Source organism: Arthrobacter sp. ISL-30, from assembly GCF_018613855.1.
Classification (GTDB): domain Bacteria; phylum Actinomycetota; class Actinomycetes; order Actinomycetales; family Micrococcaceae; genus Arthrobacter.
Genome location: NZ_JAGGPK010000038.1, coordinates 1 through 45,112 on the forward strand (window position 1 = coordinate 1; position 45,112 = coordinate 45,112).

Consider the following 45,112-nt stretch of genomic DNA (forward strand, 5'->3'; position numbering starts at 1 on the left):
CCGCGACTGTAGTACTAGGACCCTCATCGTCAGGCTGACACAGCCGGCCGGGGTCTCGGGGGGAAGTTGCCCGGCCGGCCGTGGAGCCATAGAGAAATAGTTACAGGGCAAAATCAAGAGTCAACTCTGAAAAGGCTCAAGACTACGCGAGGAATTCCGGGACCCCTGCCAGGCGGACTGAGCGGGTCGCTAGTCGCGCTGATCGAGGATTCGCTGCGCATCCCGCTCGGCATCCAGTGTTCTAGGGTCCACAGTCTGTCCACTGAGGAATCCCGCCGTGTCTACGATTCGACGCAGTTCCGCCACCGTCCGCGGCGTGCTCACACCCAGATGGGCCATCGCATGGCAGTTCGCGCAGAGGGGCACCAGGTCTGTGGTCGGGTCCAGCTGATATTCCTTGCCGAGCTGGGAAACAGGGACGAGGTGATGCACGTGGATGAAATCCCTGCCGATCTCGCCATACGCCACCTCAAAGGAGAAGCCACATGCAGCGCAACGCGTTCCATGGAATGCGATGCACGCCCTGCGAGCCTCCGGGCTGCGTTCGTAACGGATGACGTCAACGCGGCTGACGGCATCCGGCGGGTACGTGCCCGGAACCTGCTGGGTTGGCTCACCGACACTCTCCGGACCAAACTCGCGCCAAACACTGCGGATTCGTGGCTCGTCCACGGGATCGACCATGGTCCCGGAGCTCGAGATGTGTTCCCAGGGCACGCCGGGGACTACGGCCTCGAGAATGGCCGGTGGAACCTGATTGCCCAGTGGATGCAAGGCATCGAAGGAGATCCTGATTTGGGCCTTTGGCTGGGCCTCCGCTGAAGAATGCGGGGGAGCGATTGGCTCCGAAATGACAATGCCGTGGCCGAGCAGTCCTTGACCAGGGGTTGCCTGCAGGAAGATCCAGGACTCCATGCCTGGCACAATGCTCAGGTGGCGGTCAACTGCCCAATTGTCCAGCACCTGGCCGGCATCCTGGCATTGGGCAACTGCGGCGGTGTAATCACCGTCATTCCACCGATCAGGGTTCCACCCGAGAATGATCGCAGCCATAGCTATATTCTGCCGGGTGTGGGCCGCGGATGCGTGTCAGAAATCCGCGTGGTGCACTGGAACAGGAGCGGGCGGCGCTTAGTCCAGCGGCAGGGTGACGATTAAGGCCGTGCCTTCGCCGGGGGCGGTTTCAATCGAGAGGGTGCCACCTGCTTCATGCACGGCGATGGACATGAGGCGGAGGCCAAAGCCGTGGTCCCCACGAGTGCGGGGAGCCTGGCTGTCAAAGCCGGAGCCGTTGTCTGTGATCGCCAGCCTGATTCCGTGATAGACCGCCGCGAGCCGGATGGTGGCATCCTGCGCGTGCGCATGCTTGTACGTGTTGCTGAGGGCCTCCTGGGCCGCCTGGTAGAGCAGCGAGGCCGAGCGCGCCGAGATCTCAATGCTATGGTGCGGCGTCTCCCAGTGCACCCCGGTTCCGTCAAGTCGCAGGGGAGCAGTCAGCCTGTCGATGCAGCCGGCGAGCCCCAAGGCGTGGAAGTCAACGGGACGGTGGTCAGTGATGACGCCGTTGATGGCGGTGATCTCGTCCAGAGCTGTTGCTGTCTTCATGGCTCCTGCTTCCTTGCAGCCTTGGTGCTCTCTTCGCCGGCAGATCTTCCTGCCTTTTGAGCTTGAATAAAGAGTGGCCCACCATGCTCAAGGATAGTCGGAGGTTATGTCGGTTTCGTCCTAGGTTTTGTCGAGAATTCAGCGAGCGCCGAGGCATGGACAAGCCAGGCTCGGCTCACTCCGGCCGTTTGTTTAGGTTTCCGTTATCCAGGACAGCTGCGAGATCAAACTTCACGGGCTCTTCCAACTGCTCGTAGGTGCACGATTCCGGATCCCGGTCCGGGCGCCAGCGTACAAACTGGGCAGTGTGCCTGAACCGTTCTCCTTCCATATGGTCATAAGCCACCTCAACGACGCGCTCGGGCCGCAGTGGCGTGAAGGAAAGATCTTTGCCGGCGCTCCAGCGGCTGCCCTCGGCGTTCCGCGGTGTCCTGCTGCCTTCCTCCTGTTTGGCCCAGGCCCATGGATGCCCGTCGAAGCTGGTCACGAGTGGCTGGAGTTCCTCGAACAGTTCCTTCCGACGCTGCATCGGAAAGGCGCCTACCACACCCACACTCGCCAGCCGACCGTCGTCGGTATAAAGGCCTAGCAGCAGGGAACCGATCCGATCATCGCCGCTCTTGTGCAAGCGGTACCCGGCGACGACGCAGTCAGCTGTGCGCTGGTGTTTGATTTTGAACATCACCCGTTTGTCCGGCTGGTAGGTGCCATCCAGTGGCTTGGCCAGGATGCCATCAAGGCCGGCGCCTTCGAACTGGTTGAACCACTGTTCAGCGGTTCCCTTGTCCCGGGTCGTGGCCGTGAGGTGGATGGGGGCGTCCGCGTTGGCCAGCGCCTTCTCCAGGGCGCTGCGACGCTCCGCGAACGGCCTCCCCGTCAAGTCCTCATCATTGAGCGCCAGCAGATCAAATGCCACGAATTTCGCCGGCGTCTGTTCGGCCAGCAGTCTGACCCGACTGGCCGCGGGATGGATCCGTTGCTGCAGCGCCTCGAAGTCGAGGCGGTCCCCGGATGCGCCCACCAGCACGATCTCGCCGTCGAGAACGCAACGTTCCGGCACAGTGGCTTTGAGCGCCTCGATCAGTTCGGGGAAGTAGCGGTTCATGGGTTTTTCATTCCGGCTCCCGATTTCGATGTCGTCCCCGTCGCGGAAGATGATGGACCGGAACCCGTCCCATTTGGGCTCATAGCTCATCGCACCATCCGGGATAGTGTTCACCGGCTTGGCCAGCATGGGTGCAATAGGGGGCATGATCGGGAGCTGCATGAGGCTTATTCTTGCCGGGAGATCGACGCGGCGCCACCCGTTCCCTCCATCACGGCCGACCCATTTCGTAGCAGTTATCTCATTTTCTCATTTTCTCATTTTCCTGCGTGTGGCGATTCCAGCCTGCCACCCGATCTCCGGATAGCCTGTACGGTGCCGCCGTAGACATGAAGGACATGACGATCACACGCACCGCAGCCACCAGGACCCTGACCTCCCTCGCCGCTTTGCTTCTTGCTGGTGGACTTGCCGGATGCGACGCCGCCGCCCAGGCCATGACGCTGCCCACGACGGCTGTCACCTCCGGACAGACAAGCCAAGCCTCCGGCGTCGACGTGCAGGCATCGTTGGCGCAGCTGGCCACTATCCCTGTCAAGGGCCGTGCACCGAAAACCGGCTATAGCCGAGAACAGTTCAGCGCCGCTTGGACGGACATCGACCACAACGGCTGTGATACCCGCAACGACATCCTCGCCCGTGACCTGACGGACGAGACATTCAAGCCGGGCACGCACAACTGCGTCGTCGCAACCGGCACGCTGGCCGACAAGTACACAGGCAAGACCATTCAGTTCGTCCGCGGAACCGAAACGAGCTCCGCCGTGCAGATCGACCACATCATCCCTCTCAGCCTGGCCTGGCAGACCGGTGCTCAGCAGATCGGCGAAGAGCAGCGGAAGCAGTTTGCCAACGATCCGCTGAACCTCATGGCCGCCGACGGTCCCGCGAACATGGCCAAGTCCGATAAAGATGCCGCCACATGGCTGCCCTCCAACAAGGCGTTCCGTTGCGAATATGTCGCCCGCCAGGTCACAGTCAAGGCCAAGTACAAACTCTGGGTCACGCAGCCCGAGCACGATGCGATCGCAGGAATCTTGAAGGACTGCGACTAATAGGTCCGCGGCTCAAACGGGGCCGGGTCATGTCCTAGTTCACGAATAGCGGCTACTACTTTTCCACGGTGCCAGTGGTTCGCTGCGAGGATTTCGTCGTGGAGTTCCCGCTGCCACAGCGGATCGGAGGGACGATGACCCTCGTCAAGGATCGAACTATCTAGGGCGCGCCGAGCGGAGTGATCCAGCAAGTAGGCTTCCACCGAAGCTTCCTCTTCTTCAGTGAACTCCCGCTCAGAGCGGTATCCGTTGAGGAACTCACCGTAGAGCGTAGGTTGGAGGTCAGCCCCCTCCTCGCCATGTAGGGCACGAGTCGCACGTGCGACGTCGGAAGCAGCCGTGCCGTAGCCTGTTTCGTCGAAGTCGAATATCGCCACGCCTTCATTGGAGAAGCGGAGATTGTCGAGTTCGAAATCACCGTGCATTGTCACGTGTGTGTGCGCGGGTCTTGCAAAAGCAGGGAGCAGCTTATGAAGGAGTGCGAGCGGTTCAGCCGGCTTTCCGCTATCGGAGGGAAGGTCAGATTCAAAGCCATCAGTGCGGGGAGCAGCTGCGTAAAAAGGGCAAGCGCCTGGCCCCACTCTCGGGCATGTTGCGGCGTGAGCGACGGTGCGTCGAGGGTGATGCCCGGGGCCTCTTCAACGAGCATCGCCGACATGGGGCCGAACGACGTGGTTACCGTTGGCACGCAGTCGCCAGACTTGGAGGGCAGAGGACGAGCGACCCAGAGGCCGCGGACATGGGGAAAGTCGCTGGCAAGTTGTGCTCCGCGCCGGAACCGCAGCGCTGTTTCTGTATCAGCAGGCACGAAGCGAAGAAAGCGACGTGGGGCCCCGGGGATCACGAAGACGTGGCTGGCGCTCGACCTCCACCATCGGGGGCTGCCGGGATCAAGATTCCATGCACGTCCGACGTCGTCGGCGATTTTCGAACGCCAGTCCGCATCCACGGATTCCTTGATTCGTCGGATCTCGCTGAGGGGCATCATCGACATATCGTCGCATCCGAAGTGAGCGTCTCGGCGCTAATGTTGCTGGAAAGGACAAACTGAGGAGCGCCATGACCACTTTGAAGGAGCGACTGCATGCGGATGTGATCGTCCACATGAAAGCCGGAAACCGGACAGCGCTGACCACTGTGCGCAACGTGCTGGGTGAGATCGAGACACGCGAGAAGTCCGGCAAGACGCCCGTCGAGTTGGACGATACCCAGGTCACGGCCCTGCTGCAGAAGGAAGCTGCCAAGCGCAGGGATACCGCAGGCATCTACGCCGAAGCTGGCGAGGACGCGCGCGCTGCGGCGGAGATCGCTGAGGCTGAAGTCATCGAGGCGTACTTGCCCAAGGCCTTGACGGCCGCCGAAGTCGAAGCGATCGTTGACGAGACCATCGCTGGCTTGAAGGCTGACGGCATGGAACTCACGATGCGCCAGATGGGTGCCGTGATGAAACCCGTTACCGCTGAAGTTGCCGGACGCTTCGATGGGAAGGCAGTCAGCGAGATCGTCCGCAGCCGCCTGGCCTAGCAAACGGGCCGGGCGGCCGGTCAGCCCTGGAGCGCCTCGACTGCCCTGGCTGCAGACGCAATGCTGTCCCAGCCGCGGCGCCCGGCAGCCGCCGTCGCCGGCTCGATAGCCGCTCCCTTGTTCTGCAGGATCGCGACCAGCGTCGCGTTGACGACGTCCTCACGCAGCTCCCTCAACCAAGGACCATAGATGTTCGGCGTTACCGGGATTCTGGAGCGGATGGTGATGAAGTGGCCGCCCAGGTAAGCGGCCGCCATACACACCGCCCCTGTGAGGACGAGCTTCAGAATGTCATCCCTACTGGTCGCCACAACGTAAACGGGCGGAGCGATCAGGGCGATGATGAGGCCAAGGCGCAGGAACATGATCTCCAGGGCGCTGCCTGAGGCGCGGCGCCGTCGCATGGTCTCTGCCAGGTGCTTGTCTCGGACGGCCTGTGCCTTGATTCGCCACTGGCGTTGTGACCCCAGGTGCAATTTGACCAGGGCTCGGGCCGCTGCGAGCTCCTCCGGATACGCCTTCCTCAGTTGCACCACAAGAGGGTTCTCCCGGTCCGCCCAGAAACTGGTGAGGCGGCGGTCGATGGCTGCCGCCAAGTGATCCAATCCCAGCCGGGCAGCGGCTTCAGGCGTTTCCTCGACGCGCAATGCATCACCCGGCGTCGGGGGAGAGGAGTGGTCGTCGGAACGTGCTCCGTAACGCGGCGATCCGTCTGTCAGGTTGTATTCGTTGTTCATATTGTTCCCGTAACCGGTCCGGCTGCCGGCCATTCTGCTGCTGCATACCGGAAGGGACCGGCGGCTCTGCCGGCCCGCTGACAATTGTGCAACGTTGCTGGTTGCATCGGACTACGCGGACGCGATTGTTACGACCGGCAGGCACAAAAAACCCCGGAAAATCAATGATTTTCCGGGGTTTTCCCATGTGCGCGGAGGGGGACTTGAACCCCCACCCCCTTTCGAGGACTAGCACCTCAAGCTAGCGCGTCTGCCATTCCGCCACCCGCGCCGGTGGTGTTCGGAGCCTTCGTTTTGCGCCTCTCAGCGCTTCTCTTTCCTCCGAAGCAGCGAGAAAAACTCTAACACGAAGATCGGGAAAGGAAAAAATCGGGGCTGGTCAGGGCCCTTTTCCTATGCCTTTCCAGCAAACTCCAATTAAGGAATGGGACACGTCGGCACGGATCGATGGAGTGGTGGGTAGGCTGATGAAATGCCGACCGGCAGCCGATCCCATCTACGGCGTCGAGCAGTTCCCAAGGGAGCTGCAGTCCAGCCAACCGAGGAGCCAAGCGATGTCTGATGTCCGCCCTGAAGACGAAGTTGTCCGGATCTGCCAGGAACTGATCCAGATCGACACGTCCAACTTTGGCGACGGCTCAGGCCCCGGCGAGCGCAAGGCAGCCGAATACACTGCCGGTCTGATCAGCGAGGTTGGCCTCGATGTGGAAGTGTTCGAATCGGCTCCTGGACGCGCCAGCGTTGTCACACGCCTCGAGGGCGAAGACCCGAGCGCAAGCGCGCTGATAGTGCACGGCCATCTGGACGTCGTGCCCGCCTTGAAGGAGCAGTGGTCCGTTGACCCCTTCGGTGGAGAGCTGAAGGACGGGCTCATCTGGGGCAGGGGAGCGGTGGACATGAAGGACATGGACGCCATGATCCTCTCCGTCCTGCGGAACTTTGCCCGGACGGGACGGAAGCCGAGGCGAGACATCATCTTCGCGTTCTTCGCCGACGAGGAGGCGGGCGGAACCTTTGGTGCCCGCTACGCCGTCGATCATCGACCTGAGCTTTTCGACGGCGCTACCGAGGCCATTTCCGAGGTTGGCGGTTTCTCCGCGACCATCGGCGGACAGCGCACCTATTTGCTGCAGACGGCGGAAAAGGGACTGAACTGGCTGCGTCTCGTTGCGCATGGCCGTGCCGGGCACGGTTCGCAGATCAGCACCGACAATGCGGTGACGCGGCTCGCCGCGGCTGTAGCCAGGATCGGCGCCTACGATTGGCCGATCGAACTGACGCCGACCACCCGGCAGTTCCTTGACGGGGTCAGCGAACTGACCGGCGTCGAATTCGATCCCGAGGACCCGGACAAGCTCCTGAAGGAACTTGGAACCGTGGCACGATTCGTTGGCGCAACCCTGCAGAACACCACCAACCCCACCCTCCTGCGCGGCGGCTACAAGCACAACGTCATTCCGGAGTCGGCCGAGGCCCTCATCGACTGCCGCACCCTTCCCGGCCAGGAACAGCACGTCCTGGAGATCGTGAAGGAACTGGCCGGTGCCGGCGTCGAAATCAGCTCGGTACATAACGACGTATCCCTGGAGGTGCCGTTCGCCGGAAACCTTGTGGATTCAATGATCGATGCCCTGCATGCTGAAGACCCCGGGGCAAAGGTCCTTCCATACACGCTCTCCGGCGGCACGGACAACAAGTCGCTTAGCAGGCTTGGCATCACGGGGTACGGCTTCGCCCCGCTGATGCTCCCGGCGGAGCTGGACTTCACAGGCATGTTCCACGGCGTTGACGAGCGGGTCCCGGCCGACTCCCTGAAATTCGGGGCACGGGTACTCAACAGGCTGATCAGCAACTACTAGGAACACCGTCATGAACGAGGCTTCAGTCCTCCCGGACGGCCTGCTGGCCCGGTTTCGAAGCCGTGCTGCCGGCTATGACCGGGACAATGCGTTCTTCTACGAAGACCTCGAGGAGTTGCGGGAGGCCGGGTACCTCGGGCTGTTCGTTCCAGAGTCCGACGGCGGAATGGGGCTTGGGCTGGAAGCGGTGGCTGGCCTCCAACGGCGGCTGGCAACGGCGGCCCCCGCCACGGCACTTGCCGTCAATATGCACTTGGTTTGGACAGGCGTTGCGCACGTCCTGGCCGAGCGCGGGGACGACTCCCTGGACCTTGTCCTCAAGGAGGCGGGGCGCGGAGAGCTCTTTGCGTTCGGCAACTCGGAGGCCGGCAATGACTCCGTGCTGTTCGACTCCCTCACCACGGCCGAACCGCTAGGGGACGGAAGCTACCGCTTCACGGGTCGAAAGATCTTCACGAGTCTTTCACCCGCCTGGACCCGCCTGGGCATCTTCGGCAAGGACCCGCAGGCCAACGACGGGGCCGGAGAGCTCGTCCACGGCTTCATCACGCGGGAGACCCCCGGCTACACCATCCTGGAGGACTGGGACGCCCTCGGCATGCGCGCCAGCCAGTCCAACACCACGGTTTTGGAGGGGGCAGTGGTGCCTGCGGATCGTATTTTCCGCACCCTGCCTGTAGGTCCCAATGCCGACCCCCTCATCTTTGCCATCTTCGCCTGCTTCGAGACGCTCCTGGCAGCCGTTTACACGGGCATAGGCGAACGCGCCCTCGAGCTGGCAGCCGAAGCTGCCGGCAAGAGGACGTCCTTGAAGAATGGCGGGCGGAGCTATGCGAAGGATCCCGATATTCGCTGGAAGGTGGCCGAGGCGGCCATCGCAATGGAGGGGCTGTATCCGCATGTGGCCCAAGTGGCGGGTGACGTTGATGCCCTGGTGGAGCACGGAGGCCAGTGGTTTGCCAAACTTGTGGCGCTTAAGGTGCATGCCACGGAGACGGCCCGCACAGTGGTGGACCTCGCTATCCGCGTGGCAGGGGGGTCCAGTTATTTCAGGGGTTCGGAGCTGGAGCGGCTCTACCGGGACGTATTGGCCGGAATGTTCCACCCCTCGGACGATGAATCGGCGCACAATACTGTGGCAAATGCGTGGCTGGGTCCTCTTGAGGGGTGAACCCTCGCCGGTTGACTGCTAGGCCGTTCGCTGCACGGAGATGATGCGACGACGCAGCCAGAAACGCCGTCCGCCCCCCATATAGAGCCTGCTGCGTTCCAGTTCCCACTTGCCGTACTCGGAATGTTCAACAAGTCGGCGGCGTGCCTCGGGCAAGGAATCATCAGGACCGACCGTCAGTACGAGGTACTCGTACTGCCTCTCATAGTCCCGTTCGCGCTCTACCGAACTGCTCAGAAATTGTTCCTTCATTGCTCTCCATTTTCGCCCTTTTCCGGCTAACGTGAAGTCATGAGCATCGATCCGCGTGTCGCGCTTCAGTCTTTGACCGCCGCCTTGGAAGAGCATCTGATTGCTGCTTCTGCCCGTCGAGGCGAGGGTGATCCAGCTGTGGAAGCCGCCTTCTTCGCCGTCGCCGATGCTTTCGAGGTCTACGAGGACGCGCTCTACGAGTCCTATCAGGAAGTGACTCCGCTACAGGTGTTCGACGACGAGGATGAAGACGAGGAGGAAGTCCTCGACGACGAGGAAGACCTCGAAATCCTCGACCAAAATCAGTAGCCGGACAAAATCGGTAGCCAGCCCGGCATCAGTCGATGGCAGCCAGCCTGGAGGTTTCGCCTAAGGGGCGGAGACATCCTCCAGGGCCCGGGCAATTTCCGCCGGAACAGGGGCCAGTTGTGCGTCCAGCAGTTCCTTGAGTTGGACGGCGTTCCTGGGACCGACTACCGCCGTCGAGACGCCCGGCCGGGACAGCAGCCAACTGAGTGCGACATCCGGAGCGGAGCGGCCGAGGCCCCTCGCTGCCATGGCCACAGCCTCGACGATGCGCGTGGAGCGGGCCTCTAGGTACGGCTCCACGTAGCCGCTGAATGGGCCTTGTGCAGCCCTGGAATCGGCCGGAATCTGGCCCCGGTATTTGCCGCTGAGCACCCCGCGCCCCAAGGGCGCCCAGGCCATGAGGCCCAGGCCCGCGTCTTCGATTGCGGGGATTAGCTCCTCCTCCGGCTTGCGCTTGAGGAGCGAATACTCGGACTGGTTCGCCACCAAAGTGAAGCCTGCCATCGCGGCGGCCTTGGCCGTTTGCCAGCCGTTGTAGTTCGATATCCCCACGTAGCGCGCACGGCCGCTGCGAACAGCCAGCTCCAAGGCGGAGAGCGTTTCCTCTAGCGGAACGTTGCCGTCCCAGGCATGGGCAAACCAAATGTCCACATGGTCAGTGCCAAGGCGTGCCAGACTCGCATCGAGGCCGGAGAGCATGGCGCCGCGGGATGCATTGATGCTTCGCCGCCCGTCAAGCGTGGACAAACCGGCTTTCGTGGAGATAACCAGCTCCGAACGGGAAACCACATCGCCCAACATGGAGCCAAGCAGGGCCTCCGCCTGGCCGTCCGCATAGGAACCGGCCGAGTCTACGAGGGTGCCTCCTGCATCAAGGAACATGCGCAGCAGCTCGGCGGCGTCGTGCTCATCGCTTTGTTGGCCCCATGTCATGGTGCCGAGGGACAAGGCGGACACTCGGAACCCACTGTTCCCCACGTAACGCTGCTGCATAGCTGCTAGCTTACGGGCAGTTCTCAGGGTTCATGACGTATGGTCTATTCACGTGAACTGGATTGAAGCTGCCTTCCTTGGACTGGTACAGGGCCTGACCGAATTCCTGCCAATCTCCTCGAGCGCACACTTGCGCATTATCGGCTCTTTCCTGCCCAACGCAGCAGATCCAGGCGCTGCATTCACGGCCATCACCCAGTTGGGCACCGAAACCGCGGTCATCGTTTTCTTCTGGCGGGACCTCGTACGCATCTTCAGGGCGTGGTTCGGTGCACTCCGGGGAAGGGTGCCACGGAATGACCCCGACGCACGGATGGGGTGGCTGGTGATCCTTGGCAGCCTTCCGATCATCATCCTCGGCCTGCTTTTCCAGGACCAGATCGAATCCGTATTACGCAGCCTGTGGCTTGTGGCGACCATGCTGATTGTCTTCGGACTGATCCTCGCTGTTGCCGACGCCGTAGGCCGGCAACAGCGCGACCTCACGCAACTCGGCTATAAGCACGGCATGCTTTTCGGCTTGGCCCAGGCAATGGCCCTGATTCCCGGGGTGTCCCGTTCCGGCGGAACCATCACCGCCGGACTGCTCATGGGCTACACACGGGAAGCCGCAGCACGCTATTCCTTCCTGCTGGCAATCCCGGCCGTTTTCGGCAGCGGTCTTTACCAGCTGTACAAGGTGGTAGCGAAGGACGGCGTCAGCGGCCCCTACGGTCTTCCGGAGACGGCCCTTGCGACGGCGATCGCTTTCGGCGTCGGTTACGTCATCATCGGATGGTTCCTGAAGTTCGTCTCAACGCGCAGCTATCGCCTCTTCGTCTGGTACCGGATCCTGTTGGGGATGGCCCTGTACCTGCTTCTCGGTTTCAATGTCATCAGCGCCTAGCGCTAGTGTTGGGGCTGTGAAATCGTGGACCTCCCGCCCCGTTCCTGAGCTTCGGGGCTCAATGCCTGGCATCAAATTGTTCGATACGGCCCGTGGCATGGTCACGGATGTTGAACGCTGTACGGAGCAGTCCATGTATGTCTGCGGTATCACTCCCTATGACGCCACGCACATGGGTCATGCGGCAAGTTACGTCGCCTTCGACCTGCTGAACAGGGCATGGCGTGACAGCGGACAGAAGGTTTTGTACGTTCAAAACGTCACCGACGTGGACGATCCGCTGCTGGAACGTGCCACGGCTACGGGGGTCGACTGGCGCGACCTCGCAGCCAGCCAGATCGAACTTTTCCGTTCGGATATGGAAGCCCTCAATGTCCTTGCCCCGGATCGGTACGTGGGCGCCGTCGAATCGATCGGGGACATCGTCCCCGCCGTCGAAAAGCTGATCACCGATGGCCTGGCGTACCGCGTGGACGGCACCGGAGGCGAGCCGGACGGAGACGTCTATTACGACGTCGAAGCAGCCGGCAAGCGCTCCGACGCGGCGGACGCCTGGTCCCTGGGCGAAATCTCCGGGTTAGGCGAAGCCGAGATGCTGGAACTGTTCGCTGAGCGCGGCGGCGACCCAGGCAGGGCCGGCAAGCGCCAGGCACTGGACCCCCTCCTGTGGCGGGTAGCCCGCGACGGCGAACCGAGCTGGCCGGGCGGCACGCTCGGGCCCGGACGACCCGGCTGGCACATTGAATGCACAGTCATCGCGCAGAAGTACCTTCCAGCTCCGTTTTGTGTACAGGGCGGGGGCTCTGACCTGATTTTCCCCCATCATGAAATGGGAGCAGGTCATGCCTATTCCCTGACCGGGGTGCCGCTGGCGCACCACTACGCCCACGCCGGCATGGTGGGGCTCGACGGCGAAAAGATGAGCAAGTCCAAGGGCAACCTCGTCCTGGTGTCGGAACTACGTTTCGCGGGCGAAGATCCGGCTGCCATCAGGCTCGCAATCCTGGCCAACCATTACCGCGCGGACTGGTCCTGGACCGATCAAGGCTTCACGGATGCGAAGGAACGGCTCACCAGGTGGCGGGCGGCCGTGGATCGCGCCCCTGAAGGATCGGCGGCAGGCCTTGTTGCCGCCATGCGCACCGAACTCTCCAATGACCTCAACGCCCCCGGGGCGATCGACGCCATCGACGCATGGGCAGCCGCAGCCCTCGAGGGCGTGCAGGCAACCAGCGCGACGGACGTCGCCCTTGCAGGCGACGCCATCAATGCCCTCCTTGGCGTGGAGCTCTAGGGCTTGTCCTTGCCCCGCCGCTTGAGGTAACGCTCAAACTCGCGGGCTATGGATTCGCCCGTGGCCTCCGGAAGGTCAGCCGTATCCTTGGCCTCCTCAAGCTGCCGGACGTACGCCGCGATTTCCGGATCCTCCGTGGCCAGCTCGTCGACTCCCCGCTCCCATGCCTCGGCTTCTTCGGCCAGGGCGTGCGTGTCGAACGGGAGCTGCAGCAGGTCCTCGATCTTGTGCAGGATCGCCAGCTGCGCCTTTGGGGACGGCGCCTGGGCGACGTAGTGCGGAACGGCAGCCCAGAGCGAAATCGTAGGAAGTCCCGCGAGCAGCGCTACCTCGGCCAGCACCCCAACGATTCCCACAGGACCCTCGTACTGCGAGGACTCCAGGTTGAGGCGCTCACGCAGTCCGGCGTCGTCGGTGGTGGTGCTCACGGGGATGGGCCGGCTGTGCGGCACGTCAGCCAGGAGCGCACCCACCAGCACCACGTAGTCCACTTTGAGGGCCTCGGCGTGGACCAGCAGCTCCGCCGTGTAAGCCCGCCATTTGTAGGACGGTTCAGTGCCAAGCACAAATACGACGTCGACGTTGGAGTCCGGGACGCTGGCGCGGTAGACACGGGTGGATGGCCACTTCACTTTCCTGCCTCCGGAGGCAGTGCGCCGCACGGTGGGCCTGGTGAACTGGAAGTCGTAGTATTCATCGGCGTCCACCGAAGCGACCTTCTTGCCGTCCCACAGTTTGTTCAGGTACTGCAGGGCATCGCTCGCGGCTTCGCCGGCATCGTTCCAACCTTCAAAAGCGGCAAGCATTACGGTGATCCGCTGCCCCTCGGGCACCGGCTGCAGGAGGCGCTCCGGTTCCTGCGTGCTGTCCTGTCCGTCGAGGGCTCCGTCCATGCTGTTCATCCAATCACCCTACGTCTAAGATCGCTCTGGATGCAGCGCATTAAGGGGCAGGTTCTGCACATTTGCCGCCGCCGATACTGTTCCTTGCCGCCTATCAGCCGCTATCAGGGGCTTTCTTCGCCGTGCGCGTAGTGCGTCCGGGCGCACTCATGCTTCCACGTAGACTGGAACCCATGCGTGCCACAGAATCACCGTCCCAGTTGAAAGCCGTGCTATGGGACATGGACGGGACCCTGGTGGACACCGAGCCCTATTGGATTGCCGCCGAACATCGGCTGGTTGAAGCCCACGGAGGGCACTGGTCCCACGAGCAGGCGATGCGCCTGGTTGGCCAGTCGCTCACGTACTCGGCGGGGATCCTGCAGAACGCCGGAGTCCGCCTTGAGGCAAGGGAAATCATTGACACGCTCAGCGCACAGGTGATCAGCAGGATTCGCGAGGAAGTGCCATGGAGGCCGGGAGCCCGCGAGCTTCTCGACCAGTTGCGGGACGCTGGAATTCGCTGCGCCCTGGTCACAATGTCGGAGGGCCCACTGGCACGCGAAGTCGTAGCCAGCCTGCCCCGGCCCTACTTCGAGTTCCTTGTAACCGGCGACACCGTGACCCACGGGAAGCCCCACCCCGAGGCATACCTGACTGCTGTGGAACGGCTCCAGGCTGCGGATCCGAAACTGGGAATCGATCACTGCGTTGCACTGGAGGACTCGCTCCCCGGTGTGATGGCGGCCGTCTCGTCAGGGGTCGTGACGGTCGGCATTCCGCACCAGCTCCCGCTGCCTCAAGACAACCGCCGAAGCACCTGGAGCTCCCTGTCCGGAAGGACAGTCGCGGACCTCGAACGCCTGGTGGCCGCCCGGGCCATTGCCCGGCGCGAGAACCGTCTTCTCGAAGGAGCGAACTAAGTGGCAGTGCCGGGCCCGGAAGGCAGGGCGGCCATGCGCCCTGGGAGGAAAGAAGGAATCCCGCTTGGGCGCATCGCCGGCATCCCCGTCTTCCTCGCGTACTCCTGGTTCGCGATTGCCGCCTTCATCGTCATCGTCTACGGCCCGGCACTGCTCGTGCGGAATCCCCAGCTGGGTGTCGGCGCTTATTTCGTAGCCTTCGCCTACGCGGTGCTGTTGGCTCTATCGGTCCTGGTGCATGAGCTGGCGCACGCCCTCAGCGCCAAGGCCTTCAAGTGGCCCACGCAGAAGATCGTCCTTAATCTCTGGGGTGGACACACCCAGTTCGAATCGTTTACGGCGTCTCCCGGACGTTCAGTGGTGGTGGCCATGGCCGGGCCTGCCGCCAATTTCGTGCTGGCTGGCATCACTTGGCTACTGGTTTCGGCAAACGCATTCTCAGGAGTCGCGGACATCCTGGCCAATATCCTCATGTGGGCCAACCTGGTGATCGGAATCTTCAACGTCCTGCCCGGCCTGCCACTGGACGGCGGCCGACTCGTGGAATCGGCCGTCTGGAAGGCAACCGGCAGCCAGGAAAAGGGAACCATTGCCGCCGGGTGGTCCGGACGCGTCATCGTCGCTGCACTTGTCCTGTGGTTTGTCGTCCTGCCGCTCTTCCAAGGAGCAAGCCCGGACGTGAGCCTGATGCTCATTACTGTGCTCGTGTGCGGCTTCCTGTGGATGGGTGCTTCCGCGGCCATCCAACACGGCCATCTCCGCAGCCGCCTGCATCTGGTCAGCGCCGCGGCCCTGGCCGAACCCGCCGTCGGGCTGGCCGGGACGGCGACTGTTGCGGACGTCCTTCGAGTCTCACCTGCCGGGACGCCCGCCGTCATCCTGTGCGGCCCCGATGGGCGGCCGCAGGGCGTCGTGGATCCCTACGCAGCCTCCCAGGTCCCCGCCACGGCCGCCGAAACCACGTCCGTCCTGGCAGTCTCGCATGCCCTCGACCCTGGCGCTTACGTGCCGGAGTCTTCGCAGGGCCAGGAACTGATCCAGTACCTCGCCCAGCTTGAGGGCGGCGAATACGCGGTTGTGGACGAGGCAGGCGTTGTCACGGGGCTGCTCAGGCAGTCCGCCGTAGTGACTGCCATTACAGGTAAGGATCCCCGTCGAAACGGGCGCCGTTAGGGCCCCAGCCGGTAGAGTTACCTGCCGGTCGTGAAATATTCCGGGCAGAGTCCTGCCCGCCAAGAGGCGGCACGGATTTCGGCCCAACACGTACAGGATTGAGGAAAGTCCCATGAGCAGCGAGACCGCCGCCAACGAAGCCGAAATCGGCACCCAGGCAGCGCAACCGGTGGGGGCCGCCAGGCGTCGCGGCCCCTTCAGAGTTGGCGAGCGGGTGCAGCTCACTGATGAGCGCGGCCGGATGAACACCATCACTTTGGAGGAAGGCGGGGCATTCCACACACACCGCGGCTTCCTGAACCACGATGACATCATCGGTCAGCAGGACGGTTCCGTCGTCACCAACAACATCGGCCAGCAGTACCAGACGCTGCGCCCCTTGCTGTCCGACTTTGTCCTGTCGATGCCCCGCGGAGCGGCCGTGGTCTACCCCAAGGATGCCGGCCAGATCGTGACCATGGCCGATATCTTTCCCGGGGCACGCGTGGTTGAGGCGGGCGTCGGCTCAGGTGCCTTGTCCATCTCGCTGCTCCGAGCGGTGGGCGACGCCGGTTACCTGCACTCGTTCGAACGGCGCCAGGAGTTTGCGGACATTGCGCGCGGCAACGTAGAAACCATTTTTGGCGGCCCCCATCCGGCCTGGAAGATCTCCCTCGGCGATTTCCAGGAGGAAGTTGTGCGGAGCGAGGAGCCGGGGTCCGTCGACAGGGTTGTCCTGGACATGCTGGCACCTTGGGAGTGCCTGGATGCCGTAGCCACAGTGCTCGCCCCTGGCGGCGTCTGGATCAACTACGTGGCCACTGTAACGCAGCTTTCCCGCACTGCCGAGGCCATTCGGGCGGACGGCCGTTTCACCGAGCCGGATGCGTGGGAATCATTGGTTCGGGGCTGGCACCTGGAAGGCCTGGCGGTCCGCCCTGACCACAGGATGGTCGCGCACACAGGTTTCCTGCTGGTTACCCGGCGCCTGGCCGAGGGCGTCACGGCGATCTCCGTCAAGCGCCGGCCCTCCAAGACGGAGTTCAGCGAAGAGGACCTGAATGCCTGGACCCCCGGGGCTGTGGGGGAGCGGGCCGTGTCCGACAAGAAGCTTCGCCGCGCCGCCCGCGACGCCATTGCGGGCACGAACGTCGTTGACGAGCCCACGGTCACAAACGATCCTAAGGTCACAAACTAGTCTGGATTCCGGATGTCACCATCAGCACACAGCGTTTCGGGGCTATCGTCTTAATAGGAGCGCAGAAAGGGGCTGATGCATCGTGGATACGTCGAGCAACGACTTCGGGCGGACAAACCCGGAGGAACAGGCATCCGCAGGTGGACACAACGTGGAGGGCAGCGCTGCTGCCCTCCAGCCAATACAGGCCGATGCCGAGCTGAGTGTGGCCGAACGGCAAATCAATATCCTGCGCGACAAACTGCGCCATATCGACCGCCAGCTTGCCGCGGCAACCCAGAACAACAACAAGCTCGTTGCCATGCTTGAAACCGCGAAGGCGGAGATTCTGCGGCTCAAAGGCGCGCTGGAACAGGACGGCCAGCCGCCCTACAGCTTCGGCACGATCCTGCAGATCAACCCTCGTCGCCAGCCGACGGCGGGAAACTCCGGCCAGGCCGCCACCGAGGAGTCGGTGGACATCTTCAACGCCGGCCGGAAGATGCGCGTTGGCGTGAGCCCCCTGGTCAACGTCAGCCAGCTGTCGGTCGGCCAGGAAGTCCTTCTAAACGAAGCGCTGCTAGTGGTGGCCGGCCTTGGATACGAGAGGGCCGGGGAACTCGTTACCTTGAAGGAAATGCTGGGCAACGATCGCGCCCTCGTGGTGGGACGCGCGGACGAAGAGCGGGTTATCCGGCTCTCCGGTGCCCTGCAGAAGCAGTCGCTTCGTGTAGGTGACGCCCTTGCCATCGATTCGCGAACCGGTTACGCACTGGAAAAGGTTCCGCGTGCCGAGGTTGAGAACCTCGTGCTCGAGGAGGTCCCCGACATCACCTACCAGGACATTGGCGGCCTCGGACCGCAGATCGAGCAGATTCGCGACGCCGTGGAACTTCCGTTCCTGCACCCCGATCTGTACAGGGAACATGGGCTAAAGGCCCCCAAGGGCATCCTCCTGTACGGACCTCCCGGCTGCGGCAAGACCCTCATTGCCAAAGCAGTTGCAAATTCATTGGCGGCTCGGGCGGCGGAACGCGCCGGAAACGTTGACCTGAAGAGCTACTTCCTGAATATCAAGGGGCCCGAGCTCCTGGACAAGTACGTTGGCGAAACAGAACGGCATATTCGGCTGATCTTCTCGAGGGCCCGGGAAAAGGCCTCAGATGGAAGCCCCGTGGTGGTCTTTTTCGACGAGATGGACTCGCTCTTCCGCACCCGCGGCACGGGCGTCTCGTCCGACGTCGAAACCACCATCGTTCCGCAGTTGCTGAGCGAGATCGACGGCGTCGAACGGCTGGACAACGTGATCGTGATCGGCGCCTCCAACCGCGAGGACATGATTGATCCTGCCATCCTGCGGCCGGGCCGGCTTGACGTAAAGGTCAAGATCCAGCGTCCGGACGCCGAGGCCGCGGCGGATATTTTTGGCAAGTACATCACCACGGACCTGCCGTTCCATCCCTCCGACCTCGCCGAATACGGAGGCGATGTTCAGGCGACTGTGGATGCCATGATCCAGCGCACGGTGGAGGCCATGTACTCGACTGAGAAGTCCAATGAATATCTCGAAGTCACCTACGCGAACGGCGACACCGAGATGCTTTACTTCAAGGACTTTAACTCGGGTGCAGTGGTCCAGAACGTGGTGGACCGGGCCAAGAAGTACGCCATCAAGGATCTCCTGTTGACCAACCAAAAGGGCATTCGCATCGACCACCTGCTGCGTGCGGTGGTTGATGAATTCCGTGAGCATGAGGACATGCCAAACACCACCAACCCGGACGATTGGGCACGCATCTCCGGCAAGAAGGGCGAACGAATCACTTACATCCGAACCATTGTCCAGGGCAAGGCCGGCCAGGAGCCCGGGAAGTCGATTGAAACGACTCCCAACACCGGCCAGTACCTGTGACGGCCCGTCCGGACGGCGCCGCTACGGAGGCCCTGCCTGCCGGCGGCGCCATGAGGGTCATGGGATCCGAGACGGAATACGGCATCCACGCCCCATCCGCCCCGACGGCCAACGCCACCATGATGTCCGCCCGTATCATCCAGGCCTACGCCCAGGTGACTCGGCAGAGGGCTGCCGGGGGAGCCGAGACGCGGTGGGACTACACGGATGAGGAGCCGCTGCACGATGCCCGCGGGTGGACCTTGGAACGCAGTGCCGCCGATCCCAGCCAACTGACGGACCAGCCCCCGGTCCTGGATGCGGAAGCCGTCGCGCTTGCCTACGGTCGCCAGGAACTTGAGGCCGACGGTGCCGATGAGACCGGCACGCTCCTGATGAACATGGTCCTCGGCAACGGTGCGAGGCTCTACGTCGACCACGCCCACCCCGAGTACTCCAGCCCGGAAGTGACCAACCCGCGGGACGCGGTGATTTGGGACGCGGCCGGAGACCTCGTAGCCCTGGCAACGGTGAGGAAGGTAGCGGCGGACCGTGACCTGCCGCCCATCAACCTCTACAAAAACAACACAGACAACAAATCCGTCTCCTACGGTTCCCACGAGAACTACCTCATGCCCCGCTCAGTGCCGTTCGGCGACATTATTCGGGGCCTGACACCGTTTTTCGTCACCCGCCAGGTGATTTGTGGCGCCGGGCGGGTTGGCCTTGGCCAGGACAGCTCCCAGCATGGCTACCAGATCAGCCAGCGGGCAGACTTTTTTGAAGCGGAAGTGGGACTCGAGACCACCATCCGACGCCCAATCATTAACACCCGCGACGAGCCGCACGCGACGGCGGACAAATACCGCCGGCTTCACGTCATCATCGGCGATGCCAACCTCAGCCAGGCATCGAACTTCCTGAAGTTCGGCACGACGGCGACGGTGCTCAGCCTGATAGAGGCCGGGCAGGCACCCCACATTGAGATCCATGAACCGGTGGCGGCACTCCAATCCGTCAGCCATGACATCTCGCTGACATCAACCATTCGGCTGCTCGACGGGCGGCGGGTGTCGGCCCTGGACATCCAGTGGATGTACTACGAGGCGGCCGCCAAGCTGGCGCAGGAGTCCGGCGTCGCAGATTCCATCAGCGGCGACGGCCACACCCACACTGTCCTGGAGCGCTGGGAAGCGACTCTGTCCATGTTGGGCAGCGACCTGAACTCGGCCGCCTCCTCTGTGGAGTGGCTGGCAAAACTGTCCCTCCTTGACGGCTACCGGCAGCGGGACGGCCTCGGCTGGGGAGACGCCCGCCTCGGACTTGTGGATCTCCAGTGGGCAGACATCAGGCCGGAAAAGGGACTGTATTATCGTCTTCTCGCCCGCGGCCGTATGGACCGTATCGTCGACGACGCCCAGATCGCGCGGGCTGTCACCGAACCGCCAAGGGACACTCGGGCGTTCTTCCGCGGACGCTGCGTCACCAACTTCGGCAAGGACGTCGTCGGTGCCAGCTGGGATTCCGTAATTTTCGACGTTCCCGGCATTGGCAAGCTCCAGCGAGTCCCTACCCGCGAACCCTTGCGCGGCACCGAGGAACTGACCGGCCCACTGTTTGCGCGGCACCGCGATGCGGGATCCTTCCTCGCCGAATTGCTGGGCCTTAAGAGCCCTCCGCCTCCGGCGTAAACCATCCCGCAGCGGCCCGCCGCGTGGCAATATGGGCATACAGGAAGTCCCCACTTTGGGGACGGACAGAAGGAGAAGGAAATGGCAGGCCAGGAGCAACAGCAACCCCAGGCACGCGAGGTCGACGAAGACGTCCCCGAGGCCCCTCCCGCCGCACCCGAGGCGCAGGCCTCAGCGGCAACGCAGGGCGTCGATGACCTCCTCGATGAAATCGACGGAGTCCTGGAGTCCAACGCCGAGGAATTCGTTCGCGCTTTCGTCCAGAAAGGCGGCCAATAGCCTCAGTCGCAATACCGGTTGTACCGCCCGGTCCACCACCGATCCCGGGCTTCGGAATCAGCGTCGAAGGAGTGCAGCAGTGCAGCAACCCACAGCAAGCCACGTAGCGGCCCAGGCAACGTCTTCGTTCACGGAGCACCTGCAGCGCGAAAGGCCCGAACTCCTTCCGTACAACCGCACTCTGCCTGCCGGAAATATCCCGCCGCACCCGCACGCCACTACCATCGTCGCCCTGAGCTACGCAGGTGGCATCCTGATGGCGGGTGACCGGCGGGCAACCATGGGAAATGTCATTGCCAGCCGCCACATCGAAAAGGTGTTTCCGGCCGACCAGTATTCCGTCCTGGGAATCGCAGGGACGGCCGGCATCGCCATCGACATCACCCGGCTCTTCCAGGTTGAGCTTGAGCACTACGAAAAGATTGAAGGAACCCTGCTCAGCCTCGACGGCAAGGCCAACAGGCTCGGTGCCATGATCCGCAGCAACCTGCCCATGGCCCTCCAAGGGCTGGCCGTCATCCCGCTGTTTGCAGGGTTCGATACCGTGGCCGGGGTTGGCCGCCTCTTTTCCTATGACGTCACGGGCGGCCGCTATGAGGAGCGGGAGCACCATTCCGTCGGCTCCGGTTCCGTGTTCGCCCGTGGGGCCCTCAAGAAGCTGTGGCGCCCAAACCTGCCCGAACAGGAGGCCGTCGCCATCGCCGTCGAGTCCCTCTACGACGCCGCCGACGACGACTCCGCCACAGGCGGGCCGGATCCGGTCCGACAATTGTGGCCGGTGGTGTATACCGTGAACAGGTCCGGTGCACGCCGCGTCCCGGAGCGGGAGCTTGCAGCCATAGCGGGAAACATCGTCGAATCGAGGGCAATCGCCGGACGGGAGGCCTGATATGGCGCAACAGTTCTATGTCTCGCCCGAGCAACTGATGAAAGACCGTGCGGATTTCGCACGGAAGGGTATTGCGCGGGGTCGCTCAGTGGTAGTGATCAGTTGCGCTGACGGTATTGCCCTCGTCGCCGAAAACCCCTCGCCTTCGCTGCACAAGATCGGCGAGATCTACGACAAGATCGCCTTCGCAGCCGTGGGCAAATATAACGAATTCGAAAGCCTCAGGCAGGCGGGGGTGCGGTATGCCGATATTCGGGGCTACAGCTACGATCGCGAGGACGTTACGGCCCGCGGACTTGCCAGCGTCTACGCGCAAAGCCTCGGCGCCGTCTTCACCGCTGAGCAGAAACCGTTTGAAGTAGAACTTGCGGTTTCCGAAGTTGGACGGACGCAGGAAGAGGACCACCTCTATCGACTGACCTTTGACGGTTCCATCGCCGACGAGAACGGCTTTGTGGCAATGGGCGGCCAGGCCGAGCAGGTGGCTGAGGCCGTAGCGGGAGGCTGGGCCGCGGAGCTGGGCTTCCGTGACGCCCTCCGCCTGGCCCTGCGCGCACTCGCTACCGACAAGGAAGTCGACACTTTGCCGCCCACCGCCGTCGAAGCTGCCGTCCTGGACCGGGATTCCGAAAGCAACCGGGGTTCACGCCGCGCGTTCCGGCGGCTCACCGCCGACGAGTTTTCGCAATTGCTGGCAGGGGAGGCCTGAAATGGACAAAAGAATTTTCGGCATCGAGACGGAGTTCGGGATTTCGTACTCCAGCCCCGACTCGCGGCCCCTTGCACCGGAGGAAGTGGCGCGATACCTGTTCCGCAAGGTTGTCAGTTGGGGGCGGTCCTCCAATGTGTTCCTCACTAACGGCTCCCGGCTCTACCTTGACGTCGGGTCGCACCCGGAATACGCCACCGCGGAATGCGACGACCTCGCCCAGCTCATTGCCCATGACCGTGCCGGGGAGCTCATTCTGGACGACCTCGTGGACGAGGCGCAGGCACGGTTGGCGGCCGAAGGCTTCAATGGCACCGTCTACCTGTTCAAGAACAATACGGACTCCGCGGGCAACTCGTACGGCAGTCATGAGAATTACCTCATTCCACGTCGAGGAGAATTCTCCAGGCTCGCTGAAATCCTGATTCCGTTCCTGGTCACCCGGCAATTGATCGCGGGCGCGGGAAAGATCCTGAAGACTCCCCATGGGGCAACTTTCGCTTTCTCGCAGCGCGCAGACCACATTTGGGAAGGCGTGTCCTCGGCCACCACGCGCTCCCGGCCCATCATCAACACACGTGATGAGCCGCATGCCGATGCCGAATTCTTCCGTCGACTCCACGTCATCGTCGGCGACTCCAACATGTCTGAAACCACCGCACTGCTCAAAGTCGGCACGGTGGACCTTATCCTTCGGATGATCGAGGCGGGTGTCATCATGCGGGACATGCGTATGGAGAACCCCATCCGCAGCATCCGTGAGATCTCCCACGACCTCACCGGCCGGGCGCTGGTGCGCCTTGCCAATGGGCGGCAGCTCACGGCGCTGGAGATCCAGCGGGAGTACTACGGCAAGGTCATCGAGTTCATTGCCGCAAACGGTGCCCACAATCCACATGTACCGCTCATCCTTGATCTCTGGGGCAGGACCCTGGACGCGATCGAAAGCGGCGATACGAGCCGCATCGAAACCGAGATCGACTGGGCCATCAAGAAAAAACTGATGGATGGCTACCGGAAACGGCACAATATTGGCCTGGATTCGGCGCGGATCGCCCAACTGGACTTGACCTACCATGACATTTCCCGCCAACGCGGACTGTTCTTCCTTCTCCAGTCCCGCGGAGTTGTTCGCCGCGTCGTGACCGAGACGGAGGTCAAGGATGCCGTAGACGCCCCGCCCCAGACCACTCGGGCTAAGCTCCGGGGCGACTTCGTCCGCAGGGCCCAGGAACTTGGGCGGGATTACACGGTGGACTGGGTACATCTGAAGCTGAACGATCGCGCACACCAGACAATCCTGTGCAAGGATCCCTTCCGCAGTGTTGATGAGCGCGTGGATGCCCTCCTGGAATCAATGAGCTGACTCCCAGCTTCGCGGGTTATTCTGGATAAGGCCCTTCAAGGCTGCCCAGGCATTTAAAGGCTGCCCAGTATTGCCGAACGCCGGCAAGCGCACAAACAGTGCACTGCCGGCTGATGCCATGACCCCCCTGCCCCGACGAAAGTTCATTTTGTGCGCCGACTTCTAGCCATCCTCATTCCGGGTCTGCTCCTGCTTACTGCATGTGGCGGCAGCCCGGCGGCCCCGGAGCCCACCAGCCAGTCAGCCGGAGACGTCTCCAAGCTCGATTCCCTGAAGCTGTCCGACAACGGGGAGAAAAAGGCGCCCGGCGTCGAGTTCTCGAAGCCCCTGGAAGTGTCTGAGCCTACCGTCAAGGTTGTCACCGAAGGCACTGGAGATCGGGTAAAGGCCAACCAGATCGCCGAATTCTCCTACGTCGCGGTCGACGGCAAGGAGGGCAAGACCCTCGAGGACACCTTTGCCGGTGACGCGGAACCAGTTGAGCTTAACGATGAGCTCAAGCAAGGCAGCCCCCTGATCTACAACGCCTTCGTTGGTGCCAAGCTGGGCTCCAGCCTTGCCCTTGCTGTCCCCGGAAGCGCACCCCAGGCGGGCGCCGAAGCGGGACCCACGCAGCTGATCATTATCAAGCTCCTCTCCGCCAAGGACGCCCCGAAGGTGCTCGAGAAGCCGGAAGGTGAGGATGTTACTCCTCCTGCTGGCCTTCCTGGCGTGAAGGTCAACGACAAGGGCATTCCGGAGATTTCGGTGGACGGCGTTGCAGCTCCCACAGAGCTGATCGCGCAGGACCTGATCAAGGGCAGCGGCCCCGAGGTGAAGGAATCCGATACCCTTACGGTCAACTATGTGGGTGTAAACCTGGTGGGGGGAGAAAAGTTCGACTCCAGCTACGACCGTGGCAAAACTGCAACCTTCGCACTTACCGGTGTGATCAAGGGCTGGACGCAGGGACTGACAGGCAAAACCGTTGGTTCACGCGTGCTCCTGGTCATCCCGAAGGACCTTGCCTACGGCGACGCCGGTCAAGGCACGGCCAAGGGCGACCTCGTATTCGTTGTGGATATCCTGGGCGCGCGGCAGGCCTGACAGCCTTTAGGCACCTGACACCAAGCCCGTTCCTTCGGCCTCCAATCGTCATTCCTTCCAACCAACAAAGGAGAACTTATGTCATTTGGTCAGCGTGATTACGACCGTCAGAAGCCCGAGATCGACTTCCCGGAAGGCGATGTTCCCACCGAGCTCGTCATCAAGGACATCATCGTAGGCGACGGCGCCGAAGCTAAAGCCGGTGACACGGTGTCCACCCACTACGTGGGCGTCGCCTGGTCCACCGGGGAAGAATTCGATGCTTCATGGGGTCGGGGCGCGCCCCTGGACTTCCGCGTGGGCGTCGGCCAGGTCATCCAGGGCTGGGACCAGGGCCTGCTGGGCATGAAGGTGGGCGGTCGTCGCCGCCTGGAGATCCCTTCCGAACTGGCCTACGGCTCCCGCGGTGCCGGCGGCGCCATCGGCCCGAACGAGGCACTCATCTTCGTCGTGGACCTTGTGGCTGTCCGCTAGCCTTCTGAAGAAAAGGCGGGTCAGTCGTCCGGCATCGTCCGGCAGCTGACCCGCCTTCCTTCTTTTGCGGCAGACTTTAGTAACGTTGCAATCGTGTCCGCATCACGTACCGAACGCCTGCTGAACCTTCTCATCGCCCTGCTCAATACAAGGTACGGGTTGCCGCGCGCAACGCTCCGGGAGAAGGTCTACCACGACTCGGGAGAAACCGACGCAGCGTTCCTCCGGATGTTCGAACGTGACAAGGCCGATCTTCGACAGTTCGGTTTCGAAATTGAAACGGTCACGGACATGGGGTTCGCTTCGGACGACCCCGCATCAACCCGATACCGCATCGGCAAGGAGTCAAACCGGCTCCCGGACGTTTCACTGACGCCGGCCGAGTGCACCGTCTTGATGCTTGCGGCGCAGTTGTGGGAACACGCGGCCCTTGGCTCAGCGGCGACCACCGCGGTCCGGAAGCTCCAGGCGGCGGGTGGCCTGGCCGACGTCGAACTTCCCGCCGGAGTCCAGCCGCGCATCCGGCCCGCGGGGCAGGCCTTCGATGACCTGCTCTCCGCGATGCATGCCCAACACCCCGTAAGCTTCAGCTACCTCGCCGCCAGCACCGGGCGGGAAGAACTGCGTACTGTTGAACCCTGGGGCCTCGGCAGCCGGTTTGGACAGTGGTACCTCGTCGGGTTCGACCGGGCCAGGGAAGCCAAGCGGTTCTACCGTCTTTCCAGGATCACGTCCGCGGTTAACGTTGACACGAAGTCGAGCTACCAGCGGCCATCTTCCTTCGACATACGCGCCGAGCTCGACAGCCTCGAAGAGCTGCCCCTCCAGGCTGCCCTCCTGGACGTCGTGCCCGGCCGGCTTCTGGGGCTCCGCAAGCGGGCCGTTCCCGGGACGGGCACCGAAAGTCCCTCCCAAGGCCGTGACCAGCTCACTGTCACATACCGGGACGCCGAAGTCCTCGCTGAAGAGCTGGCCTCTTACGGCCCCAATGTGCGGGTCCAGGCACCCGAGGAGCTCCGGGATGCAGTCATCCGTCGGCTGGAAGGCGCCGCGGAGGCGTGCGCCCGTCCAATGCCGCCCATCCGATTCGCTGACGCTGCCGCCGCTCCCCGCAGCCGCAAACGCACCTCGGAAGACCAGCTGGCCCGTATGCTCCAGCTGGTGCCGTTCCTCGTGCATCATCAAGGCCTGCACATCCAGGAAGTCGCGGACCATTTCGGTGTCAGCACCAGGGAACTCATCAGCGACCTGAAGATCCTCATCTGCTCCGGGCTGCCGGAGGGCTACCCGGATGATCTCCTCGATATCCAGTGGGAGGACAACCACGTCTTCATCACCCAGCACCTGGAGCTCAATCGCCCGGTCCGGTTCAGCGTCGAGGAGGCATCCGCGCTCCTTACGGGCCTGGCAACCCTCAACGGCCTGCCGGGCCTGGACGGGTTGGCTGATCAAGCAGGAGTGAGCCCGCTGGAGTCGGTGACCTTGAAACTTGCCGGGGCGGCGGGGGAGCAGGGCAGGCTGGCGGGCGCGGTGGCCGGGCCGCCGGTTTCACCCCAGGACTCTGCAGTGTTCGAAACTATCACCGCAGCAATCCAGAACGGGCACCAGCTTCGACTCAGGTACTTCTCCCCCCAGCGGGACACCGTGTCTGAGCGGGACGTGGATCCCTTCCGGCTGTATTCCCTTGACAACACCTGGTATTTCGAAGCCTGGTGCCATAGCAAGGCCGGCCTGCGGAATTTCCGGCTGGACCGCGTCGAATCGCTCGCCGAGAATGGCCTGCCCATTACGCACGCTGCCCCGGACGCCAGCGCTGTTCCTGTCAAGCTTTTCACGCCCAACGACGACGACGTCACGGTGGTCTTCGAGCTCACGCGCCAGAGCGCGGGGCTGGCAGATGACTACTACGCCGAGCGCACCTCGCCACTTCCCGACGTCGGCCTGCTGGCTGAAATTCGCTTCGGAAGCGCCGATTGGCTGCCAATGTTCGTCGCCCAGCACGGTGGCGGCGCCAGGATCGTGGAGCCGGAGGAACTGGCAGCCAAGGCGCTGGAATGGATTTCCGAAGCGCTGGAACAGTACAAGCACTGACCGGAAGGGTGGCTAGACTACACAAATGCCTTGGTGGTCCTGGATTCTTTTGTGGATTGCGTTGATCGCAGTTTCCCTGCTGTTCTATGTCCTCTTGGGCATCCGCCTTTTCCGCCAGTTCACGGCTACGGTCAGGGAACTGGGCGAAGCCGGTGACCGTTTCGGACATCTGGCTCATCCTCAGCCACAGGAGGACAGTGAACCCGATGGGGCAGGAAGTATCGCGGGGTGGGCTGTCTTTGCCTCCCCGCTGCGTGTGAGACATGATTACCTCGCGGCCAAGGCCTCCCGCAAGGAGCTACGCCGCCAACGGCGCGTGAAGCGCAAGGCAGAGCGGGGCCAGCCGCAGTCCCTGCACGACATTGATTTCAGTTAGACGTAGGATGTATCCAAACGAAAGGACTTCCCCGTGGGACGACTCTTCGATGGCCCCTGGCCCATCGTCATCATCATCATCGTTGCGCTGCTGCTGTTTGCGGCGCCCAAACTGCCTGCCATGGCCCGCAGCCTGGGACAGTCGATGCGCATCATCAAGTCTGAAGTCAAGCAGATGAAGGACGACGGCAAGCCGGAGGCCAAGGACACCGATGGTCCGGTTGAGGGCAAGGTCGTGAACCACCCTGAGTCCAAGACCCGGAACGGCGACGACACCGACGTCCCGCCGTCGAACCGCGCCTAAGCGGAGGTGGCACAGACGAAGGGCCGCAAAGCCAACCCTGAGGGGCGCATGGCCCTGATGGACCACCTTAAGGAGCTGAAGAATCGGCTCATTAAGTCGGCCATCGGACTTGTGATTGGCGGCATTGGGGGCTGGATTCTCTACGACCCCGTGCTCAGCGCCCTCAAGGAGCCAGTGGACAGGATCGCGGAGCACACCGGAGGCACCTCCTCCGTCAATTTCTCCAGCATCGCCTCGCCCTTCGACTTTAAGCTCCAGCTCTCTCTCCTGATCGGGGCAGTCATCTCCAGCCCCGTCTGGATCTACCAGCTTTGGGCCTTCATCACTCCTGGGCTGACGCAGAAAGAGCGCCGCTACACGCTCGGGTATATGGCGGCGGCCGTGCCGCTTTTCCTCGCCGGCGTATGGGTCGGCTGGATGGTCACCCCCCAAGTGGTTCGGGCGCTGACGCAATTTACCCCCGCGGGCTTTTCCAACCTGATCGACGCGCGGGACTACGTCGACTTTGTCACACGCATGGTCTTGTTCCTGGGACTTGCCTTCCTGGTGCCTGTGGTGCTTGTGGGCATCAATATGGCCGGCATCGTCTCCGGCCAGACCATCCTGAAGGCCTGGCGGATCACTGTGTTCCTTGTGTTCGTGCTTGCCGCCATCGCGGCACCAGGAGCGGATGCACTGTCCATGTTCCTGCTGGCCGGACCGCTGCTGCTGCTCTTCTTCGCGGCCATTGGACTGTGCATTTTCAACGACCGCCGTCGGGAGCGCCGTGAGGCCAAGCGTGCGGCCGAGACCGAAGCTACGGCAGACATCGCTACTCCGAGCTCCGATCTGGAGAATCTCTAGCCCAGGGAGCACTAGGCTGGAACCATGTCCTCTCTTTCCGGGCCCCAGTCTCCCTCCGAGCGCTACCAGGCAGCTGCGGAACGGACCGCCGAGTCCAAAACATACCTTGGCGCCTTCATCCGAACACTTGAATTTGAACTCGATGATTTCCAGCGCGATGCCTGCCGTTCGCTGCAGGAAGGCCGTGGGGTACTAGTTGCTGCGCCGACCGGGGCCGGCAAGACGATTGTTGGCGAATTCGCCATCTACCTTGCCCTTCAGCGCAGCCTCAAGGCGTTCTATACGACGCCCATCAAGGCACTTAGTAACCAGAAGTATTCGGAACTGGTTGCAAAATACGGTGCCGCAAACGTTGGGCTGCTGACAGGTGATGTCACCATCAACGGTGAGGCGCCCGTCGTCGTCATGACCACCGAGGTCCTCCGCAACATGCTTTACGCGGACTCCGAGACCCTGGGCAACCTCGGCTTCGTGATCATGGATGAAGTCCACTACCTGGCCGACCGCTTCCGCGGAGCCGTCTGGGAAGAAGTCATCATCCACCTTCCCAGCGAGGTCCAGGTGGTCTCGTTGAGTGCGACGGTGTCCAACGCGGAAGAGTTCGGAGCCTGGCTGGATACCGTACGCGGAGACACCGACGTTATTGTCTCCGAACACCGGCCTGTTCCGTTGTGGCAGCACGTCATGGTCGGCCGGGAAATCGTGGACCTCTTTGCCGGCGATACGAGTTTCGACGAGATTGCACCCGAAATTCCGGCCGACGTCGCCGGGTCAGACTCCACCGTGGAGGAAGCCCAAGCAGCCGTTCGAACCGCAACAAGGACCATGGGACAGAGGGAGTTCGAAGTCAACCCGGAACTCCTCTCCATGGCGCGTGCGGAGAGTCAGATGAACTTCCGTGGCCGCTTCGGCCACGGTGGGCGGAGCCGCCGTGGACAGGACCGCCAGCGAGATGACAGACCGGCCCCTTCGGAACAGCGAAGCGCCGTCAGGAAGGCCAGCCGGCCCCAGATTATCGCCAGCCTCGATCGCCAGGGGCTGCTTCCCGCCATCACTTTCATCTTCTCGCGTGCGGGCTGTGATGCGGCCGTAGCGCAGTGCGCCGCGGCGGGGCTTTGGCTGACCAACGAGCGGGAACAGAAAATCATCGCCTCCCGCGTGGATGAGGCCAGCACGGAAATTCCTGCTGATGACCTGGATGTCCTGGGCTTTTGGGGCTGGCGCGACGGCCTCCTGCGCGGCCTTGCTGCACATCACGCCGGCCTCCTGCCCACGTTCAAGGAGGTGGTGGAGAAGCTCTTCGCCGATGGATTGGTGAAGGCCGTCTTCGCCACGGAAACGCTGGCCTTGGGCGTGAACATGCCCGCCCGTTCAGTGGTCCTGGAAAAACTGGATAAGTTCAACGGAGAAGCCCACGTCAACATCACCGCGGGGGAGTACACCCAGCTCACCGGCCGTGCCGGCCGCCGGGGGATCGACGTCGAGGGCCACGCCGTCGTCCTGTGGCAGCCCGGCACCGACCCAACCGGCGTCGCCGGCCTCGCCTCGCGCCGCACGTATCCCTTGAACTCCAGCTTCCGGCCCACCTACAACATGAGTATCAACCTGATCGCCCAGTTCGGTCCCGTCCGGGCCCGGGAGATCCTGGAGTCCTCGTTCGCCCAGTTCCAGGCCGATCGCTCCGTGGTTGGCCTGGCAAGGCAGGTTCGCAGCCGCGAAGAATCCCTTGCCGGCTACGCAAAATCGATGACCTGCCATCTGGGCGACTTCGTCGAGTACTCCAGGCTCCGGCGCGAGCTTTCCGACACTGAGCAGTTCGCCGCCCGCAGCAAGTCCCGCGCACGCAAGTCACTCACCCTCGACTCCCTGACGAGGCTGATGCCCGGCGACGTTATCAACGTGCCCGGCGGCCGCTCGCCCGGATATGCCGTGGTCCTGAACGCCGACTTCAACGCACGCGAACCGCGGCCTGCTGTCCTCACATCGGACAACCAGCTGCACCGTATCGGCTTCCACGACCTTGAGGGCCCGGTATCCCCGGTTACCCGGATCCGGATCCCGAAGTCCTTCGATGCCAAGCATCCGAAGTCGCGCCGGGACCTGGCCTCGTCCATGCGTAATGCCCTCCGCGAGAACCGTCCGCCCAGCCGCAGCAGCAACCGTAACGAGGACTTCGGCAAGGCCGCAAACATGCCCGACCAGGAGAAAAAGATCGCCGAACTCCGTCGCGCGATCCGCTCCCACCCTTGCCATGGCTGCAGTGAACGCGAGGACCACGCCCGCTGGTCGGAGCGCTGGTGGAAACTCCGCCAGGAAACCGACGGACTGGTCAGGCAGATCCAGGGCCGTACCAACACCATCGCCAAGACCTTCGACCGCGTCTGCGGCGTCTTGTCCTCCTACGGCTACCTTGAAGAGACCGACGACGGCGGCGTTCGGATCAGCCGGGATGGCCAGCGGCTGCGCCGTATCTATGGCGAGAAGGACCTCCTCATTTCGCAGGCAATCCGCCAAGGCGCCATCAGCGACCTGGACGCCGGGGAAATGGCAGCGCTGGCTAGCACCTTGGTCTACCAGGCCAAGCGCGAGGACCGGGGACTGCGTCCCAGGATGCCGTCCGTGTCCCTGGAAACCGCCGTCGATATTGTGGTTCGCGAATGGTCCATACTCGAGGACGTCGAGGAGCAGAACAAGCTCCCCCTCACGGGTGAACCGGAGCTGGGCCTGGTCTGGCCGATCTACAAGTGGGCGCGCGGCAGGCACCTGCAGGACGTGCTGAGCGGGACGGACCTCGCCGCAGGAGATTTCGTGCGTTGGGCAAAGCAGGTAGTGGATCTCCTTGACCAGCTGGCCAAAGTTCCCGGACTCGAACCTCGAGTCGCAAGGATCTGCTCGGAAGCCATCGGGCTGGTCCGTCGCGGTGTTGTGGCCTATTCCACGGTCGCGTAGCGGCCAATCTTACGCAGCAAGGAGCATCTCCCATGAACGATTCCGGCGTGCCCAAAGACCCGAAGGAAGGGGCCAGGGTGGTCATGTACCGCAACGGTTCGGTGTACACAACCGCCGATCCTTTTGCAACGGCCATGCTGGTCGACGGCGGAACGGTCGCCTGGGTGGGCTCGGAGCAGGCTGCATCATCCATCGCTGATTCTTCGATGGACGTAATCGACCTTAAGGGCGCCCTGCTGGCTCCCGGTTTCGTCGACTCGCACATTCACCTCACGGAAACCGGGGTTGCCCTGGGCGGCCTTCAATTGGGCGGGGTCCGCTCGGCGGATGAGTTGCTCGACGCCGTCGCCGCTTCCCATAGTATGGGCACTGTACTGGGCCACGGGTGGGACGAAACCGCGTGGAGCGACCAAACACTCCCAACGCTCGAGGAGCTCGAGAGGGCGGCCGGAGGACGAAAAGTTTACCTGGCGAGGGTGGATTCCCATTCGGCACTCATCTCCCGGTCCTTAGCGGAGGCCGCCGGGCTGGAGGACCTGTCCGAGGAGGCCGGGGGAGCCAGGGTGGTCCGCGACACCCATACGGCCGCCAGGCTCGCCGCGCGGCAGCTTTCCGATGAGGAAATTCGCGGCTACCAGTTGCGGGCCCTTTCGGAGGCCGCGTCGAACGGCTATGTGGCCCTTGCCGAGATGGCGGCGCCCCATATAGGCACCGAAAGGGACTTGAGCATTGCCTCGTCGTGGAATGGCAGCGACGCCGGACGGCGCGCGACGCCCCAGGTACTGCCGTATTGGGGCGCCTTGGCTTCGTCCCCCGATCATGCCCATGCCATCCTCGATGAACTGCCGACGCCGGTGCTGGGCCTGGCTGGGGACCTGAACATCGATGGTTCCATCGGTTCCAGGACTGCGGCACTGACAAGTGACTACGACGACGCGCCGGGGGAACGTGGCAGCCTGTACCTTTCCGTCGAACAGGCGGCGGCGCATCTGGCGGCATGTTCTCTTCTCGGCATCCAGGCCGGTTTCCATGTCATCGGCGACGCCGGGCTGGAGGCAGCACTGGATGCGCTTGACGCAGCGGCACGGGAAGTCGGCGAACAACGTGTCCGAGCGGCGGGCCACCGCTTCGAACATGTTGAAATGGTGGGCGGGGCCTCCCTCCGCCGACTGGCCAAGTACTCCATAACGGTCAGCGTCCAGCCAGTATTCGACGCGCTCTGGGGCGGAACCGGGCGGCTCTACGAACAGCGCCTGGGCGAGCGAAGCCGGGCGATGAACCCATTTGCCTCGTTTTATGCCGAGGGTGTGCCAGTTTGTTTTGGAAGCGACAGTCCCGTGACTCCACTCCGGCCGTGGTCCAGTGTTCGTGCCTGCCTTGAACACCGCAACCCGGAGCAGCGTATATCTGCGCGTGCGGCGTTTATCGGCCATACCCGCGCTGGATGGCGTGCTGTTCGGCACAGCAATCCGCTGATGGGCCAGCTCGTGCCCGGGGCTCCTGCGAGTTTCGCTGTCTGGGATGTCGAGGAGCTTATGGTCCAGGTAGCGGACGGCCGCGTACAGTCCTGGAGCACTGATCCACGGGCGCGTACGCCATTGCTGCCGGCCTTGGATACGGGCGGCGACCCCAAATGCCTGCAGACCGTTCATGAAGGCGAGGAACTATTCGCCAGCCCGGCATTGCGCTCACGATGGTGAAGCATAATTGAGCGGTCATTCTTGTTTCTGAAAATTGTTACCGTCCCTGACCTGCGCAAATAGATGTTTACGCAGGTCAACAGACGCTTGACAGGATTTGTTAAGTCCGTAGCATTGAGGCTCAACGGATGGTCGCGGCAGCGCCGTGATTGTCTGGCCGCAGCCGGATCCGCCTGTCGCAACAGCCACGGATCCTCCTTCCGCGACTGCGGCACTCGTAGTGGGCAGGTCCATACGCAACAGAAAACAGTGCAGCCGGTCGCGTAGCTCTTCCGGCGAAAACTGGTCCTGGGCATGTGGACCTGCCCGCGGCCAAAGATTGATCGCCCTATAATGGAGAGTTGCGCCTTGCTGCCAGCCATCCGGCTGTACCTGCGCACTGACCGCTTCCATCAAGGAAAGGCCTCTCTTGCGTGTCCTGACGATCATCCCCACCTACAACGAGCTGGAGTCCCTGCCGAAGACCCTCGGGCGGCTGCGCAGCGCAGTGCCCGCTTCGGATGTACTGGTAGTTGATGACAACAGCCCCGACGGCACGGGAACGTTGGCTGACAACATCGCCGCCGAGGACGGTCAGGTCCACGTGCTGCACCGCCAGGGCAAGGAAGGGCTGGGGGCAGCCTATATTGCCGGCTTCAAATGGGGCCTGGCTGCCGGCTACGACGTACTCGTAGAAATGGATGCCGACGGATCCCACCAGCCCGAGGAGCTCCAGCAGCTGCTGGACGCTGTCGAGAACGGCGCCGATCTGGCGATGGGCTCGCGCTGGGTCCCAGGGGGTTCCGTGGTGAACTGGCCGCTGTACCGCCAGGCGATTTCCCGGGTAGGCAGCACCTATGCCCGCCTCATGCTGGGGATCAGGATCAAGGATGTCACGGGCGGTTTCCGGGCCTTCCGACGAACTACCCTCGAAAAGCTCAGCCTTGATGAAGTCGACTCCGTTGGGTATGGCTTCCAGGTTGACCTGGCCTGGAGGGTTGCACAACTCGGGCTGAACATCGTTGAACGGCCTATTACTTTTGTGGAGCGGGAATTTGGAGCCTCCAAGATGAGCGGAAACATTGTTATTGAGGCAATGCTGAATGTCACAAGGTGGGGCTTGGCCGCACGGTGGAACAAGCTTACGGGCAAGACGCACAACGGGAAGTAGTCAAAGGCCCTTCGAACCAATAGCGAAGGCCGGGCCGGTGCTCCCGTAGGAGTCCGGACCCGGCCTTCGGCTTATCGCTTCCAAGGCGCCAAGCTCGCTGCCTTTCAGGCGGAGCGGCGCTCTCCGCGACGCTCCCGGAGGATGTTCAGCCGGTCCTCGAGGATTTGCTCCAGCTCGGGGAGGGTGCGCCGTTCAAGCAGCATGTCCCAGTGGGTTCGAACAGCTTTCTCGTTTGCGTCGACCGGACGTTCGCCGTCCACGAGGAGGGCTTCCTTGCCGGTCTTCGACACCCAGACGGGAGGAATTTCGGCTTCGGCTGAAAACGTGACGAAGACCTGCTCGCCGTCCTCGCAGCGGTATTCGACCCGCTGGCGCGGTGCCGGCTCAACACCGGATTCGGTTTCCATGCTCTGGGCGCCAAGACGCATGCCCCGCAGGCTGCGATCGCTCATGATTACTCCCTCTTTCTGAGCACGGAGCGTCGCTCCGTGCTAGCCGGTCGGCGCTTTCACGCGTTCCGGACTACTGTCTGCACTCGTTGCATCACTAAATGAAACGCTTGGCCAAGCTGTAATGTTCCGGCAGGAACCAACCTTCCGGACAAATACCCTATTATACGCTCTTTCGAAGCCGAGAGCCAAAGACAGGGCGGCCGGGGCCCGAAGCCCCGGCCGCCCTGTCATCCGAACAGACTATGCAGTTTCCATTCAGCCGGCATGAGCCAGGCCTATTCTCCGGGTCTCGGGCTGTCCTCGGCATCGAAGAGGGCGGCGACCCGGGACTCGGACGGCAGACCGCCCAAGGCTCCGCCGATGCCCTTCAATGCTTCGCCGACTTCGCTGGGGATGATCCACAGCTTGTTGGAGCTTCCTTCTGCCAGTTTTGGCAGGGTCTGGAGGTACTGGTAGGCGAGGAGTTTCTGATCGGGATTTCCCCTGTGAATGGCATCGAAGACCTTCTGGATGGCCTGGGCTTCACCATCCGCCCGAAGGATGGCAGCCTTCGCATCACCTTCTGCAGCAAGAATTGCAGCCTGCCGCTGGCCTTCAGCCGTGAGGATCTGGGACTGTTTGGTACCTTCCGCCGTCAGGATCGCGGCCCTGCGGTCACGTTCGGCACGCATTTGCTTTTCCATCGAGTCCTGAATGGAGTGGGGCGGGTCGATTGCCTTGAGCTCGACTCGCGATACCCGAATACCCCAGCGGCCGGTGGCTTCATCGAGGACTCCGCGGAGTTGGCCGTTGATCTGGTCCCGGGAGGTGAGTGCTTCCTCAAGGTTGAGTCCGCCAACGACGTTACGCAGGGTGGTGGTGGTCAGCTGCTCGACGGCCTGGATATAGTTTGCGATCTCGTAGGTAGCGGCCCTAGGGTCCGTCACCTGGAAGTAGACGACAGTGTCAATGGAGACCACGAGGTTGTCTTCTGTAATGACAGGCTGGGGCGGGAAGGAGACGACTTGTTCACGCAGGTCCAGCAGGGGCAGCAGCCGGTCGACAAATGGAATGAGGATGGTCAGCCCTGGGTTGAGTGTCCTCTGGTATTTGCCGAGCCGCTCGACGACGCCGGCCCGGGCCTGCGGGATGATCCTGATGGCACGAACCAACACGATGATCACAAATACGATGAGTACCAGCAGCACGATTCCCACTGCAGTTCCCCCTAAGTTATCCATACATCTCCTCGTTCCCCATATTCCTGGTTGATGCAGTTTCCACCGAGGCACCGGCAGCTGGCCGGCCCTTTTCGCGTCAGTGCTGGTTCTCCTGGGCAGATGATGCGACGACGGCGGTGGCGCCGTCGATCCTGGTTACGACCACCCTCGTGCCGGGCTCAAGGACGCCGTCGGTGCTGCGCGCACTCCAGACGTCGCCGCCTATCTTGACGAGGCCGCCCGTCACGCTGACGGGTTGCATCACCAGGGCCGGTTCGCCGATAAGCCGATCGACGTTGGTTCGTTGATCGGCGGGTCCCTTACGCAGGTGCCTCAGGGCCACCGGACGGACGAGCGCGATCATGAGGAGGGAAACCACGCAGAAGGCAACAATCTGCAGCCAAAGATCCGCACCAGCGAAGTCGGCCACCAGTGCTGCCAGCGCTCCTCCTCCCAACATGATGAAGAACAGGTCCAGCGTGAGCATTTCCACAACGGCAAACGCCAGGAAAACGGTCAGCCACAGGGCCCACCAGTTGTCGCCAAGCCATTCAAACATCGTTCCCCCTTGAGTCCCGGATCCCGTCATGCGTGGCAGGTACCAGAGATCAGAGTCGCTGTTTTTCCATCCTATCCCGCGGCTGCGGTTGTGTCCGGATCTCGAACGTGGCCTGTCAGGACCGGGGCTTGAAGAGGGAAATCGTGAACAAGGCCGTCACCTGCAGCTTTCCTTCGGCAGGCATAGAGGCCAGGAGGGCATCACGATCCAGGTGGTGGCCGGCGGGGCCCATGTAGGCCAGATTGGCCAGCTGCGCTCCGTTGAGTTCAAGGTCAATGTCGAGGTCGTGGTTGCCCGCTGGTTCAAAACCCTCGGCCATGGCGTCGCTGAGGCGTTCCGCCTTGCCCTGTTCGATGCCCAGCATGCCGGTCCTTTCGGCAATTTCCGCAAGGTGCCCCGGGCGGGGCGTCACGACGATGAGACTGCCATCCGCATGCAGGATGCGCGCGAACTCCGGAGGATTGCGGGGCGCGAACACCACCGTGACGACGTCGATTGAGTCATCAGCGATGGGCAGGGGCCGCCAGATGTCCCAGACAAGGTTGGCGGCTTCCGGATTGAGTCGCGCTGCCCGGCGGAGGGCGAATTTGGAGATGTCGAGGCCGACCGCGTCGGCCTTGTTCTGTTCCAGAATGGTGTGCAGATAGTATCCGCTTCCTGTCCCGGCATCAAACACCACGGCACCGTCGCCAGACAGGTAGGGTGCAGCGGTGGCGGAAAGGGCATCGGCAAGGGGACGGTAGTGTCCTGCTCCCAGGAATTCCTCGCGGGCGGCCACCATTTCAGCCGAATCCGCTTCGAAGACAGTGCCCTTGCCGGTTAACAGGTTGAAGTAGCCCTGCCGTGCGGCGTCAAAGCTGTGACCGGCCGTGCAGATCAGGGCCCTGCGCGGGCGTTCGGAGAGTTCGAGGTTCGCCTGGCACACGGGACAGCGCAGGTGCGCGACGGCGTCTGAGAGCATGGCTTCAATCCTAAGGTGCAGCCAAACGGGTCAGGGGAGGAGGAAGCCCAGGCCGTGCTTTGCCTTTTCTATGCCGGGCTCCGCCCAGTGCTCGGCATACTCTGCGTTCGCCGACAGTGACCGCAGCTCCGCCTTGTCGAGGTACAGGATTCCACGGAGGTGGTCGGTCTCGTGTTGGACAATCCTGGCCTGCCACCCCGAATATTCCGCGGACACTCGACTTCCAGAGGGCTGGTCGTAGTCCAATTGAATGCGGCGGTGCCGCTGCACTACTGCCTGCAGTCCGTCGACCGAAAGGCAGCCTTCATAAAAGGCTGACACGGAATCGTCCAGCGCCGTATAGCTCGGGTTGAGCACGGCAAAGAACTCCAGTGGCTCACGGTCCCTGACGGCGGCGATGTCCGGATCGACGTCGTACTCGTCTTCCAGCACGGCGAGCTGTAGTGGTATCCCCAGCTGCGGAGCGGCGAGCCCGACCCCTGGAGCTTTATGCATGACGTCCCGCATCAGGCTGATCAGCAGCCCCAGCTCCTCATTGCTCAATTGGCCGTCGTAGGGGGCTGCCCGCTGCCGCAGTACGGGGTGGCCGGCCTGCACAATCCGGGGAGGGGAGGGGTTTTCGAGCAGTTCCAGCACGGTCTCGCGGATCCGTGCAGCCGTAAAGGGTGTGGGAGGCGCCCCCTCGAGGAGTCGGGGCGGGACGACGTGATGCTGCTCCTGGCTCATCATTTGAGCCTACTGGTCTGCAGCTGCCCGCTGCGCACACGCTGAGACGACGAAGTCATAGAGCCGGCCTCGCAGGCCGGAATCGGCAGGGATTCGGAGGGTTCCCCGGATCCCGTTTATCGAAACGTGAATAGGGATCAGCGTTCCCACCTTGTCTTCCGCCACGGCATGGGCATCGCAGCGATTGGGCTGTACGAACAGCATGAGCTCGCGGGTATCACCGGACGCCGTTACCTCGATATTTCGCGGCCAGGGTCGGGCCGGATCTTCAGCCAGCAGGGTCGTGCCCTGGATCGATTCGATGGTGAATGATCCGGCGCCGCCCTGTGGGATCGCAGCCAGCCTCATGACGGCCGTTTCGCCGCCGGGCAGCACCTCCAATGATGGAGCCAGCTCGAGGCGGGCGACGCGCGCCGTCTCCTGCTCCAGGCACATCTCCCCATGATTTCGATCGAGCACCCCGAAGGGATCCGTCACCGGGAGGACGACGGCGGAATCCTGGCCTTGGAGGGACAGCCTAGCTGAAGGAGTCGTTCCCCAAGCCGTCGGGGACTGCTGCGAACACCGTGCCTTTGGCAGTGGGGCGGGAAGACTTTTGGTCTGGCCAGCAGGGATGGCGGTTCCCTCCCCGACCGTTCCCTTGGATCCAGGCGCCCACCGGATCGGGTCCTCGAATTGCGTGCTTTGCACCTCGGCACCCCGAACGATGACTGTGTCCTTGCCCTGGTTTTGAAGCTGGATCTCCACGATCCGGCGGCTGTAGTTGTCCCGGAACTGGTCCAGCTTGGCCAGCAGGGGATCCTCCCCGAGCGGGGGAGTGCCGCTCTGCCCTGGCTCCTCCCGAGGCAGATTTTGCGAATCAGGTGGACCGGGGATGCAGGCGACGAGGACAAGGGCGGCGGCACACACCATGGTGCCGGCGATGGTTCGAAGGGCGATATTCGTGAAAGTGATCATCCTGAAGGCGATCATCCTGAAAGTCTAGGCCCGCGGCCACCTCTGAGTCAGGGGAGCCTTCGGCTAGGCTCGGAGAATGAGCGACGCAACCCCCTTGGACTGTGTGCTGGGCTTCATCCGGACCATCGAAGCAGGAGGTACAGCGTCGGAGCTGAGACCTTTTCTGGCCGAGGATTTCCAACTCAACGAATGGCCGCATGCCCTCGCGAAGTCCGGTTCCACACGATAACCTGTCCCAGACCTTGGAAGGGGCCGAACAGGGCAGGAACGTCGTGTCCGAGCAGAACTTCGAGGTGGTACGGACAACGTGTGAGGGCGGGAGAGTGGTTGTGGAGATGAATTGGTCCGCCACCATCCTCCTTGACCTTCCGTATTGGGACGCGGGAGACAGGATCCGGGCCCGGACCACCGCAGTGTTCGAGGTTAGCGAGGGGAAAATCGTCAGCCAGGACAGCTATGACTGCTACTACACCGCGGACGCCTGAACCGGGCTAGTTCATGGTGAATCGCTTGGCCACGACATCCGCGATGGCAGGCACCGCGATTGCTCGGCTGAAGAGGCTGTTGCGGAGAGCGAGGATCGACGGCGGAAGTGGCCGTCCCAGCGCCATGTTTAGTCCCGCTTGCCACTGAGCCCGTTTGGCTGCTCGACGCCGTTCCGCCTGATAGCGGGTCAATGCTGTGGCCGTTGGCCGGCCCTCCAGGACATTGCTGATCAAGGGGGCAAGCTCCGCGACATCCAGCCAGCCGAGATTCATCCCCTGGCCGCCGATCGGGCTGATTTCGTGGGCGGCGTCGCCCACCAGGAACACGCTGCCGCAGATCATCTGCGAAGCCAGGCAGGAGCTGACGCCGAACCCGCTAACCATACTGTTTGTGGTCGCGTCGACAGAGATTCCGGTTCGAGCCCAGATACGCTCCGACAATTGTCGGGGTTCCGGCTGCGGGCTCGGGCGCCGTTGCCACACTACCCATCGCCGTATTCCTTCCGGCAGTGGGAACGATTCAACAATGCCGTCCGGCTCAAGGAACAGGATCGCCTCGCTACCGAAAGAAGTATCGTCCCGGAAATCGCCCATGACATAGAAGTCGGGGTAGCGGCGAATGCGTCGGGCGGGAGCGATCTTCTGGCGGATGGCAGAGTGTGGACCGTCCGCGGCAACCACGAGCCTGCTATGAAACTCCACCGCGGCGCCGCCTGAGCGGGCCGACACGCGGGGCGTTCCGCCGTCGTCGAGCAGTCCGTCTACCTCCACGCCTCGGCGCAGGACATCGCCGGCCAGTTCCTGCAACCGCGCCTCAAGGAGCGTTTCGGTGCGGCTTTGGGGGACACTGAGGATGAATGGATGGGTGGGCGAAGTGCCGGTGAAGTCCAGGCCGGCGACGTATTTTCCCCGGCTCAGGGCGGTGCCGTGGGTGATCCTGACGCCAGCGTCAATTAGCCGGGGAGCAACGCCGGCAGATTCGAGGACGCGAAGGGCCGGTGGATGGATACCAATGGCGCGCGAATGGGCAGTGCGACTCGTTCGACGCTCCAGGACCACAACCTCCCGGCCTTGAAGTCGCAGGAGGATTGCCATGAGGAGGCCCACCGGCCCTCCACCCACGACAGCGACGTCAATCACCGCGACCTCCTTCCCCCGCGCCCTCCGTCCCCCGGTACAGCAACAGGTTGTGCCAGGGCCCCTGCGGCTCGACGGTCCAGCCCGGCGGAGCGACTGCCGCCAGTTCAGCTAGCGTGTAGCTGCGCCGGATGGATGTCAGCCCATCGCGCCAGATGTACGATCCGATGCCCAACGGCCAGAAGCCCGCGGCGAAAAGCAGCCATGCCAAGGGGCTGCGGTCGAGGTCGTTATGGAGGGTCAGGCGAGTACAGAGAGCTTCGCAGTCCCGCAGCATGGCTGAAAATTCAGAAGGGGACAGATGGTGCAGCACGTGGTTGGACAGGACGACGTCGAACCGCCGGCCCTCGGCCACAAGCTCAGCGCTGTGCGCCTGGCGATATACGACACCGGCCGTTTCCCGGGCCTTCGAAGCGAACTGATAGGCTCGCTCATCCGGGTCGATGGCCGTGATGTCCAAACGTAACTCCTCACGTGATGCCATCCGTGAGAGTCCCCTGGCAACGTCGCCGCTGCCGCACCCGATGTCGAGCAAGGTCAGGCTTCCCGTCGTCGCCAAGAGGGGGCGAATCTTTCGCCGATAAATTTCCTCCCAGCCCGAAACCAATCTGTTGACCAGCGGAAACCGTGCGTAACTGTTGTCCAGAAGAACAGGGTCACAGTCGGCTTTGTCCATCTCCTCGAGGGTGTTTACGGCACGGTCATGAAGGAAAAGGGTCACGGCTGGGTGGAGATCCTGGTGAACAGTCCTGTTTCTACCGTGAGGCCCGGGCCGAAAGCCATGGAGCAAATACGTTCCTCCCGGGCGGAAGGCTGCTGGGCCAGGATGAATTTAAGCACGAACAGGACAGTGGCGCTGCTCATATTTCCATAGTTGCGCAGCGTCTCGCGCGCCGGAACGAGCTGCTCTTCCGTGAGGTCCAGCTTGGATTCAACCTTGTCCAGGATGCTTCGGCCGCCCGGGTGGATGGCCCAGTGCGGGATGTCGCGGTAGGGGAGCCCGGCCAGTTCCTTTTCGCGCGCCAGAAGCGGCTCGAGGGCTCCCGTGATGTGCTCTTCGATGATGTGCGGGACGTAGCTGCCCAGCACCATTTCGAAGCCCTCGTCACCAATGTTCCACGCCATGGCCTCTTCGCCTACCGGTGTCAGCACGGTTTCGAAGTGATCGAGCCTGAGGACCGTCTCGTCCGGTCCCGGCTCCCTGGACGTGACGACGGCGGCGGCAGCGCCATCCCCGAAGATGGCGGAGCCCATGATGGTGTCCGGATCGTTGGAGGTGCGTACATGAAGGGAACAGAGCTCGACGCAAATGACGAGGACTACTGCGTCGGGATCAGCGGTGCAGAACTGGCGGGCTGCTCGCAGCGCAGGGAAGGCCGCGTAACAGCCCATAAAGCCGAGGTGGTAACGCTGCACGGCCGGATCCAATCCCAGTGCCCGGACAACCTTGTAATCAGGGCCTGGGTTGAAGAAACCGGTGCAGGAAACAGTAATGACATGGGTTATGTCGAGCAAATCGAGGCCAGGGCAGGCTGCGACGGCGGACTTGGCGGCTTCGACAAACAGCTTTGTTGCCTCTGAGGCGAAAATCTCGTTCCTGGCCTTGGTGCTCGGGCTCAGGACCTGGCCGGAATCCGGATCGAAGAACGACGGATTCTCCGGATGGGCGTCCAGGGTGAGTTCGGCGACGGCTGTGTATCTCCTATCAATAGCCGCGGAATCAAAACACGTTGTCACAAGGCGTGAACCCAGCCTCGTCAGGCCTGGCTGGGCGGCAAAGACATCGCGGGCTTGGGACTGCACAAGAACGGTGGGCGGAACTGCGGTTTCCAGGGACCTCACGTATACCGGCATGCTTTATTCTTAGCGAGCCTTGGCGATATGACAATGGTGAGGCAAGGCGCCTGCCACCGTTTGGTGTTGGGCTATGGCTGCCTTTCAGGCCTTGCAGCAGTCATCCAGAGTGGGCAAACTGGAACAGTCACTAAAAACGGCTGGGGATACAAAAGAGGAGTCCATCATGGACAAAAGAATCCTTTGGATTGCCGGCGCCGCAGTAGCAGTAGTTGCCATTGGCGGAGCTTCAGTCGCAGTAGCCGCGTCCAATTCGGGCACAGCAGCCGCGTCCAATTCGGGCACAGCAGCCGCGTCGAATTCAGTGGACGACCAGCCTTTGACCGGCAGTACCCTCCAGCAGGCCAGTGATGCTGCCATCGCCAGGACCGGCCCGGGCACAGTCGTCGCAGCAGAAACCGACGACGATGCAAGCTATGAGGTTACCGTCCAGTTGAACAGTGGCGGCACGGTTGAGGTGGAGCTCAACGGTTCGTTCCAAGTGGTCGAGGTTGAGAATTCGGAACCCGGCGACGACTGACCTTATGGGGCTGGGGACCGTCATCCGTCGCCGCAACTCCCTCAGTGGCACCCCTGTGGAGGCCACCATGGAAATTGTGGAGTTCGAGCCCAAGAGGTCGATCAAGGCAGTTATCCACGACGGCCCGGTCGAAATGCAGGGGTTCGCCGAATTCGACGCCAAGGTCATGAACCATACCCGGCTCACAATCGGAGCTGACATCCCCGGATTGGCCGACGAGAGCAATGCTCAATTTATCTCAGGAATGATGCAACGCAGCGCTGACCACATCAAGTCCCTTGTTGAGACCGAGACGCCCAGGCACGATTGACGCAGCTGGTGGAGCCTGTCGAGACCTCGCAGGATAGGAATTCCAGCCTAGAGTCGGGCAGTCTTCCTCGGCGCAACGGTGTAGGCGCTGCTGATTGCGATGCGGTTATAGGTGTTGGTCGTCATGGTCACCCACGTCACGGCCGACACCTGCCCTGGGGTCAGATGGGCGGCCGCCGACTCATATAGCCCCGCGTTGAGGTGGGAATCCTCGATCGCGGTGATGTACTCGGCCAGGGCGAGGGCGGAGCGTTCCTGCTCGTTGAAATACATGCTTTCCCGCCAGGCCGGCAAGACGGCCAGCCGCTCCGGGCTTTCGCCCTGTGCCAAGGAGTCATGGGTGTGTATCCGCAGGCAGTAGGCGCATCCGTTGATCTGCGACACTCGGATCTTGATCAGCTCCGTGAGCAGCGGTGAGAGGCCTTCGGCGAGGGCCGCCTGGTTCGCAAGGCCGGACACGGTGTTCAGAGTGTTGTAGAGCTCCGGGTGCTTGACGGCGACGTTGGTGTGCGGGGTAGAAGATCTGATCGTCATGGCTGACTCGTCCTTAAGGTTCTCGGGTGATCGCTCAACGCTTGTGCCTGCGCTTGTTCCACCATCCCTCGCATCCCTTCACGCCTATGAAGGGATGGGACGAAATGGCACTCAACGTTCCACCCTGTGCTTCACGGCACGTTCACGCCGCCCTGGCGCCGCGTCCGATAGGTTTCGAGATAGGCAGGGCTTGCCGCGCCGTCAATCGCGAAGCGGTTCAAGTACCTCAGGAACGCTCCGTCGATGTCCTGCCTAGTCGCGATCAACCGGTGATGGATCGCTCCGTACACAGCATCAGTCACGATCGTCAGATTGACGTCGTCGCGGATCTGTCCACGGCGCTGACCCCGCTCCAGGATGGCCAAGAACCCCTGTCTGCGCTCTCGCAGCAGCGTCTGCTGGAACAGGACAGCGAACTCATCGCTGCGAATCGCCTCAGCTAATAAGTTGGCAGTTGTGGACGCCGCCCCGCCCACCTTCAGGCAGTAGGTCAAAGCGACAATATATGCGTGCAGGTCCCGTGCAACGTCCCCTGTGTCATCGACATGCGTTAGCAGATTCGTCTTGTAAGTGAAGGCCTCAAGCACCAGCACCTGACGCGACGGCCAATGACGGTACAGGGTCGACTTGCTTACGCCGGATGCCCTGGAAACAGCTTCCATGGTGACGGCCTCATAGCTAAGCCTTGATCCACCGATC

46 protein-coding genes, 1 tRNA gene and 1 pseudogene are annotated in these 45,112 nt (G+C 62.7%); 28 read left to right on the forward strand and 20 right to left on the reverse strand.

The features are described 5' to 3' along the window. Positions 1 to 189: 189 nt before the first annotated feature. From J7E82_RS14820 to J7E82_RS14830, 3 genes are all read right to left on the reverse strand, one after another. Entirely contained in the window at positions 190 to 1,053 is an 864-nt protein-coding gene (locus tag J7E82_RS14820) for an HNH endonuclease (RefSeq protein WP_214863943.1), read from the reverse strand. A gap of 78 nt (positions 1,054 to 1,131) precedes the next feature. Beyond that, on the reverse strand, positions 1,132 to 1,605 hold the full coding sequence (locus J7E82_RS14825; RefSeq protein WP_214863945.1) for a sensor histidine kinase: 474 nt from the start codon (positions 1,603 to 1,605) through the stop codon (positions 1,132 to 1,134). 175 nt (positions 1,606 to 1,780) lie between these two features. Continuing rightward, positions 1,781 to 2,872, reverse strand: a complete 1,092-nt coding sequence (locus J7E82_RS14830; RefSeq protein ID WP_214863947.1) for an ATP-dependent DNA ligase — start codon at positions 2,870 to 2,872, stop codon at positions 1,781 to 1,783. A 167-nt stretch (positions 2,873 to 3,039) separates the two neighbouring features. Here J7E82_RS14830 and J7E82_RS14835 point away from each other — a divergent pair, with 167 nt between their 5' ends. Then, a complete protein-coding gene (locus J7E82_RS14835; protein ID WP_214863949.1) occupies positions 3,040 to 3,765 on the forward strand; it encodes an HNH endonuclease family protein in 726 nt (241 codons plus the stop codon). On the opposite strand, the gene J7E82_RS14840 is transcribed toward J7E82_RS14835, so the two are convergent. Continuing rightward, the gene (locus tag J7E82_RS14840) at positions 3,762 to 4,346 is read right to left on the reverse strand and encodes a phosphotransferase (protein WP_214863951.1); all 585 of its coding nucleotides are present in this window, start codon (positions 4,344 to 4,346) and stop codon (positions 3,762 to 3,764) included. The two genes, J7E82_RS14835 and J7E82_RS14840, sit on opposite strands and share 4 nt — an antisense overlap. 478 nt (positions 4,347 to 4,824) lie before the next feature. On the opposite strand from J7E82_RS14840, the gene J7E82_RS14845 reads away from it, so the two are divergent. Then, on the forward strand, positions 4,825 to 5,289 hold the full coding sequence (locus tag J7E82_RS14845; protein WP_214863952.1) for a GatB/YqeY domain-containing protein: 465 nt from the start codon (positions 4,825 to 4,827) through the stop codon (positions 5,287 to 5,289). Between the two features lie 20 nt (positions 5,290 to 5,309). Here the strand turns inward: J7E82_RS14845 and J7E82_RS14850 are convergent, their stop codons facing one another. Together J7E82_RS14850 and J7E82_RS14855 are read right to left on the reverse strand one after the other, a co-directional pair. After that, complete coding sequence (locus J7E82_RS14850) at positions 5,310 to 6,026, reverse strand: hypothetical protein (protein ID WP_251041935.1); 717 nt, start codon at positions 6,024 to 6,026, stop codon at positions 5,310 to 5,312. Between the two features lie 188 nt (positions 6,027 to 6,214). Further along, a tRNA-Leu gene (locus J7E82_RS14855) sits at positions 6,215 to 6,297 on the reverse strand. A gap of 283 nt (positions 6,298 to 6,580) precedes the next feature. On the opposite strand from J7E82_RS14855, the gene J7E82_RS14860 reads away from it, so the two are divergent. Together J7E82_RS14860 and J7E82_RS14865 are read left to right on the forward strand one after the other, a co-directional pair. Continuing rightward, positions 6,581 to 7,885, forward strand: coding sequence for a M20/M25/M40 family metallo-hydrolase (locus J7E82_RS14860; RefSeq protein ID WP_214863954.1), 1,305 nt, complete (start codon positions 6,581 to 6,583; stop codon positions 7,883 to 7,885). 10 nt (positions 7,886 to 7,895) lie between these two features. Further along, complete coding sequence (locus J7E82_RS14865; RefSeq protein WP_214863956.1) at positions 7,896 to 9,056, forward strand: acyl-CoA dehydrogenase family protein; 1,161 nt, start codon at positions 7,896 to 7,898, stop codon at positions 9,054 to 9,056. An 18-nt stretch (positions 9,057 to 9,074) separates the two neighbouring features. Here J7E82_RS14865 and J7E82_RS14870 read toward each other — a convergent pair whose 3' ends face one another. Further along, the gene (locus J7E82_RS14870; RefSeq protein ID WP_214863958.1) at positions 9,075 to 9,308 is read right to left on the reverse strand and encodes a DUF5703 family protein; all 234 of its coding nucleotides are present in this window, start codon (positions 9,306 to 9,308) and stop codon (positions 9,075 to 9,077) included. A gap of 39 nt (positions 9,309 to 9,347) precedes the next feature. Here J7E82_RS14870 and J7E82_RS14875 point away from each other — a divergent pair, with 39 nt between their 5' ends. Further along, on the forward strand, positions 9,348 to 9,617 hold the full coding sequence (locus tag J7E82_RS14875; RefSeq protein WP_214863960.1) for a hypothetical protein: 270 nt from the start codon (positions 9,348 to 9,350) through the stop codon (positions 9,615 to 9,617). A 60-nt stretch (positions 9,618 to 9,677) separates the two neighbouring features. Here the strand turns inward: J7E82_RS14875 and J7E82_RS14880 are convergent, their stop codons facing one another. Continuing rightward, positions 9,678 to 10,610, reverse strand: a complete 933-nt coding sequence (locus J7E82_RS14880) for an aldo/keto reductase (RefSeq protein ID WP_214863962.1) — start codon at positions 10,608 to 10,610, stop codon at positions 9,678 to 9,680. A 52-nt stretch (positions 10,611 to 10,662) separates the two neighbouring features. Here J7E82_RS14880 and J7E82_RS14885 point away from each other — a divergent pair, with 52 nt between their 5' ends. Together J7E82_RS14885 and mshC are read left to right on the forward strand one after the other, a co-directional pair. Further along, positions 10,663 to 11,496 (forward strand): undecaprenyl-diphosphate phosphatase, encoded by an 834-nt coding sequence (locus tag J7E82_RS14885; RefSeq protein WP_214863964.1) that lies wholly within the window; start codon positions 10,663 to 10,665, stop codon positions 11,494 to 11,496. A gap of 16 nt (positions 11,497 to 11,512) precedes the next feature. Continuing rightward, a complete protein-coding gene (gene mshC / locus J7E82_RS14890; RefSeq protein WP_214863966.1) occupies positions 11,513 to 12,790 on the forward strand; it encodes a cysteine--1-D-myo-inosityl 2-amino-2-deoxy-alpha-D-glucopyranoside ligase in 1,278 nt (425 codons plus the stop codon). On the opposite strand, the gene J7E82_RS14895 is transcribed toward mshC, so the two are convergent. Next, the gene (locus J7E82_RS14895; RefSeq protein ID WP_214863968.1) at positions 12,787 to 13,692 is read right to left on the reverse strand and encodes a PAC2 family protein; all 906 of its coding nucleotides are present in this window, start codon (positions 13,690 to 13,692) and stop codon (positions 12,787 to 12,789) included. The two genes, mshC and J7E82_RS14895, sit on opposite strands and share 4 nt — an antisense overlap. Positions 13,693 to 13,865: 173 nt before the next feature. On the opposite strand from J7E82_RS14895, the gene J7E82_RS14900 reads away from it, so the two are divergent. From J7E82_RS14900 to J7E82_RS14985, 18 genes are all read left to right on the forward strand, one after another. Continuing rightward, on the forward strand, positions 13,866 to 14,594 hold the full coding sequence (locus J7E82_RS14900) for an HAD family phosphatase (RefSeq protein WP_251041936.1): 729 nt from the start codon (positions 13,866 to 13,868) through the stop codon (positions 14,592 to 14,594). Between the two features lie 33 nt (positions 14,595 to 14,627). Then, positions 14,628 to 15,767 carry a site-2 protease family protein gene (locus J7E82_RS14905; RefSeq protein ID WP_214864017.1) on the forward strand — a complete coding sequence of 380 codons (1,140 nt, stop codon included), beginning with the start codon at positions 14,628 to 14,630 and terminating at the stop codon, positions 15,765 to 15,767. A gap of 112 nt (positions 15,768 to 15,879) precedes the next feature. After that, positions 15,880 to 16,944 (forward strand): tRNA (adenine-N1)-methyltransferase, encoded by a 1,065-nt coding sequence (locus J7E82_RS14910; RefSeq protein ID WP_251041937.1) that lies wholly within the window; start codon positions 15,880 to 15,882, stop codon positions 16,942 to 16,944. An 82-nt stretch (positions 16,945 to 17,026) separates the two neighbouring features. Then, the gene (arc, locus tag J7E82_RS14915; protein WP_214863972.1) at positions 17,027 to 18,835 is read left to right on the forward strand and encodes a proteasome ATPase; all 1,809 of its coding nucleotides are present in this window, start codon (positions 17,027 to 17,029) and stop codon (positions 18,833 to 18,835) included. 50 nt (positions 18,836 to 18,885) lie between these two features. Then, positions 18,886 to 20,505 (forward strand): depupylase/deamidase Dop, encoded by a 1,620-nt coding sequence (gene dop / locus J7E82_RS14920; RefSeq protein ID WP_214864019.1) that lies wholly within the window; start codon positions 18,886 to 18,888, stop codon positions 20,503 to 20,505. Positions 20,506 to 20,586: 81 nt separating this feature from the next. Next, positions 20,587 to 20,784, forward strand: coding sequence for a ubiquitin-like protein Pup (locus J7E82_RS14925; protein ID WP_214863974.1), 198 nt, complete (start codon positions 20,587 to 20,589; stop codon positions 20,782 to 20,784). Between the two features lie 79 nt (positions 20,785 to 20,863). After that, positions 20,864 to 21,673, forward strand: a complete 810-nt coding sequence (gene prcB / locus J7E82_RS14930; RefSeq protein ID WP_214863976.1) for a proteasome subunit beta — start codon at positions 20,864 to 20,866, stop codon at positions 21,671 to 21,673. A 1-nt stretch (position 21,674) separates the two neighbouring features. Then, positions 21,675 to 22,382 carry a proteasome subunit alpha gene (gene prcA / locus J7E82_RS14935; RefSeq protein WP_214863978.1) on the forward strand — a complete coding sequence of 236 codons (708 nt, stop codon included), beginning with the start codon at positions 21,675 to 21,677 and terminating at the stop codon, positions 22,380 to 22,382. Position 22,383: 1 nt separating this feature from the next. Further along, positions 22,384 to 23,748 (forward strand): Pup--protein ligase, encoded by a 1,365-nt coding sequence (gene pafA / locus J7E82_RS14940; RefSeq protein ID WP_214863980.1) that lies wholly within the window; start codon positions 22,384 to 22,386, stop codon positions 23,746 to 23,748. Between the two features lie 150 nt (positions 23,749 to 23,898). Continuing rightward, on the forward strand, positions 23,899 to 24,834 hold the full coding sequence (locus J7E82_RS14945) for an FKBP-type peptidyl-prolyl cis-trans isomerase (RefSeq protein ID WP_214863982.1): 936 nt from the start codon (positions 23,899 to 23,901) through the stop codon (positions 24,832 to 24,834). A gap of 78 nt (positions 24,835 to 24,912) precedes the next feature. Further along, the gene (locus J7E82_RS14950; protein ID WP_214863983.1) at positions 24,913 to 25,308 is read left to right on the forward strand and encodes an FKBP-type peptidyl-prolyl cis-trans isomerase; all 396 of its coding nucleotides are present in this window, start codon (positions 24,913 to 24,915) and stop codon (positions 25,306 to 25,308) included. A 93-nt stretch (positions 25,309 to 25,401) separates the two neighbouring features. Beyond that, positions 25,402 to 27,399, forward strand: coding sequence for a YafY family protein (locus tag J7E82_RS14955; protein ID WP_214863985.1), 1,998 nt, complete (start codon positions 25,402 to 25,404; stop codon positions 27,397 to 27,399). Between the two features lie 25 nt (positions 27,400 to 27,424). Next, positions 27,425 to 27,775: a hypothetical protein gene (locus tag J7E82_RS14960; RefSeq protein ID WP_214863987.1), complete on the forward strand. Its 351-nt coding sequence runs from the start codon at positions 27,425 to 27,427 to the stop codon at positions 27,773 to 27,775. A 33-nt stretch (positions 27,776 to 27,808) separates the two neighbouring features. After that, positions 27,809 to 28,078, forward strand: a complete 270-nt coding sequence (gene tatA, locus J7E82_RS14965; RefSeq protein ID WP_214863989.1) for a Sec-independent protein translocase subunit TatA — start codon at positions 27,809 to 27,811, stop codon at positions 28,076 to 28,078. A gap of 48 nt (positions 28,079 to 28,126) precedes the next feature. Beyond that, positions 28,127 to 28,921, forward strand: coding sequence for a twin-arginine translocase subunit TatC (gene tatC, locus J7E82_RS14970; protein ID WP_214864021.1), 795 nt, complete (start codon positions 28,127 to 28,129; stop codon positions 28,919 to 28,921). A gap of 24 nt (positions 28,922 to 28,945) precedes the next feature. Beyond that, positions 28,946 to 31,870: an RNA helicase gene (locus J7E82_RS14975; protein ID WP_214863991.1), complete on the forward strand. Its 2,925-nt coding sequence runs from the start codon at positions 28,946 to 28,948 to the stop codon at positions 31,868 to 31,870. A 32-nt stretch (positions 31,871 to 31,902) separates the two neighbouring features. Further along, entirely contained in the window at positions 31,903 to 33,570 is a 1,668-nt protein-coding gene (locus J7E82_RS14980) for an amidohydrolase (RefSeq protein ID WP_214863993.1), read from the forward strand. 409 nt (positions 33,571 to 33,979) lie between these two features. Beyond that, complete coding sequence (locus J7E82_RS14985; protein WP_214863995.1) at positions 33,980 to 34,720, forward strand: polyprenol monophosphomannose synthase; 741 nt, start codon at positions 33,980 to 33,982, stop codon at positions 34,718 to 34,720. A 104-nt stretch (positions 34,721 to 34,824) separates the two neighbouring features. On the opposite strand, the gene J7E82_RS14990 is transcribed toward J7E82_RS14985, so the two are convergent. The 6 genes from J7E82_RS14990 to J7E82_RS15015 form a co-directional block, all read right to left on the reverse strand. Continuing rightward, positions 34,825 to 35,172 carry an RNA polymerase-binding protein RbpA gene (locus J7E82_RS14990; RefSeq protein ID WP_214863997.1) on the reverse strand — a complete coding sequence of 116 codons (348 nt, stop codon included), beginning with the start codon at positions 35,170 to 35,172 and terminating at the stop codon, positions 34,825 to 34,827. A gap of 275 nt (positions 35,173 to 35,447) precedes the next feature. Next, positions 35,448 to 36,392 carry an SPFH domain-containing protein gene (locus J7E82_RS14995; RefSeq protein WP_214863999.1) on the reverse strand — a complete coding sequence of 315 codons (945 nt, stop codon included), beginning with the start codon at positions 36,390 to 36,392 and terminating at the stop codon, positions 35,448 to 35,450. 76 nt (positions 36,393 to 36,468) lie between these two features. Further along, positions 36,469 to 36,930: an NfeD family protein gene (locus tag J7E82_RS15000; RefSeq protein ID WP_214864001.1), complete on the reverse strand. Its 462-nt coding sequence runs from the start codon at positions 36,928 to 36,930 to the stop codon at positions 36,469 to 36,471. A 115-nt stretch (positions 36,931 to 37,045) separates the two neighbouring features. Beyond that, a complete protein-coding gene (locus J7E82_RS15005; RefSeq protein WP_214864003.1) occupies positions 37,046 to 37,891 on the reverse strand; it encodes a putative RNA methyltransferase in 846 nt (281 codons plus the stop codon). A 30-nt stretch (positions 37,892 to 37,921) separates the two neighbouring features. Beyond that, positions 37,922 to 38,617 carry a peptide deformylase gene (locus J7E82_RS15010; protein WP_214864005.1) on the reverse strand — a complete coding sequence of 232 codons (696 nt, stop codon included), beginning with the start codon at positions 38,615 to 38,617 and terminating at the stop codon, positions 37,922 to 37,924. A gap of 9 nt (positions 38,618 to 38,626) precedes the next feature. Further along, positions 38,627 to 39,589 carry a hypothetical protein gene (locus J7E82_RS15015; protein ID WP_214864007.1) on the reverse strand — a complete coding sequence of 321 codons (963 nt, stop codon included), beginning with the start codon at positions 39,587 to 39,589 and terminating at the stop codon, positions 38,627 to 38,629. A 61-nt stretch (positions 39,590 to 39,650) separates the two neighbouring features. Here J7E82_RS15015 and J7E82_RS15020 point away from each other — a divergent pair. After that, a pseudogene (locus J7E82_RS15020) lies at positions 39,651 to 40,059 on the forward strand (nuclear transport factor 2 family protein). Positions 40,060 to 40,065: 6 nt separating this feature from the next. On the opposite strand, the gene J7E82_RS15025 reads toward J7E82_RS15020, so the two are convergent. From J7E82_RS15025 to J7E82_RS15035, 3 genes are read right to left on the reverse strand one after another with little or no spacing between them, the layout of a single operon-like run. Further along, the gene (locus tag J7E82_RS15025; RefSeq protein WP_214864009.1) at positions 40,066 to 41,199 is read right to left on the reverse strand and encodes an NAD(P)/FAD-dependent oxidoreductase; all 1,134 of its coding nucleotides are present in this window, start codon (positions 41,197 to 41,199) and stop codon (positions 40,066 to 40,068) included. Next, entirely contained in the window at positions 41,192 to 41,917 is a 726-nt protein-coding gene (locus tag J7E82_RS15030; RefSeq protein ID WP_308113861.1) for a class I SAM-dependent methyltransferase, read from the reverse strand. The genes J7E82_RS15025 and J7E82_RS15030 overlap by 8 nt, the downstream gene beginning before the upstream one ends. Further along, a complete protein-coding gene (locus J7E82_RS15035; RefSeq protein WP_214864011.1) occupies positions 41,914 to 43,050 on the reverse strand; it encodes a type III polyketide synthase in 1,137 nt (378 codons plus the stop codon). Before J7E82_RS15035 ends, J7E82_RS15030 begins: the two co-directional genes overlap by 4 nt. Positions 43,051 to 43,216: 166 nt before the next feature. On the opposite strand from J7E82_RS15035, the gene J7E82_RS15040 reads away from it, so the two are divergent. Both J7E82_RS15040 and J7E82_RS15045 read left to right on the forward strand, forming a co-directional pair. Next, entirely contained in the window at positions 43,217 to 43,570 is a 354-nt protein-coding gene (locus tag J7E82_RS15040; protein ID WP_214864012.1) for a PepSY domain-containing protein, read from the forward strand. 4 nt (positions 43,571 to 43,574) lie between these two features. Next, a complete protein-coding gene (locus J7E82_RS15045) occupies positions 43,575 to 43,880 on the forward strand; it encodes a hypothetical protein (RefSeq protein ID WP_214864013.1) in 306 nt (101 codons plus the stop codon). A gap of 47 nt (positions 43,881 to 43,927) precedes the next feature. On the opposite strand, the gene J7E82_RS15050 is transcribed toward J7E82_RS15045, so the two are convergent. Together J7E82_RS15050 and J7E82_RS15055 are read right to left on the reverse strand one after the other, a co-directional pair. Further along, on the reverse strand, positions 43,928 to 44,413 hold the full coding sequence (locus J7E82_RS15050; RefSeq protein WP_214864014.1) for a carboxymuconolactone decarboxylase family protein: 486 nt from the start codon (positions 44,411 to 44,413) through the stop codon (positions 43,928 to 43,930). Between the two features lie 131 nt (positions 44,414 to 44,544). After that, positions 44,545 to 45,112 (reverse strand): TetR/AcrR family transcriptional regulator (locus J7E82_RS15055; protein WP_214864015.1); only part of this gene is annotated, 568 nt, incomplete at its 5' end.

Bases quoted from the DNA above. Each gene is read 5' to 3' on its own strand.
- J7E82_RS14820 (WP_214863943.1), bottom strand. From the start codon at position 1,053: ATGGCTGCGATCATTCTCGGGTGGAACCCTGATCGGTGGAATGACGGT.
- J7E82_RS14825 (WP_214863945.1), bottom strand. From the start codon at position 1,605: ATGAAGACAGCAACAGCTCTGGACGAGATCACCGCCATCAACGGCGTC.
- J7E82_RS14830 (WP_214863947.1), bottom strand. From the start codon at position 2,872: ATGCAGCTCCCGATCATGCCCCCTATTGCACCCATGCTGGCCAAGCCG.
- J7E82_RS14835 (WP_214863949.1), top strand. From the start codon at position 3,040: ATGAAGGACATGACGATCACACGCACCGCAGCCACCAGGACCCTGACC.
- J7E82_RS14845 (WP_214863952.1), top strand. From the start codon at position 4,825: ATGACCACTTTGAAGGAGCGACTGCATGCGGATGTGATCGTCCACATG.
- J7E82_RS14850 (WP_251041935.1), bottom strand. From the start codon at position 6,026: ATGAACAACGAATACAACCTGACAGACGGATCGCCGCGTTACGGAGCA.
- J7E82_RS14860 (WP_214863954.1), top strand. From the start codon at position 6,581: ATGTCTGATGTCCGCCCTGAAGACGAAGTTGTCCGGATCTGCCAGGAA.
- J7E82_RS14865 (WP_214863956.1), top strand. From the start codon at position 7,896: ATGAACGAGGCTTCAGTCCTCCCGGACGGCCTGCTGGCCCGGTTTCGA.
- J7E82_RS14870 (WP_214863958.1), bottom strand. From the start codon at position 9,308: ATGAAGGAACAATTTCTGAGCAGTTCGGTAGAGCGCGAACGGGACTAT.
- J7E82_RS14875 (WP_214863960.1), top strand. From the start codon at position 9,348: ATGAGCATCGATCCGCGTGTCGCGCTTCAGTCTTTGACCGCCGCCTTG.
- J7E82_RS14880 (WP_214863962.1), bottom strand. From the start codon at position 10,610: ATGCAGCAGCGTTACGTGGGGAACAGTGGGTTCCGAGTGTCCGCCTTG.
- J7E82_RS14895 (WP_214863968.1), bottom strand. From the start codon at position 13,692: ATGAACAGCATGGACGGAGCCCTCGACGGACAGGACAGCACGCAGGAA.
- J7E82_RS14900 (WP_251041936.1), top strand. From the start codon at position 13,866: ATGCGTGCCACAGAATCACCGTCCCAGTTGAAAGCCGTGCTATGGGAC.
- J7E82_RS14905 (WP_214864017.1), top strand. From the start codon at position 14,628: ATGCGCCCTGGGAGGAAAGAAGGAATCCCGCTTGGGCGCATCGCCGGC.
- J7E82_RS14910 (WP_251041937.1), top strand. From the start codon at position 15,880: ATGAGCAGCGAGACCGCCGCCAACGAAGCCGAAATCGGCACCCAGGCA.
- dop (WP_214864019.1), top strand. From the start codon at position 18,886: ATGAGGGTCATGGGATCCGAGACGGAATACGGCATCCACGCCCCATCC.
- J7E82_RS14925 (WP_214863974.1), top strand. From the start codon at position 20,587: ATGGCAGGCCAGGAGCAACAGCAACCCCAGGCACGCGAGGTCGACGAA.
- prcA (WP_214863978.1), top strand. From the start codon at position 21,675: ATGGCGCAACAGTTCTATGTCTCGCCCGAGCAACTGATGAAAGACCGT.
- pafA (WP_214863980.1), top strand. From the start codon at position 22,384: ATGGACAAAAGAATTTTCGGCATCGAGACGGAGTTCGGGATTTCGTAC.
- J7E82_RS14950 (WP_214863983.1), top strand. From the start codon at position 24,913: ATGTCATTTGGTCAGCGTGATTACGACCGTCAGAAGCCCGAGATCGAC.
- J7E82_RS14960 (WP_214863987.1), top strand. From the start codon at position 27,425: ATGCCTTGGTGGTCCTGGATTCTTTTGTGGATTGCGTTGATCGCAGTT.
- tatC (WP_214864021.1), top strand. From the start codon at position 28,127: ATGGCCCTGATGGACCACCTTAAGGAGCTGAAGAATCGGCTCATTAAG.
- J7E82_RS14975 (WP_214863991.1), top strand. From the start codon at position 28,946: ATGTCCTCTCTTTCCGGGCCCCAGTCTCCCTCCGAGCGCTACCAGGCA.
- J7E82_RS14980 (WP_214863993.1), top strand. From the start codon at position 31,903: ATGAACGATTCCGGCGTGCCCAAAGACCCGAAGGAAGGGGCCAGGGTG.
- J7E82_RS14990 (WP_214863997.1), bottom strand. From the start codon at position 35,172: ATGAGCGATCGCAGCCTGCGGGGCATGCGTCTTGGCGCCCAGAGCATG.
- J7E82_RS14995 (WP_214863999.1), bottom strand. From the start codon at position 36,392: ATGGATAACTTAGGGGGAACTGCAGTGGGAATCGTGCTGCTGGTACTC.
- J7E82_RS15000 (WP_214864001.1), bottom strand. From the start codon at position 36,930: ATGTTTGAATGGCTTGGCGACAACTGGTGGGCCCTGTGGCTGACCGTT.
- J7E82_RS15005 (WP_214864003.1), bottom strand. From the start codon at position 37,891: ATGCTCTCAGACGCCGTCGCGCACCTGCGCTGTCCCGTGTGCCAGGCG.
- J7E82_RS15010 (WP_214864005.1), bottom strand. From the start codon at position 38,617: ATGAGCCAGGAGCAGCATCACGTCGTCCCGCCCCGACTCCTCGAGGGG.
- J7E82_RS15015 (WP_214864007.1), bottom strand. From the start codon at position 39,589: ATGATCGCCTTCAGGATGATCACTTTCACGAATATCGCCCTTCGAACC.
- J7E82_RS15035 (WP_214864011.1), bottom strand. From the start codon at position 43,050: ATGCCGGTATACGTGAGGTCCCTGGAAACCGCAGTTCCGCCCACCGTT.
- J7E82_RS15040 (WP_214864012.1), top strand. From the start codon at position 43,217: ATGGACAAAAGAATCCTTTGGATTGCCGGCGCCGCAGTAGCAGTAGTT.
- J7E82_RS15045 (WP_214864013.1), top strand. From the start codon at position 43,575: ATGGGGCTGGGGACCGTCATCCGTCGCCGCAACTCCCTCAGTGGCACC.
- J7E82_RS15050 (WP_214864014.1), bottom strand. From the start codon at position 44,413: ATGACGATCAGATCTTCTACCCCGCACACCAACGTCGCCGTCAAGCAC.